Below are 48549 nucleotides of genomic sequence, written 5' to 3' on the forward strand. Positions count from 1 at the left end.
CTTCATTTCCGGGAATGAGTTTGCGGCAGGTTACCTGCTGCGTGACTTAGAAGTGCTGGTTCACGGTGTCGAAAAAGAGGCGTCAAAGGCCATTCAAATGCGGCAAAATGCAGGAAAAGCGGGCAGCGCGCAATCATCCAAGTCTCGTGAGGCTCGCAGATCAGCTCTTGTCGCAGCGATGGAAGATGTTGCAGCACGAAATCCAGACATTGCGAAGCTTGGTGAAGCTGCGTTGACTGGTCTAGCTTTGAATCAAAGCGTTAAAGCTGAACCCAAACTTTGGCGACAAGGAAAAGGGCAAGCATCGGAATATGTGGGGGAAGTCAGACGAGGCGAGGCTGGCGGCGAAATGCAAGCTCGCTATCGTGCAATCTTTGGCCACAAACCGCCTAAGCAGTTCCCGTAAAATGGGCTGCCGCCCAAGCATGTTTCCCAGAAACTGAAACCGCATAAGCAGCTGATTTTGAGCGTTAACTTGCTCCATGTCGTGCGGCATTCTTCCAGCATGTTCCAACAAGCATGAGGAATAGCCGAAATGGCAGAAAAACTATACCGCCGCACTTCGGTGGAATGCATTACGGGCCTGAGCCGCAGCAGCATCTATCAACAAATGAATGACAAGTCGTTCCCCCGCCCCATCCGCATCGGACGCCGCGCCGTTGCATGGCGCGAGAGCGACATTGAAGCTTGGCTCGCAGCTCGCCCCATCGCCACCACCTAAGAAGAAACCCCGCCACTAGGGACGAGGGTTTCAGTCAAATTCACAAACATAGACTAGCCTTCCGCTCCCTCTGGTGCAACGCCAAGAGGCACTCAAGACATGACCACACATCAACGCTGGTTCTCAAACCCGACCCAGATCTATTGGACCTGCAAAGCCTTGATCGAAGGCAGGACCATTTCGCACAAAACGGAAATCCGAGAGGTGAAGGGCTGGCGGCTCGCCGCTATCGTCCATCGCCTCAAGGACAGCTTCAACTGGCCTATTGTGACCGAATTTCGCGGGCCTGATAGCATTGCCCACTATCGTCTCTCCCCCGGCACCGATCCGTCGCGCCTGAAATTCCCCCCCAGCGCCAAGCAACTCCTGGATGAAGTCATGGGGCGGGAATGACTCGCTACAGAATGAAGCCACATCAAGGGCAATGGTGGCTTTACGCAATGAAGCCCGCTCACAGCGCGCAGGAGGCGGCACAGCTCGCCCTATGCACTTGCGGCAACCCAATCACCCTGCGACGCGTTCTGCGTGCCCTACAGCACCTAGAGGCCCATAATGGGTAAGCGGGACAGCAAAGGAAACCCGATCAAGGGCAAGCAAGAGCATTTCACAAAGCTCATTCGCGCAACAATGGAGACGCCCGCTTGGCGGGCGCTCCCCCCCACAGCGCAGGTTCTCTACATCTGGCTCAAGCTCGAATGGAGGGGGCCGAACGCGAACAACAACGGCAAGCTACGCCTCAGCGTCCGGCAAGCGGCAGACCGCATGGGGGTCATGCGAGATACGGCTGCACGGGCTTTTCACGAGCTACAGGCCAAGGGCTTCATTGTGATGACCGAGCGGGCATGTCTTGGGATCGAAGGCGCGGCAAGGTCGCCTGCCTTTGAGATAACCGAATTGCCCCTGCCCCACGGACAAGGACGCGCGGGCCGAAAGCTTTTCTGGGATTGGCGACCGGGACAGGACTTCCCGGTCATGCGCGCTGGGGCGAACAATCCAGAAGGCAGGAATGGCAAAGCAAAACCCTGTCATGAAAATCAGGACGGCACCGTCATAAAAATCAGGACGAAAGGCAAAGGAGCGTCATGAAAACCATGACAGCACGTCATGAAAATCAGGACGGATTGGCCGGTTTAGGAGCGGCGACCGTCATTAAAACCATGACATCCTTATCTTACCATCCATACAGGGGACGAACAGTTGATCGACTACCTTCTGAGCTTGGGCGTTAGTGACGTATGCGATGGGTGGCCCGGAACGGCCCCGTATGCGGGAACGCAACTGGCCCATGCGGTCATCGGTGGCACGGGGGCGTTTGCTCCCCTGACTTTGCGTCTGGTGGCACTGTCAGTCTGGATTGGCAAAGAGATATTCGCGGACATTGGCGGGTGCGGGCTGTCGGGGTGGGTGGCTTTGGACAGCGTGGCAGATATTGCCTTCGCCGTTCTAGGCTTCGCTGTCACTCACTTCGCAATGAGGAATTCAGCATGGGCAACAAAGAGCAAGCAATCATGAGCAAAATTGAGAAGGCTAAACCGGATCTGGGGTTGACGTTCGAAGGGTCAGCGACTGACGGTCATACCATCAACGAAATCCGCGCCACCGCCCTAAACGAGGTTTTCAAGACTGACGACCGGGTGCAGGCGGAGGCGTTCCTGACGCATTGCCTAAAGGTTCTAGGCAAGATGGAAGCGGGCGACGGTGGCGATGCAAACGACGAACGAGGCTTCATGCTGACAATCATTCGGGACATGGCCCCGCGTGATGCTGTCGAGCGAATGCTGGCGATACAGATGGCGGCAACCCATGTTGCCACGATACGCTCCGCGCGGCTACTGGCTCATGCTGACAGGCTTCCCCAGGCACAGGCTCACTACACCGGCTTCAACAAGCTGGCCCGGACGTTCACGGCCCAGATCGAGGCCCTTCGAAAGCATCGGACGGGTGGCAAGCAAACGGTCACGGTCCAGCACGTCAACGTCTCAGACGGCGGGCAGGCGATTGTGGGCAACGTGCAGGCCGGGGGGAGGGGGAAGAATGAATGATGGCGACAACCCCATGAGCAAGGCCCATGCGGCCCCCAGATGCACGGCAACATCCAAGCGGACAGGCGAGCGATGCAAAGGCCCTGCGGTACGTGGATGGCGCGTCTGTCGCTTCCACGGTGCTGGTGGTGGCCACGGCCCCGGCAAGGCAAACCCGGCTTACAAGCACGGTATGCGGTCTCGCAAGTGGACGGAATTACGCAAAGCGGTCAATAAACTAGCGAGGGACGGTTGCCCGAAGCAGCTTTGATAGGCCAAACCATATCCCTGCGGAGGCAGTAACCGTCCGGAGTCTGGTGACGGACTTTGTGCCTAATATTTACAGTGGAGTCCATCGAAGGGGCCTTAGTTGCGATTGCAGAATAATGTCGTTCGCCAGGTCATGACGCTCCTGAGGATTAGCCATTCCCGTTAGATTGGTACTGGGCTTAGGAGCCCTGGAGTTCAACTTTGAGAACTTCTTCCAAACGTCCTAACAGTGGCTCAAATCCAGAAAAATCAATGTTTTCAGCATTTGCCTCAATCACCCACTTTGCAAAAATTTCCTTACCGTATTGGTTTGTTGTCTGATGGGACTTCAGATGTGGATTAAACTTTTTCCCTTTGTTCACTGTTGCAAGTGTCTTTTTGTCAAAAAGGTCCTCGATACTGGCGAATTTTCCACTCTTAATTGGAATTGGAACCACAAAGAGATTGCGTTTCACATGGTAGAAATTCGCAGATCCGTCCACTTTATCTTCCGAGCCCATTTTCTCCTTTATAACTGACCACATTGGTTTAGCAGCATTATCGTTATCCACTATCACGATTACGGGTTGCTGTTCTCCACCGCTGTGAAAATCCTTCAATAAAGATCCGTACTTCCCAACGAACTTGTGCAACTCACCCGCACCTCCTGAAATTGACAAGAGTTTAGCGTGTTTATCACTATGTTTGAAAAAACTTAGGGCTTGCCGAACAGACCCTTCGGCATCGGTTGTGGGTTGCAAAAGTGGAAACTTGGAGTTTAGCGAAGCAATAGCGCAGCGAATATATGTATTGTCTGTTTTACCTTCGCAGATGACCAGTGGGCGGGCATTTGCGTGAAATTTTTCATAGGCCAAGAATCTGCGATAGAGTTTGTAGTGAGAAGGTACGGGCGTTCCACCCGGAGCCTTCGAAGCTAACTCCAGGTCGCTGAAAGACACTAAACCCTTAGGGTAGGTCTTGGCGGCAAGGACAAACTCCAGTTTTCCTTTCAGCACTGCGAGGCTAGCTGCCTCCTTGGTGTCCGGATGATGACATACACCTGTCTTGAACAAAGAGTTACTCATGGCACGGACGTCGTCGTAGTACTGCTTTGGAATGTTAACCTTACGATTTACAACCAAACCTGTTGCACTTTGACGCGACGTTGCAAGCTGCATACGTGTCTTGTTTGGATTTATTTCAAAACCTGATCGCTCCACGAGACCAACAAGTTCGCTCCCTGCCTTCCACGCCCCATCGGCCTGTGGCGAGAAATCCGCGATTGGCTCTGGGAAACCTGCTTGGTTTGTCGAGAATGTGATGTCATCAGCGTATCGAGAGTAGGTACAGTGATGCTTCTTGGACAAACGCCCCAAACGTTGGTCCAAAATACTCGTTATTAATTCTGATACGATTGGAGAGGTCGGAGCCCCTTGAGGTAGTGAGTTATCGTAGCATACGATTTGTGCAATTAGCGTGGCAATGTCTTGATGCAACTCAAAAGAGCGGTTTTTTTGAAAATACCCTCGCACACGTCCGAAATTGAAACTCGGAAAATAATCTTTCAAATCGACGTTAAAAACGAATCTCTTGTTTCGATGCTTCCAAGCATTTGAAAAAATTGATAGACCTCGATTTTTTTGAAAGCCATGAGAGTAAGAGTGGCGGGGAAACTCTAGCGGGGGCCAAATCTCTCGGTGGCAGTCATAGAGATAATTTGAAAGACGTTTCTGTAGTCCTTTCAGCTCCGGGCAAGGGGCATGAATTATCCTCTCACCCCCACTTCTTTTTGCAACTTTAAACTCCTTGTACCTCTGCTCCTCAGGTACTTTATATACTGCGTAGGCGAGTGCCGATCGTGAGTAGTTTAGGAGGTCAGCGAGCTCCCCCCGTGTGCGAACGGATTTTAGTGACGCTAGCTTGCTCAAGCCTACCTCCTGGTAGTTGCGCTTGCGAGTACTCCTTAGGCAAACCAGAGGTTTACATGAGGAAGACTAAAGGGAACTCGAAGAGAGCATCACACCTAACAATGGGTGCAAACGTCATGAAGCACGACGACAAAATCTACCCGCAAGCTATGCTAGCCCACTAGCACATATCAAAATCTTGTGGAAGTAGTGGCGTAAAAAATAACTAGCTCCGACTGAAGTCTTGAGTGTGGTCAGTCGCGATGGGCTATGTCTCAAAGTGTTGCCGGATTCCCAATATCTTGAAGGTAAGCGGTTAGCAATCCGGTGATAAATGGATGCTTTCTTTCCACGTCATTTGCATCTTCGCAAAAGCAGAGAATGACTTCTTTCCCACCCGAACTGTCCCTGTAGTCCCCAAGCCATTTGTGTCCTAGTGAATAGTCAAACAGGGGGGGGCGCACGTAGCTCTATAACCCTTGTTTTAAGGACCGGAGGGGGAAGGCAAATTCTCGTTTTCACAATTTGGGGGTTTTGGCGCGAATGAATCTGCAAGCCGATAACCCAGCCCGAATTCCCTACTGACAAGCTCCACACCAGAACTCGCACCCATCAGGCCAGCTTCTCGCCAAGCCCTCCCCGATCAGAATGTCGCCAACATTCACACCATCGGAACGAACGACCACAAGCGTTCTCCCATATCGGTCTTCTCCCTGTCGCAGCAGGGTGATTTGGGTTTCGTTAAATAACTGCATCAACCGACGCGATGCTTGCTGTCCAAGCTGGCGCTCAGCATTTCCGCCACACAAGTTGGTTGTCGTTTCAGGAGTGTCATAGCCAACCGCGCGGAACTTCTCGCCGTTCAACCAGAAGGTATCCCCATCAACGATACAGTTTACCCTTGGGCCGGAACCGCACATGCCAATCGCATTCGCTGGCCCGCAAGCAAGGGCTAAGATGATTATTGCCGCCCTAAACACGTTCTTCACGATTCGCCCCTGCGTTATTGACCATGCCAACCGTAGACGTTGATGGCGGGCTTGTTAACCAAGGTTAACGGAAGCGATGGCAAGCAATAAATTCAAAGTGGGGGAATGAGTGGGGGAATGAGCGCGAGATAAATACTTATTCTTCAGTATTTACAACATGTTACATGAGTGTAATGGCGGAGACGAAGGGATTCGAACCCTCGAGACCCTTCCGGGCCTACTCCCTTAGCAGGGGAGCGCCTTCGACCACTCGGCCACGTCTCCGCTGGCGGGTGTATCCGTCTGCAAACCGGGGAACAAGGGGAAATTTGCCTTTGCGGGCGCGCTTTTGATATCCGCGGGGGCAACGCGGCAATCTTCGGTTAGCGGATTGCGTTCTGCGGGGTGGGCGGGCAGGATCGCCCGGACAGGAGGCCCCTCATGAAAAACACCCAGGTCATTCTCGCCAACCGCCCGGTTGGTGTCCCGAAGCCCGAGCATTTTGCCATCCGGGAGGTCGACGTGCCGGTGCTGGCCGACGGGCAGGTCCTGATCCGCGTCAGCCACTGGTCCGTGGACCCGGCGATGCGGGGATGGGCCAATGACGTGCCGAACTACTCGCCGCCCGTCGCGATCGGCGATCCGATGCGCAGCTTCGCCGTGGGCGAGGTCGTGGCCAGCCGCCATCCCGGCTATGCCGAGGGCGACGTGGTCGAGGGGCTTCTGGGCTGGCAGACTCATGCGATCAGCGACGGGACCAATATCGGGCGCAAGGTGACCGAGACCGACCTGCCGCGCAGCTACGCGCTCGGGATCATGGGATTGAACGGCACCACCGCCTATTTCGGGCTGCTGGACTCCTGCGCGGCAAAGGCGGGCGATACGGTTGTGGTCTCGACCGCCGCGGGGGCTGTCGGGTCTGCCGTGGGACAAATCGCCAAGGTCATCGGCTGCCGCACCGTCGGCATTGCAGGCGGGGCCGAGAAGGTGCGCCAGTGCCGCGCGGAATTCGGATATGACGCCGCCATCGACTACAAGTCCGAGGATGTGGCCAGCGCCATCGCCGCCGCCTGCCCGGACGGTGTGGATTGCTATTTCGACAACACCTGCGGGCCGATTTCGGACGCGGTGATGACAAGGCTCGCCGTTGGCGCACGGATCACCATCTGCGGCACGGCGGCGATCACCGAATGGGATCCGCTGCCCGTTGGCCCGCGCGTTCACCGACAGTTGCTGGTCGCGCGCGCCCGGATGCAGGGGTTCCTGATCTTCGATTACAAGGACAGGCTGCACGAGGCCCGCAGCGCCTTGGCCGGGTGGTTGCGCGACGGCAAGATCAGCGTGCGGGAACACATCCTCGACGGGCCGGAGGCTGCGATGGATGCGATCGGGATGCTCTACCGCGGGGAAAACACCGGCAAACTGATCGTGAAGGTGGACTGACCGGGTCTATTCGCCGTTGAATTCCACCGGCAGAATCTCTGACCCGTAGGAACCCACATTGTCGATGGCCCAGGCCTCGCCGCCATAGGGGTCATCCCCGATGCGTCCGATGCCGAACTGGATCTGTTCGCTCGGGTTCTGCACGACCACCTGCACGGTGTATTCGCTCTGCGTGTTCACGTTGGAACGGATGGCTTCATAACGGGCGCCATCGGCCTCGGCCTCGTACCAGGCGGCCGCGATTTCCAGCCGTTCCTCGGTCACATCGCGGTTGACGCTTTCACGCTCGATGAAGTTGTAGGACACCAGAGTTTCGTCGGATCCATCGCTGGCCACGCTGTTGGTGCTGCCACCCGCCAGCCGCGTCGCGTCGATCATCACTCCGTTGACGAAGAGCCGCATCTGGTCTGCTGCCTCCCAGTTGCCGATGGTGGTCAAATCGAACTCGAACATCGCGTAGCCAGTGTCGGGATCGAACGAATAGGTGTTCAGCAAGACCGGGGCGCCGCTTTGATCGTAATAGGGGCCAAGCATGCCTTCTAGCAGCGGGTCGTCATGCTCGTCGGCCATGGTGATCCAGCCCTGATCACCATTGGTGAAATCGTTGAAGGTCAGCTCGACCAGCCCGTCATCGCCACCCGCTGCACCCGCGGCACCGGAACCAGCGCCCGAGGCTTCACCGGATCCTCCCGCGATAATATCGGAATTCAGGGTATCACGAATATTGCCGGCAAGGCTTTCCAGTCCGCCACTGACCACACCGGCAACCGCAAGGCCAAGCCCCACCGTCGCGCTGACAAGCGGCACCCAGTCGGTCGTGACTGCACCGCATTCGTCTTTCAGAAATGTCAAAATAGTGGAACGGAAGGCCATGACAGGGAAACCGGTTAAGATCGTTGGGCTCCACGTCTATCTTTCGATTCCGGCTTAATTAGGATGAGTTTACCTCAAAGCCGTCACATTCGGACGATGAAGGCGGGGCGATCCGAGCCACCTGCCCGGATTGTTTCGACAACCGCGAATAATCCAGCGGCGGATCACCCGGCGCGGCAGACTCAGCTTCAGGTCTGCGGTTGGCAGGGGCGCTCTCTCCGGCGTCATCTGCGGCTGGCAAACCGGAACGCGTCCTTCGGATCTCCCAACTGCTCCAGCGCCTCCGTCAGCATGTCTTGCGTCATCCGGGCCTGCGTGACAGCCGGTTTCCCCTGATCGGCGCGCCAAAGGTTCAGCAGCAGGCAGGACGCCTCCTCGTTCTTCTGCGCTACGGCCCAATGCAGGGCGGTCAATTCGTATTCATCGCGTGCATCGTGTCTGGCCCCGGCGTCCAGAAGTCGTCGCAGAGTGGCAAGGTCGTTGACCCGTGCCGCCGATCCCAGATGCAGCCCGGTCAGCCAGGAATACTCCCAGTCCTCCGGGTCCGCGATCGCGCGCGCGCCGTTGTCCCAAAGGAAGTCGATGATCGCCTGCTGCCGCGACTTGATGGCGATGGACAGGGGGGTGTCTGTGGGTTCGCAGCCGTCATAGGAGGCCATGTCATTGGCCATCTCCGGATCAAGCGAGACGAAGAAGCGGCAGATATCCAGATGCCCGCCCTGCACCGCCGCATGTATCGGCCCCGACCACTGATCGTCGGCAATCATGGCGCCCTGGGCCACCCGGTCCTTCACCGCCTGCAGATCGCCTCTGCTGGCGGCGGCATGGATGTCGCCATCGTACCAGCGCCCTGCGTAGCCCCCTGTCCAACGCATCTGCGCCTGCAGGGGGGTGTTCCACAGCCGCAGCGCTTTCAGGTCTGGCAGTGTCTCGACCGGGGTCAGGTCGGTTGCATCCGTGTGGCTGAGATCGAGGAATTTCAGCCCCGACATCCCTGAAAGCGGCGTCAGATCCGAGATTCGCGTGTTCCAGAGGTCCAGCATCTCCAGCCCGGTCAGCGCCGCCAGCGGGCTGAAATCCTTGACCCCGGTATTCCAGAGGCCCAGTGACTTCAGACGGGTCAGGCCGGAAAGGGGCGAGATGTCCGTCACCCTCGTGTTCGACAGGTCGAGGTGTTCCAACTGCGTCAGACCGGCGAGCGGCGACAGATCGGATATGTTGCATTTCTCTAGCTTCAGCGACCGCAGGCCCGTCAGCGTGCTCAGGGCCCGAAGATTGGTCACCTTGCTGCGCGACAGGTCCAGCTCTACCAGCCCCGTCATACCCATCAGGGGCGAGATGTCGGTCAGGTTCCGGCAATAGCTGAGGTCGAGCACCTCCAGCCGCGTCAGCCCCGACAGGTGGGTCAGCCTGCGCACGCCGGTGGATGCGAGGATCAGTTTTCGCAGATTGGTCAGCCCGCCCACGGATCGCGGCAGGTCGAGAAGCTCATAGGTGCTAAAGTCGAGGTTCAGCTCCTCCGCGCCGGAGTGCTGCGCCGCGCGCACCCATTCCTTGACCGCCTCCAATGCGATCAGTTCCCGTTCCTTTTCGGTCAGGGGGCGCTTCTCGAACGCTTGGACAAGCTCGTTCCAGGCGGTTTGGGAATCCGTCCTCGGACGATAGGTCTGGTCCCGTCTTCTGACGATCTCGGCGGCCTCCGCTTTCACGCGGGCCATATCCACCGATTTCTTGCCGAACAATCCGAACATGACGTCCTATCCCCGCGCTTGATGTGCTTAATAGTGTTCAAATAACACCATTAAGAAGGAATGCAAGCCGAGAATGGCAACACTCGGGAAGCGTTGCCGAAATGCCCGTGACGTCCGCCGGATCAGGCGTTGAACAGGAAGTGCAGCACGTCGCCATCCTTGACGGTATAGGTCTTGCCCTCGACCCGCATCTTGCCCGCTTCCTTGGCGCCGGTCTCGCCATTGCAGGCGATGTAGTCGTCATAGGTGATGGTTTCGGCCCGGATGAAACCGCGTTCGAAATCGCCATGGATGACGCCAGCGGCCTGCGGCGCGGCGGTGCCTCGGCGGATGGTCCAGGCGCGGGCCTCTTTCGGGCCGACGGTGAAGTACGTTTCCAGGTTCAGCAGGCCATAGCCCGCCCGGATCAACCGGTCGAGCCCGGCTTCCTCCAGCCCCATTTCGCCCAGGAACATCTCGGCTTCCTCGGCATCGAGCTGGCTGATCTCTTCCTCGATCTGGGCCGAGATAATCACCGTCGCCGCCCCCTGTTCGCGGGCCATTTCCTCGACCTTGGCCGAGAATTCATTGCCCTCGGCCGCCGATCCTTCATCGACATTGCAGACATAGAGCACCGGCTTGGTGGTCAGCAGCTGCAGCATCTTCCACGCCTTGGCGTCTTCGGCGCTGACCTCGACCAGCCGCGCGGGCTTGCCGTCTTCCAGCATCTTCTGCGCTTCGGCCAGCAGCCGGTCCTGCTGCTGCGCCTCCTTGTCGTTGCCTTTCAGCTTGCGGACGAGGTTCGCGCGGCGCTTCTCGATGCTTTCCAGATCGGCCAGCATCAGCTCGGTCTCGATGGTTTCGGCGTCCGCAATCGGGTCGATGCGGCCATCCACATGGGTGATGTCGTCATCCTCGAAACAGCGCAGCACCTGCGCGATGGCATCGGTTTCGCGGATATTGGCAAGGAACTGGTTTCCCAGACCCTCGCCCTTGGATGCGCCCTTCACGAGGCCCGCGATATCCACGAAGGTCATGCGGGCGGGAATGATCTGCTTGGACCCTGCAATCGCCGCCAGCTTGTCCAGCCGCGGGTCGGGCACGGCCACGTCGCCCACATTGGGCTCAATCGTGCAGAAGGGAAAATTCGCCGCCTGCGCCGCCGCCGTCTTGGTCAGCGCGTTGAACAGCGTGGACTTGCCCACATTCGGCAGCCCGACAATACCCATCTTGAAGCCCATCTGGCCCTCCGCATCCTTTGTTCCGGCGCCTTCTATGCGGATGTGCGCGCCGCTGCAACGGACTCCTCGTGTGTGCGCTCGTTTGGCATTGATTTCCCCGTCCACATTCGCCAAACCGGGCCGGAAGACTTGCGAGGACCTGCCATGACCCGGATCGACGCCAAATTCGCTGCCCTGAAGGCCGAGGGGAAGAAAGCCTTCGTGTCCTACATCATGGCCGGTGACCCCGATTACGCCACCTCGCTGGAGATCATGAAGGGCCTGCCCGGCGCGGGCGTGGACATTATCGAACTTGGCCTGCCCTTCACCGACCCGATGGCCGACGGCCCCACCATCCAGCTGGCCGGTCAGCGCGCGCTGGAAGGTGGCCAGACCCTGCAAAAGACGCTGGATATGGCCGCCGAGTTCCGCAAATCCGACGACACCACCCCGATTGTGCTGATGGGCTATTACAACCCGATCTACAGCCGCGGCGTGGACAGGTTCCTTGTCGATGCCAAGGCCGCCGGGATTGACGGGCTGATCGTGGTGGACCTGCCGCCGGAAGAGGATGAAGAGCTGTGCATTCCCGCCCAGAAGGCGGGCCTCAACTTCATCCGTCTGGCCACCCCCACCACCGATGATCAGCGCCTGCCCAAGGTGCTGCAGAACACGTCGGGCTTCGTCTACTACGTCTCAATCACCGGCATCACCGGGGCCGCCGCTGCGGAAGCCACCGATGTCGGCCCCGAGGTCGCGCGGATCAAATCGCAGACCGACCTGCCCGTGATCGTGGGCTTCGGCATCCGCACACCCGAGACCTCCCAAGCCATCGCGTCCGTCGCAGATGGGGCCGTTGTCGGCTCCGCCATCGTGTCCGAAATCGCGGCAGGCAAGCCGGTGGCCGAGGTGCTGAGCTTCGTGAAGGGCCTCGCCGACGGCGCGCATCGGGCCTAAGTCCGATGATCGCCCTGTCCCTGGGAAGCTTCGCGCCCGCGCTGATTGCAGCGGCCCCCGGCGCTATCGCCATGATCGCAACCACAGCCCCCGGCGCACCGACGCTTCTGCCGGGGTTGGTCACCGCCCTGTCGGCGTTCGGCTAACCCACCTGCCGCCTGAGGATATGTGTCGCGCGGTATTTCGCGACCTCTTCGCCGTTCTGGTTGTAGATCCGGTACTGGATCTCCGTCCGCCCCCGATCAGGCCGCGACTGCGACGGGGTCGAACTGATCACCTCTGCCTCCGCATGGAGCGTGTCGCCCGGATAGACCGGCTTCATCCACCGCAGCTCGTCCAGCCCCGGTGACCCCATCGAGGCCTCGTTCCACACATCCGCCTCCAACGTCAGCACGAAGGCGGTCAGGATGGTGTGGAACCCGCTGGCAATGATGCCACCATAAGGGGACTCCTTCGCCGCCTCGGGATCGGTATGGAATGGTTGCGGGTCCCACCTGCGGGCAAAGCCCACGATCTCGGCCAAGGGCAGCGTCCGCGCCTCGGTCTTGAACCGGTAACCTACGGGCAAATCGTCGAAAAACATGTCTCCCTCCGCGTCTTGTCCCCTGCGGCAGAGTAACCGGAAAAAGGCCGTTGTGAAAACGTGCACATATTGGTAAGAATTTCTCACCAATCTTGGAGGAGATCCCATGCCCGTCATTACCAATATCGAAGATCTCAAGCGCATCTATAAGCGGCGCACCCCCAAGATGTTCTACGACTACGCGGAATCGGGCAGCTGGACGGAACAGACTTTCCGCGAAAATATCAGCGATTTCAGCCAGATCCGGCTGCGTCAGCGGGTGGCGGTGGACATGACGAACCGCAGCACCGCAACGCAAATGGTTGGTCAGGACGTGTCCATGCCGGTGGCGCTTGCCCCTGTGGGCATGACGGGGATGCAATGCGCCGACGGGGAGATCAAGGCCGCCCGCGCCGCCGAGAAATTCGGCGTCCCCTTCACGCTGTCGACCCTCTCGATCTGTTCCATCGAGGATGTGGCCGAACACACCTCCAAACCCTTCTGGTTCCAGGTCTACACCCTGACCGATGACGATTACATGCGCCGCCTGATCGGGCGGGCCCGCGACGCGGGCTGTTCCGCGCTGGTCATCACGCTTGACCTGCAAATGCTCGGCCAGCGGCACAAGGATATCAAGAACGGCCTCTCGGCCCCGCCGAAACCGACGCTCGCCAATATGATCAACCTGTCGACCAAGTGGCGATGGGGCCTTGGCATGCTCGGCACCAAGCGCCGCACCTTCCGCAACGTGGTTGGCCATGTGGAGGGCATCACCGATCCCGCCTCGCTGACCTCGTGGACGGCGGAGAAATTCGACCACGCGCTCGACTGGGACCGGGTGAAGCAGCTGATGGACATGTGGGGCGGCAAGGTGATCCTGAAGGGCATCCTGGACGCAGAGGACGCCGTGAAAGCCGCCGATCTGGGGGCGGACGCAATCATCGTGTCGAACCATGGCGGGCGGCAGATCGACGGGGCGCTCAGCTCCATCCGCATTCTGCAACCGATCCTGGACGCCGTGGGCGACCGGGTGGAGGTGCATATCGACGGCGGCATCCGCTCGGGACAGGACGTGCTGAAAGCCATCGCCATGGGCGCCAAGGGCACCTATATCGGACGCGCTTTCGTCTATGGTCTGGGTGCCATGGGCGAAGAGGGCGTCACCAAGGCGCTGGAGGTGATCCACAAGGAACTGGACACCAACATGGCGCTCTGCGGAGAACGACAGCTGTCCAACCTCGGGCGGCACAACATCCTGGTGCCCAAGGGGTTCTCCGGCGAATGGGAATAAGGGAAAGGGCGGCCACCAGAGCCGCCCTTTTGCGTCAGGCCGCTGTGTCCAGCCCCCTGCCCTTCAGCAATGCCTCAACCCCCGGCATCCGGCCCCGAAACTGGGTGTAGAGCGCGTCGGCCTCCTCGCTGCCGCCCGCTGACAGGATGAAGCGTTCCAGCTTCGCCGCCGTTTCGGCGTGGAACGGATCGCCCGCCTCCTCGAAGGCTTGAAAGGCATCGGCATCCATCACCTCGGACCACATGTAGCTGTAATAGCCCGAGGAATAGCCATCGCCCGAGAAGACATGCGCGAATTGCGGCGTCGCGTGGCGCATGACGATGGCGCGCGGCATTCCGATGCGGGCCAGTGTTTCCGCCTGCGCCGCCATCGGGTCGGCGGGCGCGGCCCCGTCGTGAAAGTCCAGATCGACCAGAGCCGAGGCCACGTATTCCACCGTCTGGAACCCCATGTCATAGGTCCGTGCGGCCAGCAGACGGTCCAGCAAATCCTTGGGCATCGGCTGGCCCGTTTCGGCGTGGCGGGCATGCTTTTCCAGAACCTCCGGCACGTCGAGCCAGTGTTCATAGAGCTGGCTCGGCAGTTCCACGAAATCGCGCGCGACCGAGGTGCCCGAGATCGAGCCATAGGTCACGTCCGACAGCATCTGGTGCAGGGCGTGGCCAAACTCGTGGAAGAGCGTGCGGGCGTCGTCATAGCTCAGCAGCGTGGGCGCGCCCTCGGCCGGTTTGGCGAAGTTGCAGACATTGACGACGATAGGGCGTTCCTCGCCATCCAGCTTCGATTGCGACCGCATCGCCGAGCACCACGCGCCCGAGCGTTTGGACCCGCGCGCGAAGTAATCGCCCAGGAACACCGCCATGTGGCGGCCGTCGCGGGTGACCTCCCACGCGCGCACATCGGGGTGATACATCGGCACACCAAGCGGCGCGAAGGAAAGGCTAAAAAGCCGGTTCGCGCAGTCGAAGGCTGCCTCGATCATCCGGTCGAGCTGGAAATAGGGCTTCAGCTCCGCCTCATCCAGATCATGCTCCGCCACCCGGCGTTTTTCCGAATAGTAGCGCCAGTCCCAGGGCTCCAGATCGCCATTGATGCCCTCGGCCTGCATCATCTCGGTCAGCCGTTCGGCATCCCGTTCGGCCTGCGCCTTGGCGGGTTCCCACACCTGCATCAGCAGATCGCGTACATTGCCAGGCTTGCCAGCCATCTCCGTATCCAGCTTGAAGGCGGCGAAGCTCTCATACCCCAAAAGCCGCGCCCGCTCCTCACGCAGGGCCAGCGTTTCCGCTGCAATCCCCCGATTGTCCGTTTCGCCCCCGTTCGCGCCGCGCGCGGCCCAGGCCTGCATGGCCTTTTCGCGCAGATCGCGGCGGGGGGAGAATTGCAGGAACGGCACGATCAGCGACCGCGAGAGCGTCACGACCGGGCCGTCGACCCCCTTTTCCTTGCCCGCCGCGCGGGCGGCATCCACCACGAAGCCCGGCAGGCCGTCCAGATCGTCCTCCGACAGTTCCATGAACCAGCTGCGCTCATCGGCCAGCAGGTTCTGGGTGAACTGCGTGCCGAGGACGGCAAGCCGCGATTTCACCTCGGTCAGCCGGTCCCGGTCCGCCCCCTCCAGCGCCGCGCCCGCGCGGGTGAAGCTGCGATGGGTGAGGTAGAGAACGCGCAGCTGTTCCGGGGTCAGGCCAAGGCCCTCGCGGCCCTGCCAGAGCGCGTCGATCCTCTCCCACAGGGCGCGGTTGTTGGTGATCTCCGAGGAATAGGCGGACAGTTTCGGCGCCATGTCCCGCTGCAGCGCCTCGCGCGCCGGGGTCGCATCGGCGCCGGCAAGGTTGTAGAAAACTCCCGCCACCCGGTCGAGCAGCCGGTCGGCCCGTTCCAGCGCCTCGATCGTGTTGGCGAATGTGGGTGGCTCCGGGTTGTCGGCGATGGCCCTGATCGCCGCGCGACCTTCCTCCAGCGCGGTATCCAGCGCCGGGGCGAAATGGGCGTCTTCAATGTCGGCAAAGGGTGGCAGGGCGAAAGGTGTGTCCCAATCCTGCAGAAGCGGGTTCGTCATCATGTGTCTCCTTTGGGAGGAAGATAGGCGAGGCCCGCGCGGGTGGCGAGGGCAGGACGCCTCCGGCGGGAGTATTTTTTGCCAAGAAGAAGGGGGGCTGCGTTAACCTTAATGTGGGGTTAGCGGTCCGAGTGGCCCTTGCGCAGGGTTTTCTCCAGCTGGCGCAAGCCAAGCGACAGGGTGATGGTCATCGTCAGATAGATGAGTGCGACCACGTTATAGGTCTCGAAATAGCGGAAATTGCCCGCCGCCGTGACCTTGCCAAGCTGCGTGATGTCGAGCACGCCCAGAACCGAGACCAGAGAGCTGTCCTTTACCATCGCCACGAAATCATTTCCCAAAGGCGGCAGGATCACCCGAAAGGCCTGCGGGAAGACGATGTGGCGGAAGCGTTGGCGTCGGTTGAGGCCCAAAGCCTCGGCGGCCTCAATCTGGCCCCTGTCGACCGATTGCAGCCCGGCGCGGAAGACCTCTGCCAGAAACGCGGAATAGGCGATGGACAGCGCCAGGATCGCGCGCCAGAGCAGGCTGAAATCGCGGGTGCGGATCGGGTCGAGCCCGATCTGTCCCGCCACCCAGTTCCAGCCCGCGACCAGCGCCGGGGCCAGCACGAAGGCCACGTAAAGCAGCAGGACAAGGATCGGGATGCCCCGTATGACCTCCACGTAGAAGCGGGCGCATTGGCGCAGGATCAGCGACTGCGACTGGCTGGCCAGCGCCAGCCCAAGCCCCACCGAGGCTGCCGCGAAAAAGGCCACGAAGGTCACGAAAATCGTGATCCAGATGCCCCGCTGCAGCGTCGTCAGCACCTGCCTGTACTGGTCATCGGCCAGCACTTGCCAGAAGGCAAACAGCCCCAGCCCGGCCACGGCGAGCAGCCACCAGGGGAAATCCTTGTCGCTTTGGGGAGAAGGGATCATGCCTGGAAAAGACCCCCGGCCCGAGACCGGACCGGGGCAATAGACGGCTCAGCCGCCAAAGCTGTAATCGACGAACCAGCGCTGGTTCAGTTCATCCAGCGTGCCATCCTCGCGCATGGACGCAATCGCCGCGTTCATCGGACCCACCAGGTCCGACCCGCGTGGGAAGATGAAGCCGAAATCCTCGGTTCCAAGCGGATCGCCGATGATGGCCAGCCGATCGGGGTTGGCACGAACATAGCCCTCGCCACCTGTGGAATCGGTCAGCACCATGTCCACATCCTCGGTCAGCAGGCCCTGAACGGCGGCCCCAAAGGTTTCGAACAGCTGAATGCGCGGGTTCGCTTCGTTGCCATCCAGCACCTCGTAGACGCCCACATAGAAGGGTGTCGTGCCAGCCTGGCTGCCCATCAGGAAATCCTCATCGGCGGCAAAGCTTTCGGCATCCGTGAACCGGGTTTCCCCGGCGCGCACCAGCATGCGCATCTGGCTGGTCATGTAGCTGTCGGAGAAGTCGACCATCTCGGCCCGGTCCTCGCGGATGGTGATGCCGGTCATGCCCATGTCGAACTGGCCCTCGGACACGGCGGCAATCATCGCGTCCCAGCTGATGGTTTCATAGACCACGGTGATGTTCAGCCGTTCGGCGATGATCTCCATCGCGTCATATTCCCACCCGGCGGGCTGGCCGGTATTGGGATCGACGAATTGCAGCGGCGGATAGGCGTTTTCGGTAACGATCACCACTTCGCGGCCTTCGAGATTGGGCATATGGCCGTCGGCAAGGGCCGATAAGGGGGCCAGCGTGGCAAGGGCCAGCGCGGCGGCGGCAAGGCGTTTCATTGGAAAGACTCCCTGTTTGTTATCCGGGCAGTATGGCGCGGCCTTTGCGACACGCAAGGGTCAGCCGCTGCAGACGGGGCAGTTTTGATCGCGTTTCATGGTGATCAGCCGGGTTTCGGCATAGAGCGCGTCATAGATCAGCATCCGGCCCCGTAGCGGTTCCCCCGCGCTCGCGATCAGCTTTACCACCTCACCCGCCATCATCGCGCCAATGACACCTGGTAGTGCGCCGATGACCCCGGTTTCCGAGCAGGTCGCCGCCATGCCGGGGGCGGGCGCCTCGGGGAAGACGCAGGCCATGCAGGGCGCGCCATGGGCGGGATTATAGATCGTCACCTGCCCCTCCCAGGCCGAAATCGCGCCAGAGACGACGGGCTTGCCGCAGGCCACGGCGGCCCGGTTGATCAGGTCGCGGATGGGCCAGGCATCGGTGCCGTCGACGATGAGATCATAATCGGCGAACAGCGCCTCCGCGATCTCCGCCGTCAGTTCGCGATGATAGGGGCGCACATCCACATGCGGGTTCAGCGCCAGCATCCGTTCGCGGGCGGAAAAGACCTTGGGCATGCCCTGCGACTGGTCGGTATGGATGATCTGCCGTTGCAGGTTGCTCAGGTCCACCTCGTCATGGTCGATGACCCCGATCCGGCCCACGCCCGCCGCCGCAAGGTAAAGCAGCACGGGCGATCCCAGCCCCCCGGCCCCCACGACCAGAACCTTGGCCTGCTTGAGCTTTTTCTGCCCCGGTCCGCCCACTTCGCGCAGGGTGATATGGCGGGCGTAGCGCTCCAGCTCCTCGGCCGAAAACGTGCCCGTCTGTTTCGGCGCCTCCGCCTCACGCGCGCCCTCGACCGCCTCTGCCCGCACCCTCAGCCGCCGCAGCCCCTCACGATAGGCCAGCACCAGCGCCACGGCCCCGCCGAGCATCAGCCAGGGCGCCGCCGAGCCACCCGTACCCACCCGCAAGGGATGCGCCTCGGGCAAGGCCACCTGCACCAGCAGCACCGCCATGTAGAGCACAAGCAGCATCACCAGCCGCGCCCGCACCGGCGCACCCATCAGCCAGCCCACGCCCCAAAGCGCCGCCGCCATGGCCAGCACCACCCCCATCAGCCGCGCCCCGTGGAGCCGAAACCGCCCGCGCCCCTGTGGCTCTCGGACAGGTCTTCGGCCACGTCGAACACCGCCTGTACCACGGGGGCCACGATCGCCTGCGCGATCCGGTCGCCATGGGCGATGGCAAAGGGCTCTGTGCCATAGTTGATCAGCAGAACCCCCAACGGCCCGCGATAATCGCTGTCTATGGTGCCAGGCGTATTGGGCAGCGATATCCCGTGTTTCAGCGCGAGGCCCGAGCGGGGCCTGATCTGCATCTCATACCCGTCCGGGAGCTCCACCCGCAGCCCCGTCGGCACGATCCGCCGCTCCATCGGGGCCAGCACCATGCCCGCCATCCGATCTTCAGGCCGCAAATTCGCCCGCAGATCAGCCCCCGCCGCCCCCGCCGTTTCGTAGGACGGCAAGCCCACAGCCGGATCGGCCCAGTCCTCTCGCAGCACCCGGATCGTCAGCGCCATGCCCCGCCCCTTCTTCTTGGCCCAAATACTCCCGCCGGAGGCTGCCTCACCGCGCCAGCGCCTCGGCAATGCGCACCGCCAGCCGCCGGGCGGTTTCCTCCTTCGACAGGCGCGGCCAGTCCTCGACGCCCACCGCCGTGACGATGGCCACCTTGTTTTCCGACCCGCCCATGATGCCCGTGGCGGGCGAGACGTCATTGGCCACGATCCAGTCGCAGCCCTTTCGGGCGCGTTTCGCGGTGGCATTCGCCTCCACGTCATGGGTCTCGGCGGCGAAACCGACCACGAGGCCGGGCCGCCCCTCACCCATCCGAGACACGGTTTTCAGGATGTCGGGGTTTTCCGCAAACTCCAGCGCGGGCGTGCCTGCGCCTTCCGTCTTCTTCATCTTGCGGTCGGTCGCGTTGGCCACCCGCCAATCGGCCACGGCGGCGGTAAAGACGGCGGCATCGGCGGGCAGCGCGGACTCAACCGCCTCCAGCATTTCCCGCGCGGTTTCGACATTCACCACCTTCACGCCCGTGGGCGGAGCGACACGCGCAGGCCCGGTCACGAACGTGACCGATGCCCCCAGATCGCGCAGCGCGGCAGCCAGCGCGGTGCCCTGCGCGCCAGAGGACCGGTTGGCGATGTAGCGCACCGGGTCGATGGGTTCATGGGTGGGGCCGGAGGTCACCAGCACATGCCGCCCTTTCAGGGGTCCGTCCGACAGGGCCGCATCCACGGCTGCAACAATCTGAGGCACCTCCGCCATGCGACCGGGCCCGAACTCGCCGCAGGCCATGGCCCCCTCATCGGGGCCAACCACCAGAACCCCGTCGCCCTGCAACGTCGCCAGGTTGCGCTGCGTCGCCGGATGCTCCCACATGCGCACATTCATCGCGGGCGCGATCAGCACGCGCTTGTCGGTGGCCATCAACAGGGTCGAGGCCAGATCATTCGCCAACCCGTTCGCCATCTTCGCCATCAGGTCGGCGGTGGCGGGGGCGACGACAACCAGATCAGCGGCACGGCTAAGCTCGATATGGCCCATTTCAGCCTCATCCGTCAGATCGAAGAGATCCCGATAGACCTTCTGCGCCGCAAGGGCCGAGGCGGAAAGCGGCGTCACGAACTCTTCGCCCGCGCGCGTCAGGACGGGCACCACCTCTGCGTCTTGTTCCCGCAAGCGGCGGATCAGGTCGAGCGATTTGAAGGCCGCGATGCCGCCGCCGATGATCAGAAGAATGCGCTTCTCTGCCAGCATGGGGCCTCCACCCATTGTCATTTTCTGACGCTCAACCTAGTCGCCCCGTTCCCCCATCACAAGCCGACAGAAAGCCCGGTAGATCGCGGCCCGGAACGGGCCGCGCGGGTCGATGCGCGATGCGCAGCGAAAGCCCCGCCAGACAAACAGCGCCCCGGTTAATCGTATCTTCAGAAAGCTGTGCCACTCTGGCCGCCGGTTAACCGACTGCAACAGCGTGGCCCGGTCCCTCCCGATGCCTCAGACCACCCCGGACAAGGGTGCAGGTGGACGGGGGAAAACCCGGAAGCTTCCACGAAGACCGACAGCCCGCGCGCCCTTCGAGGCGGCGCCGCTTCACCTCTCTGCCCAATCAGGCGAAAGCGCGCCCTGGCAGCACATCCAACGAGACTTACTGGCCCGTCACTGAAACGCCGCGCAGGGATCGTCCCGCTCGGCGGGTTCCGTCACGCGCCACAGGTCGAAGGGAACATCGCCCTCCGGTTCCGATTCGAACTGCCCAACCGACACGACCGTCACCTCTGGCGCGGCCAAGGCGATCATCGCGGGCACCGCCCAATCGGTGCGCGCATGGCCATTGCCGGTGATCAGCACCACCGGCCCACCTGTCTCCTCCAGCGCCGCCAGCACCCGCGCGGCAAAGCCCGCGTCCCGCAGCCTCTGGGCCTCGACCATACCGGGCAGCAGCGCGGCGGGAAGCGCATTGCAATGCGCTTCGGCCTGCATCTCTTCGCGCAGCGCCTGTTGATTTTCGCGCAGGGGCTGATCCAGCGAAAACGCCTGCGGGTCGCCCGCGAATCGTGCAGCCGCCCCCTCACTCACCGCCGCACGCACATCCTCATAGGGCAGCGCCGCGCCGAAGATCGTGGCCTCCCCCAGGGCTGCAAACAGAGGCTGATATAATGTGAACTCTGGCCAGCCCGATTGATCCCACCCGATTTCAGCCGCCAATGCATCGGGAGAGGCCAGCAGATCGGGTGTGATCCGCGCAGCCTGGTCGGGCGCCAGCATCTCGAACACAACCGCCGCGGGGGCAAGGGCCTCCACGGCCTCGGCCTGCCACAGGTGATGGGCGGGATTGTCATGTACCTCGCCAAGGATCACCACATCCGAACCGCGCAATTGGTCCAGCCCCGTCAAAGGGGCGGACCAGGCCGCGCAGGCTGAGAGGCACAGCACAAGGATCGCAAAACGCTGTTTCATGGCATACAGCAAACGCGCAAGGCCGGGCGCAGACAAGCGGACAGGCTGTCTCAGCCCATCATCCCGCGCAGTTCTTCTTCACGGGGGGCCAGCTTGCGGCGCATCTTCTGCAAGGCGCCTGCCTCGATCTGGCGCACACGCTCTTTCGACAGGCCAAGTTCCTCGCCGAGGCTTTCCAACGTCCGGGCCGGGTTGGTCAGCTTGCGTGCGGCGATGATCTTCTGTTCCCGCTCCGTCAGCGTGCCCAGCGCATCGCCCAGCCATTCGCGCAGGCGCGTGCCATCCTTCTCGCGCTCGAACCGCTCGCTCGCCTGTTCACCGTCGTCTTCCAGCGTCTCGATCCACTCACGACCCTCATCGCCATCGGCTTGCAGGGCGTTCAGCGAGAAATCCGACCCGGCAAGGCGGCCCTCCATCAGTTCGACGTCCTTCAGCGCCACCCCGATCTCAGTTGCGATACGCTCTCGCAGCTGGTGGGAATCGAGTTCCACACCCTCCGCCGCGGCATCAGCCTCCAGCCGGGCGCGCACACGCCGCATGTTGAAGAACAGGCTCTTTTGCGAAGACGTCGACCCGGTGCGCACCATCGACCAGTTGCGCATCACGAAATCCTGCATCCCGGCGCGGATCCACCACACGGCGTATGTGGAAAATCGCACACCCCGGTCGGGGTCGAAGCGATCAGCGGCTTTCATCAGGCCAAGCCCTGCCTCCTGGATGAGATCGTTCATCGAGGCACCGTAGCCCTTGAATTTCCAGGCAATGGAAATGGCCAGGCGCATATAGGCGGTGATCAGCCGATGCAGCGCCGCCTCGTCCCGGTGATCGCGCCAGGCGATGGCGAGATCGCGTTCCGTGTCGGCATCGAGCAGCTCCGCTGCCCGTGCGTGGCGGGAAAGAGACTGGCCAGGATCAAAGTCGAGTGCCATAACGCGCTCCTGTTCGCTTGCATTCACGAGGGTTACGGTCGGGAATTGCGGTCGGATCACTTTTGGGGAGGAAAAAATGTCTTTGCCCGGACTGACACTGGTGATCGGCGGGGCCGCGTCGGGGAAATCCGCCCATGCCGAGGCGCTGGTGCGCGATCAAGGCGGGCAGCGTGTCTATATCGCCACGGCGCAGGCCTTCGATGACGAGATGCGCGCCAAGATCGCCGCCCATCAGAAGATGCGCGCAGGCGATGGCTGGCGCACCGTTGAAGCGCCGTTCGACATTGTGGGGGCGCTGTCCGGGCTTGGGTCGGGTGATGTCGTACTGCTCGATTGCGCGACCTTCTGGCTGACGAATCTGCTGCTGGCAGAGCGGGACTGGCAGGCGGAGGCTGACGCGCTGATTGCGGCGCTGAAGGCCTGCCCCGCGCCGGTTGTGGTGGTCAGCAATGAAACCGGGCAGGGGATCGTGCCCGAGAATGCTTTGGCGCGGGCGTTTCGGGAAGCGCAGGGACGGTTGAACCAACGGTTGGCGGCAGAGGCCGGACTGGTCGTGGCGGTTATGGCGGGGTTACCACTTGTGCTGAAGGGGGTGACCCCGTGACCAGAGGGATTTCGCCGCCTTCGGCGTCGACCCGCGGGGGGCGCTGCCCCCCGCACCCCCCGAGGTATTTTTGCCAAGATGAAAGAGAAGGGGCGGGCGCGTGACGGTCTGGCATTGGGTCCGGCACGGGCCAACGCATGAAAAAGCCTTTGTCGGCTGGCGGGACGTGCCGGCGGATCTGTCGGATGCGGCGGCGATCGCACGGCTGGATGCGGAATTGCCGCGACCGGCGCTTCTCGTGTCCTCGGATCTGGTCCGCGCCACGGCCACGGCGGATGTGCTGATGGAGGGACGGCAGCGATTGCCCGATGTGCCCGACATGCGCGAATTCGATTTCGGGGATTGGGACGGGATGCATTTCACCGATGTTTCTGAACGCGACCCGATTCTGAGCCGCCGCTATTGGGAAGAACCCGGCGATGTCGCCCCGCCCAATGGCGAAAGCTGGAACGCGGCTGCGGCGCGCGTTGCGCCCTTCGTTGACCGGATGAACCGGGACCATCCGAATGCCCATATCGTGGCGGTGGCCCATTTCGGGATCATCATGACTCAGATCGAGCGCGCCTCTGGCCTGTCCGCCTATGAGGTGCTTGGCCACCGGATCGACAACCTCTCGGTTACGCGGCTGGTGCATGAGGCCGGTCACTGGCGGGTCGAAGTGATCAATCACCGTCCCTGATGGGGTGCGTCAGCAATTGGAATTGGACAGGGCGCGGGCCGGGCGTTTAGCTGGCAGGACTGTATTTCGATGGACCCTGTCATGACCTACACGCTTCTGATTGCCGATAAATCCTATTCCAGCTGGTCTTTGCGCGGCTGGCTGAGCTTTCGCGCCTTCGACATTCCGGTGAGCGTGAAAACTACCCGCATGTATTGCGACCAGTTCCGGCTGGATGTCGATGGTTTTGCGCCGGGCAACAGAACGGTTCCCATCGTGCGCACCCCGACGGGCGGGCTGCTGACCGATTCCATCGCCATTGCCTGGCACCTGGACCGGGCCTTTCCCGACAAGGGCCTGCTGCCTGCTGACCCCAATGCCCGCGCCATGGCCATGAGCCTGATTGCCGAGATGCATTCGGGCTTTACCGGCCTGCGTGGGGCCTGCCCGATGAACCTGCGCACCGGGTGGGAGGGGTTCGAGGTGACCGATGCCGTCCGCGCCGATCTGGAGCGGCTGGAGCGGGTCTGGGGCGCGGCGCTGGACGCCCATGGCGGCCCGTGGCTCTGCGGGGACTATTCCCTGGCCGATGTGTTCTTTGCCCCCGTGGCCACCCGCATCCTGACTTACGGCCTGCCGGTATCGGACCGGGCTCTGGCATATGCCAAGGCCCACGTGGCGCATCCTGCGTTCCGCCGCTGGCGGGCCATGGGGCTGGTCGAGGGGCCGGAACAGCCCGCCTACGACATGGGTCTGCCGCGCCGCGCCTTTCCCGCGCCCGAGCCGCTGTCGGCCCGCGCCGTCGATCACGGCCCGTCCGAAAACGCCACATGCCCCTATTCGGGCAATCCAGTCACGGATTTCATGGAGATGGACGGGCGCATCTTCGGCTTCTGCAACCCGTTTTGCCGCGACAAGACCGTGGCCGACCCGGAAGCCTGGCCGGACTTCATGGCCATTTACCAAACGTAAAGGGTTTTCGGGCAAGCGTTAACCATGCTGGACGCGACCCGACCCGAAAGCCTTGCGCGCACCTATACCGTCGCCTTCGAAGGGTTGGAGGCGCGGCGGGTCGAGGTGCAATGCGCCGTCACCCCGGGCCTGCCCGCCTTTTCCATCGTGGGCCTGCCCGACCGCGCCGTGGGCGAGGCGCGCGACCGGGTGCGCACGGCCCTGTCCACCATGGCCATCGCGCTGCCGTCCAAGCGCGTCACCATCAACCTGTCGCCCGCCGATCTGCCCAAGGAAGGGTCGCATTTCGACCTGCCGATTGCGCTGGCCCTGCTTGGCGCCTTGGGAATCGTGCCGCGCGACCGGGTCGAGGCGGCAATGAGCCTTGGGGAAATGTCGCTCGACGGGACCCTGGTGCCCGTCATCGGCGCGCTGCCGACGGCGCTGGCGGCGGGTGAGGACGGGCGGGCGCTCTTCTGTCCCGCCGCCTGCGGGGCCGAGGCCGCCTGGGTCGGCGCAACCCCGGTCTTCGCAGGCCGCAATCTGGCCGAGATCATCGGCCACCTGACTGACCGCGCGCCCCTGCCCCCTGCTGAACCGGGCGAGGTGCTGAGCGAGCGGACCGGCAAGGACCTGCGCGAGGTACGCGGACAGGAGCGGGCCAAACGCGCGTTGGAGATTGCCGCCGCCGGGCGGCATCATTTCCTGATGGTGGGCGCGCCGGGGTCCGGCAAATCCATGCTGGCCGCGCGCCTGCCCGATCTGTTGCCACCGCTCACCGCTGCCGAGGCGCTGGAAACCTCGATGATCCACTCGCTGGCAGGGCTGCTGGACGAGGGCGGGATTTCCCGCACAAGGCCCTATCGCGCGCCGCATCACACCGCCTCTATGCCCGCCATCGTAGGGGGTGGGCGACACGCGAAACCGGGGGAAATCAGCCTCGCCCATAACGGCGTGCTGTTCCTCGACGAGTTCCCCGAATACCCCCGGCAGGTGTTGGAAACCCTTCGCCAGCCCATTGAAACCGGCGATGTGGTGGTGGCCCGTGCCAATGCGCATGTGACCTATCCATGCAGCTTCCTGCTGCTCGCCGCCGCCAATCCTTGCCGCTGCGGGCATCTATATGACGCTGATCAGGCCTGCGGGCGGGCGCCCCTATGCGGCGAGGACTATCTGGGCCGCATCTCCGGCCCGCTGATGGATCGCTTCGATTTGCGGCTGGAGGTGCCGCCAGTGGGGTTCACCGATCTCGATCTGCCGCCCTCGGGCGATGACAGCGCCACGGTGGCCTCCCGGATCGCCGCCGCCCGCGACCGGCAAACCGCCCGGTTCGAGGCGCTCGGGGCCAAGGCCCGCGTCAATGCCGATGCGGAAGGCGCACTGCTCGATCAGATCGCGGAACCGGATGCCGAAGGGCGCGACATGCTGATCAAGGCCGCCGAGCGGTTCCGCCTGTCGGCGCGCGGCTATCACAGGGTCTTGCGGGTGGCGCGCACGATCGCCGATCTGGAAGGGGTGGACGCGGTTCGCATGCCCCATATCGCCGAGGCCCTGGGATTCCGGCTGATCGCGGGGAAGAACTAGCGGATCGCGGCAGCCATCTGGTCGAGCGTGGCGTCTGCTTCGGGCAACATCCAGCCGGGGAAGAGCGGCCAGACATGTGGCAGGCCGGGCGCAATGGTCAGATGCGCCTCCACCCCCTGCCCCTGTAGCACGTGCACCATGCGGCGGCTGTCATCGAGCAGGACTTCGCCGTCCCCTACCCACACATGCACCGGCCCGGCACCGGGAAACTGGGCGTAAAGCGGGCTGGCACGCGGGTCTGACGGGTCGGCCCCGTCCAGATAGCCCAAGGCTGAGATACGGATGCCTTCGGGCGGCAGCACCACCTCGCTGGCGTCATTCGTTTGCAGGCTGTCGCCGGTCATGGCCAGATCGGTCAGAGGCGACAAAACCAGCGTGGCCAGCGGCTGCGGCAGGTCGGGGTCGGCGCAGATCATCGCCAGCAGTGACAGGGCCAGCCCGCCGCCCGCGCTGTCGCCCGCCAGAATCACCGGACCTTGCGCCGCCATCTGCCGGTACAGGCGCAAGGCAGCCTCGGGCGCGGCTGGAAAGGGCGATTCGGGCGCAAGCGGGTAATGCGGCACCACCGCGCCGCCGCCGATGCGCTTGACCAGCCGTCCGGCAAGACCCTTATGGGTGCGGTGGCTGCCGAAAACATAGGCCCCGCCATGCAGGTAGAGCAGCTGCGGCCCCGTCGGGTCGCCAAGCTCCAACACCTCCATCCCGGCGCGTTCGGTCCAGCGCTGAGCCACGCCGCGGGGAACAGGGCACAGGATGCGGCACTGCCATTCAAACCGTCGGCGGACCCGGATCGCCGCGTCCTGCCGGGCCAGCCGGTTGAGCGCTGGCCGCTCGATCCAGCGCAGCCAGGTTCTGAGCAGCCGCGCGCGAACACTCATGCGACACGCGCTTCGATGGCCTGCCAGATCTTTTCGGCGATGTTGATCCCGTCGAAGCGTTCCAGTTCCTGGATGCCGGTGGGGGAGGTCACGTTGATCTCGGTCAGCCAACCGCCGATCACGTCGATGCCCACGAAGATCTGCCCCTTTTCGCGCAGAAGTGGGCCGATGCGGGCGCAGATTTCGCGGTCGCGGTCGGTGAGGGCCACCTTCTCGGGCCGGCCGCCCACATGCATGTTGGAGCGGGTCTCGCCCTTGGCAGGCACACGGTTGATCGCGCCCACAGGCTCTCCATCGACCAGGATCACGCGTTTGTCGCCTGCAGACACGTCGGGCAGGAATTTCTGAGCGATAAGTGGCTCTCGGTTGATGCCCGTGAACAGTTCGTGCAGCGAATTGAGGTTGCGGTCATTGGGGTCGAGCCGGAAGACCCCCGCGCCGCCATTTCCATAAAGCGGCTTGAGGATGATGTCGCCATGCTTGTGTTTGAAGGCCTTCAGGGTCTCCAGATCGCGGGCGATGGTGGTGGGCGGCGTCAGGTCGGGGAAGTCCAGAACCAGCAGTTTTTCCGGGTAGTTGCGCACCCAGAAAGGATCATTCACAACCAGCGTCTCGGGATGCACACGCTCAAGAATATGGGTCGTGGTGATGTATCCCATGTCAAAGGGCGGGTCCTGGCGCAGCCAAACCACATCCCAATCGGCGAGGTCGATCTCCTGCATTTCGCCGATGCTGAAATGATCGCCCTTCACCCGCCGCACCGTGAGCGGCCAGCCACGCGCGGTCACCCGGCCTTCTTGATAGGCGAGCATGTCGGGTGTGTAGTATAACAGCTCATGGCCCCGCGCCTGTGCCTCTTCGGCGATGCGGAACGTGCTGTCAGCGTCGATATTAATCGGACCGATCGGGTCCATCTGGATGGCAACCTTGAGGGGCATGCGGCGTCTCCAATCCCACGTGTTGCGCATTCATGACCCGTGAGGCGGAAAGGTGCAATGCCGTCGATGTGCCCCTATGCACAGAGGACATTCGGCAGAATGTCGATTTCCCCATGATGATCGAGTAGTGCCACATCGACCCGGCAATCGGTATTGGCCCCCGCCGGAAGATGTCCGATAAAGTCTTCGGCACTCCGGTATATGCGATGCAACTGGCGTTGAGACAGGCGTTCGGCGGCCCGCGCATGGCTGCGGCTTTTCTTGACCTCGATGAACACCACCGTGCCGTCCTTTTCCGCCACAAGGTCGATCTCCCCCGCTTTGCCGCGCCACCGGCGGGACAGGATCGTATGACCGTCACGCACATATCGACGAGACACCTGGTCTTCTGCCGAAAGTCCGGCATGATAACTGACTGTTCCGCTCATCCATCTTTCTCCAGCGTCAGCGCCGCCTGGTAGACGTCGCGTTTCTTCAGCCCCAGATCGGCGGCGACCTGTGCTGCCGCGTCCTTGACCGACAGTGTCGCCAGCGCCGCGCGCAATGCGTCTTCCATCGTTTCCAAGCTCGCCTGAACCGGTGCGCCCTTGCCGATGACGACGACGATTTCGCCCTTCAAGACCCGATCTGCGATGCTATTTCGAACCTCATCCACGCTGCCGCGCAAGACCTCTTCGAAGCGTTTGGTTAATTCCCGGCACAACGCCATGGGCCGCTCGCCCCCGAAGGTATCGGACAAAACATCTAACAATCGGTGAACGCGACGCGGCGATTCATATAGAATGATCGTCGCCCCGACCGGCGCAAGATCTGCCAGCCAGCTTGTCATCGCGCCCTTGGCCTGCGGCGGGAAACCCGCGAACAGAAACCGGTCGCTTGGCAGGCCGGACACGCTGAGCGCCGCCAGCACGGCAGAGGCGCCCGGCGCGGCGATCACCGGCAAGCCGTCCTCGATCATGCCACGGGCCAGCTGATAGCCAGGATCGGCCACCAGCGGCGTGCCCGCTTCGGACACATAGGCCACGGATTTTCCCGCCGCGACCATCGCGGCCAGCTTGTCCCGCGCGCCGGGGCCGCTGTGATCGTGATAGGCGATCAGCGGGCGACCGGCGACGGCCAGCCCGTGGATCTCCATCAGCTTGCGGGCGGTGCGGGTATCCTCGGCGGCAATCGCGTCGGCAGAGGCCAGAATATCCAGCGCCCTCAGGGTGATATCCCGCGCCGCGCCAATCGGTGTCGCCACGAGGTAAAGCCCCGGATCAAGCCGGGAAGCGCGGGGCGCACCGGCGGTTGCAAGCTGATCGGACATGGGCTGGCCTCTTGGCGTTTACTTGTTTCGCGTGACCGCGTAGGGTCCGTCCGACCCAATTTCGAGCCTTCTGGAGACGGCGCCGTATGTTCCCTTCTTTCCGCATGTTCCGCAAGTCACGCCGCTTTGTTCTGCTGGCGCTTTGTGCCGGTGTCCTCGCCGCCTGTCAGGTTGGCGTTCCCGGCGGCAGCGGTCCGCGGGTGCGCGCGGGCGCCCCGATTCAGGTCGCGCTGCTGCTGCCCTACGGCTCTGCCAGCGCGGGCGATGAAATCGTGGCCCGCAGCCTGGAAAACGCCGCCCGGCTCGCCGCATCGGAGTTCGAGGGCGTGGAGCTGGAAATCACCGTCTACAATACCGCGGCGGACCCGGCGCAGGCCGCCACGGTGGCGCGACAGGCCATTCAGCAGGGGGCGCGGGTCATCGTAGGTCCGTTGCGCTCCGATGCCGCGGCGGCCGTGGGGGTCGCGGTCTCGAACAGCAATGTCGCCGTCCTGAGCTTTTCCAACAACACCGAGATCGCGGGCGGCAATGTCTTCGTTCTGGGCCATACGTTCGACAATACCGCCGCCCGGATCGCAAGCTATGCCGCGCGCCAGGGCCGCAATCGCATTGTCATTCTGCACGCCCAGAACCTGGCGGGCGAGGTTGCGCGCGACGCGGTGCAACGGGCGGTGGCCAGCACCGGCGGCACCGTCGCGGGCGTGGTCAGCTACGAATTCTCACAGCAAGGCGTGGTGCAGGCGCTGCCCGAGGTGATGTCGACCATCCGCTCCTCTGACGCGACCGGGCTGGTCATCACCGCCGAGGCCTCTGCCGCGCTGCCGCTCTTCGCGCAGCTGCTGCCGGAAAACGGGCTGGATACCGAAGAGGTCCGCGTCATGGGTCTGACCCGGTGGGACGTGCCGTCGCAGACGCTGGAACTGTCCGGCCTTCAGGGGGGCTGGTTCGCATTGCCGGACCCCGATGCCAATGCCGCCTTTGGCGCCCGCTACACCGCCGCCTATGGCGATGCGCCGCATGTGCTGGCCCCGATTGCCTATGACGCCATGCGCGCGATTGCCGAAACCGCTGCCGAGGCCGGTGCGATCGGGGTGGCGGAACTGACGGCCTCCTCTGGCTTTGCCGGTGCGAACGGGGTATTCCGCCTGAGAGCCGATGGCACTGTCGAACGGGCCATGGCGATCGCAACGGTACTCGAAAACCAGGTTTCCATTATTGACCCTGCACCAGGACGCCTTGGCGCCTCCGGCTTCTGACCGGAACCCGCGCCTTCCCGCCAAAGGAACCGCCTCCGGGGAGATGATCCTTCCCGAGGCGGAGATATTCGACACCGCCGCGATCCGCGCGCGGCTGGATGCCGCCCTTGCCGACCAGAGCGACGCGAGCAAGATCCGGGCGCTGACCGTCGCCGAACTGCTGGCCGCGCAGAAGGCCGGGCGCGCTGCCATCGAGGCGGCCTTCGAGGCAAATCCACTGGTCGCGCGGCGGGTGACACGCGCCTATGCGTTCCTGACCGATGGCATGGTGACCGAGGCCATTCGAGTCGCCACCACCTATCTGCATCGCAATCCCAACCCGACCGAGGCCGAGCGCCTGGCGGTCATGGCCGTCGGCGGATCGGGGCGCGGGGAAATGGCCCCGTTCTCGGATGTCGACCTGCTGTTCGTGCTGCCCTACAAAATGACCGGTTGGGCAGAAAGTGTCATTGAATCCACGCTCTACATCCTGTGGGACCTGCGCCTGAAGGTGGGTCATGCCAGCCGGTCGATCCCCGATTGCCTGCGGCTGGCGAAAGAGGATTTCACGATCCGCACATCGCTGCTGGAAATGCGTTACCTGACCGGGGATGCCGCCCTTGGTGACCAGTTGCACGACACGCTGCGCGAGCAGCTTTTCGCGGGCACGGCCAGTGAGTTCATCGACGCCAAGCTGGAGGAACGCGCTGAACGACACAAACGTCAGGGCGGCCAGCGCTACATGGTTGAACCCAACGTCAAAGAGGGCAAGGGGGGGCTGCGCGACCTGCAGACGCTCTACTGGATCGCCAAGTATGAACATGGCGTCGATACGGTCGCCGAGCTGGTGGAACATGGCGTCTTCCGGCAGGAGGAGTTCGATGCCTTTGACGCCGCCGAACGATTCCTCTGGGCGGTGCGTTGCCATATCCACCTGATCGCGGGCCGCGCGCAGGATCAACTGACCTTTGACCTTCAGGTCGAGGTGGCCTCGCGTATCGGCTATACCGATCACAGCGGCCGCCGGGCGGTGGAATATTTCATGCAGGATTACTTCCGCCACGCCACCCGCGTGGGCGAACTGACCCGCATCTTCCTGACCGCGATGGAAGCCGCGCATCTGAAGCCCGAACCCCTGATCATCGGGTTCCTCAAGGGCCGCCGAAGACGCCGCAAGAAGCTGAAGCCGGGATACGACGTCAAGCAGGGGCGCCTTGCGGTGGTCGATAACGCTGACTTCCTGTCGGACAAGTTGAACCTGCTGCGGCTGTTCGAGGAGGGCCTGCGCACCGGCTATCTGATCCATCCCGACGCGATGCGGCTGGTCACGGCGAACCTGCATCTCATTGACGACGAGATGCGCAGCGACAAGGAAGCGGTGCGCATTTTCCTCGACCTGCTGTTGAAGCATGGCAACCCGGAACGGGGCCTGCGCCGCATGAACGAGCTTGGGGTGCTGGCCGCCTTCATCCCGGAATTCGCGCCGGTCGTGGCGATGATGCAGTTCAACATGTATCACAGCTATACGGTCGATGAGCACACGATCCAGGTGATCTCGACCCTCGCGCAGATCGAGCGGGAGGAACTGATCGAGGAACTGCCCGTCGCCTCCGGCATCCTGAAGGCGGGTGTCAATCGCAAGGTGCTGTATCTCGCCTGCCTGATCCATGATCTGGGTAAGGGTCGGGACGAGGACCATTCCGTTGTGGGTGCCCAGATCGCACGCCGAATCTGTCCGCGCCTTGGACTGAAAGCGGAGGAGTCGGAAACAGTGGAATGGCTGGTGCGTCATCACCTGCTCATGTCCGACATGGCCCAGAAGCGCGACATCGGCGACATCCGCACGGTACGCGATTTCGCCAAGGCGGTGAAAACCAAGTCGCGGCTCGATCTGCTGACGGTGCTGACCGTCTGCGATATCCGTGGCGTTGGCCCCAATGTCTGGAACAACTGGAAAGCGACGCTTTTGCGCGGGCTTTACCGGGCCACCGCCGTGGCGCTGGAAACCGGGCTGGAGGACCTCAACCGCGAGAAGCGCGAAGGCGAGGCCAAGAAGGCCCTGCGCGAGCGGCTGGAGGATTGGGACCGCAAGGCCCTGAAGACCGAAACCGACCGGCATTACGGCCCCTATTGGCAGGGGCTGGACACCGAAACTCAGGCGGTCATTGCCGGGCTGCTGCGCGACCTGCCCAACAACGAGATTCGCATCGACACGGCGCAGGATATCGACCGCGACGCGACCCGCGTCTGCTTTGCGCTGGCCGATCACCCCGGCATCTTCTCTCGCCTTGCCGGTGCACTCAGCCTCGTGGGGGCGAACGTGGTGGACGCGCGCACCTACACCACCAAGGACGGCTATGCGACCGCCGTCTTCTGGGTGCAGGACGCCGAGGGTCACCCCTATGAGGCCAGCCGCCTGCCGCGCCTGACCACCATGATCCAGAAGACCCTGAGGGGCGAGGTCGTTGCCAGCCAGGCGCTCGACAAGCGCGACAAGATCAAGAAGCGCGAACGCCCGTTCAACGTGCCCACCAACATCACTTTCGACAATGAAGGGTCCGAGATCTACACGATCATCGAGGTCGACACCCGCGACCGGCCCGGCCTGCTGTATGACCTGACCAAGACGCTCGCGGCGTCGAATATCTATATCTCGTCGGCGGTGATCGCGACCTATGGCGCACAGGTGATCGACACCTTCTACGTCAAGGACATGTTCGGGCTGAAGCTGCACGCCAAGCACCGGCAGGACGCGCTGGAGAAGAAGCTGCGAGAGGCCATTGCCCGCGTGGCGGAACGGGCGGGGGCATGAACACACGGCCCATCCGTCTTCTCAGCGGCATCCTGACCGTGGGCGGATGGACCATGGTCAGCCGGGTGCTCGGCTTCGTGCGGGAAATCATGCTGACGGCGCTAATCGGTCCCGGCCCGGTTATGGACGCCTTCGTCGCTGCCTTCCGGCTGCCCAACCTCTTCCGCCGCTTCTTTGCCGAGGGCGCGTTCAACGCCGCCTTCGTGCCGATGTATTCGAAGAAAGCCGAGGCCGGTGAGGACGCCACGGGATTTGCCCGCGATGCGTTGTCGGGGCTTGGTTTTGTCGTGCTGCTGCTGGTGGGGCTTGGCATGGTGTTCATGCCCGCGCTGGTCTGGGCCACGGCAGGCGGGTTCGTGGGGGATGAACGCTTCGACATGGCCGTGGGCTTCGGTCACGTCGTCTTTCCCTACATCTTCTTCATGTCACTGGCGGCGCTCTTTTCCGGCGTTCTGAACTCTCACGGGCGCTTCGCGGCGGCGGCGGCGGCGCCGGTTCTGCTCAACATCTTCGTCATCGCAGCCATGACCTGTGGCGCGCTCATCGGTGGCGCGGTCATCACCTGGCTGATCTGGGCGATCCCGGTCGCAGGCGTGGCGCAGCTGGCAATGGTCTGGGGCGCGGCGGATCGGGCTGGCATCCGCATCCGGCCCGCGCGCCCCCGCTGGACGCCGGAGATGAAACACCTCGTCGTCGTGGGTGTGCCCGCCGCCCTCGCCAATGGGGTGGCACAGATCAACCTGGTGGTGGGGCAGCTTGTGGCGTCGTCGACCGAGGGCGCGATCAGCTGGCTCTTTGCCGCTGACCGGCTCTACCAGCTGCCGCTTGGCGTGGTCGGCATCGCCATCGGGATCGTGCTGCTGCCGGAACTGTCGCGGCGGCTGAAGGCGGATGACCCAGAGGGCGCGCGCCATTCCCTCTCCCGCGCGTTTGAGTTCGCGCTGATCCTGACCCTGCCCTGCGCGGTGGTCTTTTTGCTGATCCCTCTGCCGATTGTCTCGGTGCTCTACGAACGCGGCCAGACCGATGCCGCCGACAGCGCCGCCATTGCCGGGGCGCTGGCGATCTACGGGCTCGGCCTGCCGGCCTTCGTGCTGCAAAAGCTGCAACAGCCGGTCTTCTTCGCGCGCGAGGATACAGCGACCCCCTTCCGCTATGCGCTTGTCGCCATGACGATCAATGCGGCGCTTGCCTTCGGGCTGATGCCGGTGATCGGCTGGCTGGCCCCGGCGGTCGCGGCCACCACGGCGGCCTGGGGGATGACGCTGATGCTGTGGCTCGGCGCGCGCGGGTTTGGCGAGGCGGTTCGGCTGGACAACAAGGCCCGTCACGCGGCCCCGCGCATCATGGCGGCGTCGCTGATGATGGGGGCGCTGTCCTGGGGGCTGGTCTGGCTGCTGTCAGGGGCGTTGCAGACAGATGGGCTGCGCTACGCGGCACTGGCGGGCGTGATCGTGGTCGGGATGCTCTCCTACATGGTCTTCGGACAGGTGACCGGCGCATTCCGGCTGGCGGAGCTCAGGGCCAGCCTCAGGCGCAACCGCTGATATCAGGCGCGGGCGCGGGCCGGGGTGCGGGCTGGCGCGGCGCGCCCTCTCCGCCGGACCCGACCTGACCTGCGCCAGCCCGGGCGGGCGGGTGGGCACCCCGGCCCGCGCCCGCAAACCTCACCGCTGGCGCAGACGGTTCCGCAGCCGCTGCCAGCCGCCGGGGCTGACCAGGAATGACAGCAGGAACCCGGCCACGAAACCCGACAGATCCGCCACCACATCCCCGTAATTGCCCTGCAAGGTCGCAAAGATCAGCTGGATCGCCAGCAGCATGCCAATAAGCCCGAAGGCCCGCATCTGGTTTTCCCCGGCGACGCCCAGATTGACCCACCGGATGAACGAAAACGCCCCGATCAGCCCGTAGACACCGGGATAGCCGCCAATCAACGGGTAGCCGGAATCGAGCACCAGCACGAAGGCCAGCGCCCCGACAATGGCCGAGACCCAGAAAACCAGCAGGAAGGCCAGCGGCGAAAACACCTCGGCCACCATCTTGCCGATGGCGAGGATGAAGACCACCACGAAGGCCACATGCACGAAGCCGCCATGCAGCAGCGGATAAGCCACGAACCGGGCCAGATGCTGCGGCGGATAGCTGCGATTGGCGCGCATCCATTCCCAGACAGAATCCAGAACCGCGTAATCCTGCATCGCCGCAATCCGCCAGCCGACGCCGCCCGCGCCTCCCAGAAGCCCCGCCGTGGCCAGTTGGAACATCACCTCCAGCCCGCCCATCACGACCGCGAGGGCGACTACCACGGGCGGCAGCGCATTGAAGGGGGAGTTACCGCTTGCGTCCATCTTCCCATTGTCCCTTATGTTGACGCGCCTCGCCCCCATGGGTAAGCGAGGCGCGCGCGGTTGACCAGACGCCCTTTTCGCGCGGGGGGCAGGCAAGGGTGTTCACGATGAGCGACGCAAAATTCACGCCACGGGTGTTTTCCGGCATCCAGCCCTCGGGCGACCTGCATCTCGGCAACTATCTGGGGGCGCTCAAGCGGTTCGCGGATGCGCAGAACCAGGGCATCCTGTCGATCTACTGCATGGTCGATCTGCACGCGATCACCGTCTGGCAGGATCCAGCAGCGCTGACCCGCAACACGCGGGAACTGTGCGCAGGCTTCATCGCCTCTGGCATCGACCCGGAAAAAAGCATCCTCTTCAACCAGAGCCAGGTGCCCGAACACGCGCAGCTGGCCTGGGTCTTCAACTGTGTCGCGCGCATGGGCTGGATGGGCCGCATGACGCAATGGAAGGACAAATCCGGCAAGAACGCCGAGGCCGCCTCGCTCGGGCTGCTTGCCTACCCTGCGCTCATGGCCGCCGATATTCTGGTCTATCACGCCACCCATGTGCCTGTTGGCGAGGACCAGAAACAGCATCTGGAACTGACCCGCGACATCGCCGCGAAGTTCAACCATGACTATGGCGTCGAGTTCTTCCCCATGACCGAACCGGTGATCGAGGGGGCGGCGACGCGGGTGATGAACCTGCAGGACGGGACCAAGAAAATGTCGAAATCCGACCCGTCCGACAAGACGCGGATCAACCTGACCGACGACGCCGACGCCATTGCCCGGAAGATCAAGAAGGCCAAGACCGACCCCGACCCGCTGCCCGAAACCGCGGACGGGCTGGAAAACCGCCCCGAGGCGCGCAACCTCGTGAATATCTGGGCGGCTCTGGCCGAGACCACCGTGGACGATGTGGTGGCGCAGAACGCGGGCAAGATGTTCGGCTATTTCAAGCAAGACCTCGCTGATCTGGCCGTCGAAAAGCTTGCCCCGATCTCGGGCGAAATGGCCCGGCTGATGCAGGACCAAGCCGAGATCGACCGCATCCTGGGCCGCGGGGCCGAGCGGGCGCGCGAGATCGCCGCGCCGATCCTGGCGCAAACCTACGATATCGTCGGCATGGTGCGCAGCTAGGTCTCTGCGCAGATCTGCACCGATCCCCTGCGAAAACGGTGAATTCCCCTTTGTCTGGCAGCTCCTATGTTGCCGGGCAAAGGAGAAACGCCATGAGTTACACCGCAGACCCCGGCATGGGAATCGGCCATGTCCACCTGAAAGTTTCCGACCTCGACCGGTCCATCGCCTTCTATCGCGATGTGATCGGGCTGGAGGTTCAGCAGCATTACGGCCCCGGCGCGGCGTTTATGTCAGCGGGCGGCTATCACCACCATCTGGGGCTGAACACCTGGGAAAGCCGGAGCGGCATGCGCCCGCCGCGCGGCACGACCGGGCTTTATCACGTCGCTTTCCTGTACCCGACGCGCGCGGCGCTGGCGCAGGCCGTGGCGCAGGTGGCCGCCGCTGGCGTTCCGCTGGTCGGGGCTGCCGATCATGGCGTCAGCGAAGCCGTCTATCTGGAAGACCCCGATGGCAATGGAATCGAGCTGTACCGAGATCGCCCGCAAGAGGACTGGCCGCGAGATTCGGAAGGAAACCTGGAGATGGTCAATGCGCCGCTCGACATGGCGGGGCTTCTGGCACTGGCGGCGTGATCTGGCCCTTTAACCTTCTGGCAGGCTTTTGCGGCGATGATGCCGCCAGTCATGTAAGGGAGGAGCCATGGAGACAGCAAAACAACCGCCAGGGACACCGGGCAAACCGCCTGCAACCGGCTTGGGCGCGCGGCCTGCGCCGATGTCCTATCAGCTCGGATTTACGTCTGGACCTATGACCTAATCTGCCCCATGCTGTCGCCAAGAAGGAGGATCCCCAATGGCGACCGGCAAGAATATCCGCACCTGGTTCGAAGGCAAATGGCATGACGGCAATGTGCCGATCATGAACGCGGCCGATCACGGATCTTGGCTGGGGGGCACGGTATTCGACGGCGCGCGCTATGCCCATGGGCTGGCCCCCGACCTGCTGGCCCATTGCGAACGGGTGAACCGCTCGGCCCGCGCGCTGATGATGAACCCGACCCATACCGGACAGGAAATCTTCGATATCGTATGGGAGGGCATCCGGCTCTATCCCGAGGACACGCCGCTCTATATCCGGCCCATGTACTGGACCATCGACGGCGGCTATTCGGCCATCGTGCCGAATGCGGACTCCACCGGGTTCGCGGTCTGTCTGGAGGAAATCCCGCTCTCGCCGCCCGATGCCACGGTGCGGCTTGGCACCACCCAGTTCCGCCGCCCGGTGCTGGCCGACAACGTGACCAACGCCAAGGCAGGCTGCCTCTACCCCAACAACGCAAGGATGCTGGCAGAGGTGCGCGCCAAGGGGTTCGACAATGCGCTGGTGGCCGATGCCATGGGCAACGTGGCCGAAAGCGCCACCGCCAATGTCTTCATCGTCAAGGATGGCGTGGTGAAAACCCCCATTCCCAATGGCACCTTCCTGTCCGGCATCACCCGCGCGCGCCATATCAAGAACCTGCGCGCCGCAGGCCATGAGGTGCGCGAAGAGGTTCTGAGCTTTGACGACGTGCGCGATGCCGACGAGGTCTTCCTGTCGGGCAACATGTCCAAGGTCACGCCCGTAGTGGAGTTCGACGGCACGAATTATCAGGTCGGTCCCGTGACCAAAGAGGCGCTGAAGCTTTACTGGGACTGGGCAAAATCAGAAGGCTGATCAGCCGGTAAAGCGCCTCAGGTAATCGTCGGAATAATCCACCTCCAGCTCGATCCAGATCGGCAGGTGGTCCGACATCTCATAGGTGGTCCAGCCCTTGTAGGACCGGTCCCAATTGGCATAGGGCTCGCCCCGCATCGCCTCGGCATGGGGTTGGTAATGGTCGGCATCCTCGTTCCGGAAGACGGCCCCGCGCCAGTCGAAGCTGCCCTTGGCCAGAAGCCGCGTTTTCACGTCCTCCTTGGTGAAGGCAATCTGGTCGTAATGCTTTGTACCGCCCAGATTGGTCGCGCCGAAAAGGGGGACATGCAGCCCCTCATCCGTCATCGCCTGCATGATCGGATCGCCCGCCGCCTCGATATTCATGTCACCGAGCAGCACATGCACCTCATCGGTCTGTTCCGACCGGCGCGCCAGCACCTTTGAAATCGCCCGGATCTCGGCCGCGCGCAGCGCATGATCCGCCGCGCTGCTGCCGCCATAGAGGATATGCGCACTACAGAGCGTGAAGCGGAACCACCCGGCCTGAAACGACGCAAAAAAGGGCGACCGGGCGATCTGTCGCCCTTCGATCAGCGCCTCCTGCGGCAGCACCAGTTCCCCGATCAGGTTCTTGAACCGCACCCGGTTGCGGTCATACAGAAACGCCATGCGTTCATTATTGCCAGGGCCCCCTTCAGTCACGTCATTGACGAAATAATCCCAATTGGGGCCAAGCAGCCGGACCAGCCGTTCCAGCGGTTTGAGGTCCTGCTTCACCTCCTGCACCGCGCAGATATCGAAGCTGTCGATGATCTCGGCGATATAGTGGTAGCTTTCATCCATGCGCGGGCGGCCATCGTCGAAAGCGCGAATGTTCCATGACCCGATGATCAGTGATTTGGCCCGCCGCCGACCGGTGATCTTGTCGCGCAGATGCGTGCGCAATTCCAGCAGGCGCGAGGCGATCCAGTCTGCCTTGCCGGGGTAGTCGACATCGCGCCCGACGGCGCGGGCTGCCTCTTCGGCGCGCCGATAATCCTTGAGGTTGTGATAGAAGGCCATGTCCGGTCCCCCGCATGAACGCAGTCAATAAATGCCGAAAGGTTAACACAAGCCGGCGGACAAATGGTTAACAAGTGCTTGCAAAACCCGCTGTTGCCTGAGCCCTTCACCTCGGTCATGATGGCCTGCGGTGACTATGGGAGAGGTCCATGCGCAAGTTTCTGGTTATCCTCGATGATTCCCGCGAATGCCTGAACGCCATGCGTTTCGCGGCAATGCGGGCCGCGAATACAGGGGGCGGTGTGCAGATCCTGTCGGTGATTCCCCCCGATGAATTCAACCACTGGATCGGCGTGGGCGAGGTCATGCGCGCCGAAGCGCGCGAACGGATCGAGGCGCATTTCAACGTCTTCGCCAAGTGGATGCGCGACAAGCAGGGCGTCGACCCGGAACTGGTTGTCCGCGAGGGAGAGCCGATCGACGAAATCCTGAGCCAGGTCAACGAGGACCGGGAAATCGGGGTGATCGTTCTGGGGGCCGGGACCGGTCGCAAGGGGCCGGGGCCGCTGGTCACCGCCCTGTCGAAAACCGCGGGCACCCTGCCGATTCCGATGACCATCGTGCCCGGTGAGCTGTCGAAGGAACAGCTTGAGGCGATCACCTGAACCTCAGATTAGAACCGTTCCAATTCTTGACTTCCCCGGTCGGGATAAGCATATCAGTGCAAAGCCGCGAAGGAGCGCAAGATGTTCATCCAGACCGAATCCACCCCGAACCCCGCCACGCTGAAATTCCTGCCCGGATTGCAGGTTCTGGAAAGTGGCACAGCGGATTTTCCGGCAGCGGATAGCGCGGGAAGCTCGCCCCTTGCGACCCGCATCTTTGGCGTGTCCGGTGTGGCTGGCGTGTTCCTCGGCACCGATTTCGTGACCGTGACCAAAGCCGCCGATGTGGAATGGGACCACGTGAAGCCTGCCATTCTGGGCGCGATCATGGAACATTTCCAGTCCGGCGCCCCGGTGATGGAGGGCGACGGCGCGGCCGGTGGCCATGCAGAGCACAGCGGCGAGGATGCCGAGATCGTCGGCCAGATCAAGGAACTGCTGGATACCCGCGTGCGGCCGGCCGTGGCGCAGGATGGGGGCGACATTACCTTCCATGGGTTCGATCGCGGCATCGTCTACCTGCATATGCAGGGCGCTTGCGCCGGTTGCCCCTCGTCCACAGTGACGCTGAAAATGGGTATCGAGAACCTGCTGCGCCACTACATCCCCGAAGTGATCGAGGTGCGTCCGGTTGCCGTCTGACGCGCTGATCCTTGGCTTTGACACATCGGCCGCGCATTGCGCGGCCGCTTTGCTGTCGGGCGACCGGGTGATTGCCGCGCGGCAGGAGGATATGGGCAAAGGCCAGGCGGAACGGCTGATGCCTCTGGTTCAGGAGGTGCTGGAGGAGGCTGATGTCGCCCTGCCCGATCTGTCCGCCATCGGCGTCGGTATCGGCCCCGGCAACTTCACCGGCATCCGCATTTCCGTCGCCGCCGCGCGGGGGCTCGCCCTGTCGCTTGGCATTCCCGCCATTGGCGTGTCGCTGCTGGACTGCCTTGCGCTCGGGGCCGAGGGGCCTGTGCTGGCCTGCCTCGATGCCCGCCGTGATCACCTGTATTTGCAGCGCTTTGCCGAAGGGGCCGGAAAAGGGCCGGCCCTGGTGCCGTTTGATGCGGTGTCGGAGTGGGCGCTGCCCGGACTCAGCTGCGTTGGCCAACGCGCGGACGAGGTGGCCGAGCGGATCGGCGCGACCCACGCGCCTGCGGCCTTTGCCCCGGCCTCTGCCATCGCGCGCATCGCCGCGACCCGCTGGCAAACACCCCAACCGCGCCCTGCCCCGCTCTATATCCGCACACCCGACGCGGCCCCCGCCCGCGACACCGGGCCTGTCATGCTGCCATGACCCCGGCAGACCTTGCCCGCATCCACGCCGCCAGCTTCACCACCCCAAGACCGTGGAGCGCGGTGGAGCTGAAGGCTTTTCTCTCAGACCCGCTATGCGACCTGATCGAAGGCGACGGCGGCTTTGCCCTGATCCGCACCATCGCGGGCGAGGCAGAGCTGCTGACCATAGCGGTAACCCCGGATCGCAGGGGCCATGGAATTGGGAAAGCGATTCTCTTGCAGGCTCTGGACCGCGCCAGAACGCGTGAAGCTGAGCAGATATTCCTTGAAGTCGCCGCCGACAATCAGGCCGCGATCCGCCTTTATGAAGGCGCCGGATTCGTGCAAACGGGCCAACGTCCACAATACTATCGCAAACCCGATGGAACCCGCGTCGATGCCTGCCTGATGGCGCTGCCTTTACCGGCATCAGGCGGTTGACGCGAGAATACGGTTGACCCCGTGCGCGGGCTTTGCCCTTATTCAGCATGGGATCTTTCAACTTTTTCCAGGCCGGGCGCATCACCCAAAGAATGCCCCGCCATCATCCAACCGGGAGAGACACATGACTCTTTTCAAGACATTCTATGGCACTGTTGCGGCCCTTGCGATCACCGCCACCGGTGCGCTGGCCGATCCGGCGATCATCTTCGACCTCGGCGGCAAGTTCGACCGCTCGTTCAACGAGGCGGCGTTCAACGGTGCGGAACAGTGGGCCGAGGAAACCGGCGGCTCCTATCGCGAGATCGAGCTTCAGTCCGACGCACAGCGTGAACAGGCGATGCGCCGTCTGGCAGAAGCCGGTGCGAACCCCGTCGTGATGGCGGGCTTCAGCCAGGCGTCCTCGCTGGCAGTTGTGGCCCCCGACTATCCCGACACCACCTTCGTGATCATCGACGGTGTGGTCGATGCGCCGAACGTGCGCTCGGTGATCTTCTCGGAACATGAGGGATCGTACCTTGTGGGCATGCTGGCAGGTCTGGCATCGGAAACCGGCACCGTCGGCTTTGTGGGCGGCATGGACATTCCGCTGATTTCCCGCTTCGGCTGCGGCTATGCGCAGGGCGTGCGCGCGGTGAACCCGGACGCGACCATCATCCAGAACATGACCGGCACCACCCCGGCGGCCTGGAACGACCCGGTGCGCGGCGGTGAACTGACCCGTGCCCAGGTGGCACAGGGCGCTGACGTGGTCTTCGCCGCCGCTGGCGGCACCGGCCTTGGTGTTCTGCAAACCGCCGAAGACGAGGGCATCCTGTCGATCGGCGTCGACAGCAACCAGAACTACCTGCACCCCGGTTCGGTCCTGACCTCGATGCTCAAGCGCGTGGACGTGGCCGTCTATGACGCATTCTCGACCCCGGTCGACGAGATCGAGACCGGCATCCACGTCTTCGGCCTGGCCGAGGATGGCGTGGGCTATGCGCTGGACGAGCACAATGCCGACCTGATCACCGAAGACATGATCGCACAGGTGGATGCCGCCCGTGCCGCCATCATCGCCGGTGAGATCTCGGTGCATAACTACACCGAAGACGGCATGTGCCCCGTCGAGTAAATCGGTGACAGGCTGATCAAGCCCGACGGGCCGCCCCGACCGGTGGCCCGTCTTCTTTTTTGGGGCGGTGACTGGACAGACGCCCCGGCTTTGGTCACAGTTTCCCAATTGCGCCCGCATTTCGTGGCGACCCAATGAAAAACAAAAGGGACAGGCTGCCGCATGACAGACACAGAACCCTATGCGATCGAACTGAAGGGCATCTCCAAGGCCTTCGGTCCGGTTCAGGCCAACAAGGATATTTCCCTGCATGTCCGCAAAGGCACGATACACGGGATCGTCGGCGAAAACGGCGCGGGAAAATCGACGCTGATGTCGATCCTCTACGGGTTTTACAAGGCCGATGCCGGTGAGATCCTGATCAACGGCCAGCCCACCCCGATCCCCGACAGCCAGGCCGCGATCCGCGCCGGTATCGGCATGGTCCACCAGCATTTCAAGCTGGTCGAGAACTTCACCGTGGTCGAGAACGTGATCCTTGGCGCCGAAGACGGCGCGATGCTGCAGCCCTCGATCACCAAGGCGCGGCGCATTCTCAAGGAACTGTCGGACGAATATGAGCTGCATGTGGACCCGGATTCGGTGATCGAGGAAATCTCGGTCGGGCATCAACAGCGGGTCGAGATCCTCAAGCAGCTCTATCGTCACGCCGATATCCTGATCCTCGACGAACCCACGGGCGTTCTGACCCCCGCCGAGGCCGACCACCTGTTCCGTATCCTCAACGGACTGAAGGAACAGGGCAAGACGATCATCCTGATCACCCACAAGCTGCGCGAGATCATGGAAGTGACCGACAGTGTCAGCGTGATGCGTCGGGGCGAGATGACAGCGACCGTGCAGACCGCCGACACCAGCCCCGAGGAGCTGGCGGAACTGATGGTGGGCCGCAAGGTGCTGTTGCGCGTCGACAAGGCCCCCGCCAATCCGGGCGAGGTGGTGCTGGACGTAAAAGACCTGCGGGCCAATGACGATCAGAAGGTCGAACGGCTGAAAGGCATCTCGTTGCAGATCCGGGCAGGCGAGATCCTTGGCATCGCGGGGGTGGCAGGCAATGGCCAGTCGGAACTGCTGGAGGTTCTGGGCGGCATGATCCCGGCAGCGGGTGGCGCGATCACGGTCAACGGGGATCGGATCGACCTGACGGGGTCGCATTCGGACGGCCAAAGCCGCCGGGCGCGTGGTATCGCCCATGTGCCCGAGGACCGGCAGCGGGAAGGGCTGATCATGCCCTTCATGGCCTGGGAAAACATGGGCTTCGGCTATCACCACGACCCGAAATACCAGAAAAACCGCTTGTTCATGGACAATGCGGCCCTGAAGAAAGACACCGCCGAGAAGATGGAGCGCTTTGACGTGCGCCCACCCAATCCGTTCCTTGAGGCGAAGAACTTTTCCGGCGGCAATCAGCAAAAGATCGTGGTGGCGCGAGAGATCGAGCGCAATCCCGACCTGCTGCTGATCGGGCAGCCGACGCGCGGCGTCGATATCGGCGCGATCGAGTTCATTCACAAGCAGATCATCGCGCTGCGCGATCAAGGCAAGGCGATCCTGCTCGTGTCGGTGGAACTGGATGAGATCATGTCGCTGTCGGACCGCATTGCCGTCATGTTCGACGGGCAGATCATGGGTGAGAAACTGCCCTCGGAAACCAATGAGGGTGAATTGGGCCTGCTGATGGCCGGTGTGACGAAGGGGGCCGCGTGATGGACAAGATGCCGAAATGGGCCGATATCGCCCTGATCCCCTTCATCAATCTGCTGCTGGCACTGGTCGTGTCGGGGCTTGTAGTGCTCTATATCGGGGAAAGCCCGCTGGAGGCGATGGCCATCATGGTGCGCGGCGCGGTCGGGACGGCCTATGGCTGGGGCTATACGCTCTATTACGCCACCAACTTCATCTTCACCGGGCTGGCGGTCGCCGTGGCCTTCCATGCGCGGATGTTCAATATCGGTGGCGAAGGCCAGGCCGCCCTTGGCGGGCTTGGCGTGGCCGTTGTCTGCCTGTCGATCCCCTGGCCGCACTGGTCCCTTGCGCTTCTGGGGGCAATTGCGGGCTCGGCGGCCTTCGGCGCGGCCTGGGCCGCGATCCCGGCCTATCTGCAGGCCAAGCGCGGCAGCCATATCGTGATCACCACGATCATGTTCAACTTCATCGCCTCGGCGCTGCTGGTCTACCTGCTGGTCAACGTGTTCCGGGTTCCGGGGTCGATGGCGCCGGAAACTGCACGGTTTGCAGAGGGCACCCACCTGCCCAATGCCTATGACATCGCCCCCTGGCTCGGGTTCAGCCGGTCGACGCCGCTCAACGTGTCGTTCCTCGTGGCGATTGTGGCCTGCGTGGGGGTCTGGGCACTGATCTGGAGAACCCGGCTCGGCTATGAGATCCGCGCCTATGGCCACTCGCAGACCGGGGCCGTCTATGCCGGGATCAACCCGGTGCGGATCATCATGATCTCGATGCTGATCTCTGGTGGGCTCTCTGGCCTGATGGCGATCAATTCGGTGATGGGTGAGGCCGAACGGCTGGTCATCGACCCGGTGCAGGGCGCGGGATTTGTCGGGATCGCGGTGGCGCTGATGGGTCGCTCGCACCCCGTCGGTGTGTTCCTGGCGGCGCTTCTGTTCGGGATGCTCTATCAGGGCGGGGCGGAGCTGGAGTTCGAAATGCCTTCGGTCAGCCGCGAGATGCTGCTGGTCATTCAGGCGCTTGTGATCCTGTTCACCGGCGCGCTGGACAATATGGTGCGCACACCCGTGGAACGCCTGTTCCTGGCGATGCGGAAAGGGAGCTGATCCATGGATTTCGCAACTCTCATCCAGCTTCTCGACAGTTCCATCCGGCTGGCCACACCGCTGCTGCTGGCCTGTCTGGCAGGGCTCTATTCCGAACGCGCCGGGATTTTCGATATCGGTCTGGAGGGCAAGATCCTGATCTCGGCCTTCTTCTCGGCCTCGGTCGCGTTCACAACCGGCAATGTCTGGCTTGGACTTCTGGCGGGCGTCGCGTCCTCCATGGTCTTTGCGCTGCTGCACGGGGTGGCGTCGATCACCTTCCGCGGCAACCAGCTGATTTCCGGCGTGGCAATCAACTTCCTTGCCGCGGGGATGACGGTGGTGGTCAGCGACAGCTGGTTCTCGCTTGGCGGTCGGACACCGCAGCTGGAGACCTCGGGCCGGTTCCAGAACATCACCCTGCCCTTCGCGGAACAGCTGCAGGGCGTGCCGATCCTCGGGCCGATCTATCACGATCTGATCTCGGGCCATTCGATCCTGGTCTATGCCGCCTTCCTGATCGTGCCGCTGACCTGGTGGCTGCTCTACCGCACCCGGTTCGGCCTGCGCCTGCGCGCCGTTGGGGAAAACCCGGCGGCGGTGGATACGGCAGGCATCTCGGTGGTGCGGATGCGCTTTACGGCGGTGTTGATCTGCGGCGTGCTGTGCGGCATCGCCGGGGCCTATCTGTCGACCAGCCTGTCGGCAGGCTTCGTGCGCGAGATGAGCGCGGGCCGTGGCTTTATCGCGCTGGCGGCCCTGATCTTCGCCAAGTGGCGGCCGTGGTATGCGTTGATGGCCTGTTTGCTGTTCGGCCTTCTGGATGCGACGGGCAGCCTGTTTCAGAATATCCGGCTTCTGGGCGTCAGCGTGCCGGTGCAGTTCATGCAGGCACTGCCCTATATCCTTACCGTGGTCATCCTGGCCGGTTTCGTCGGGAAAGCGATCCCGCCGCGTGCCGGTGGGGAGCCCTATGTGAAAGAGCGCTGAGATCCCGGATCGCGCCGCTTGCGGCGCGATCCGGAAGGATTTTGCAAAATCCTTTCCCCGCGCCTGTTGAAAGACCAATGCCCATGTCTGACCGTGATACCCTTGTCGATCTGATCCAGTCCCGCGCCGGGACCGAGCCGGTGGCCATTGGCCTGATCCTGGGCTCTGGCCTGGGGCACCTGGCCGAAGCCGTGGACGGCATTGCCATCGACTATGCCGACCTGCCGGGCTTTCCCCATGCTGGCGTGTCCGGCCACAACCCCAAGCTGGTCATCGGTGATCTGGAAGGCACCCGCGTCGCCGTCTTCGGGGGGCGCGCGCATTACTACGAAAGCGGCCGGGGCGACGCCATGCGCCTGCCGTTGGAGGTGTTGACCGCGCTTGGGGCGGAGGCGCTGATCGCCACCAATGCGGCGGGGTCGATGCGCCCCGACATCCAGCCCGGTGACCTGATGCTGCTCACTGACCACATCAATTTCTCCGGCCTCAACCCGCTGATCGGGGAACCGTCTGACCGGCGCTTCGTGCCGATGAAGGACGCCTATGACCCCGGCATCCGGGCGGCGCTGAAGCAGGCGGCTGAGGACGAGAGCATCGCCCTCGCCGAGGGTGTCTATGCCTGGTATTCCGGCCCCTCCTTCGAAACACCGGCCGAGATCCGCGCGATCCACATGCTTGGGGCGGACGCGGTTGGCATGTCCACGGTGCCCGAGGTCATCCTGGCCCGGTTCCTGGGCCTCAAGGCCGCCGCGATCTCGACCGTGACCAATATGGCGGCGGGCCTCAGCGACGAGGCGATCAGCCACGAACATACGAAGGCCATGGCCCCCCTCGGCGCCGCGAAACTGGAGAAGATCCTGCGCCGGTACCTGCGTCAGCGCTGAGCCCGCCTGATCCGATCTGTCGCAGGGAGGCCGGTGGATTCCGACCGATCACAGGCGTAAGGGGCGATATCCGCGCCGAAAGCCCCGCCCCCCATGCAGATCTACCTTCCCATTGCCGAAGTCAGCGTCAATGCCTTCCTGCTGCTTGGCATCGGCGGGGTGGTCGGCGTGCTGTCGGGCATGTTCGGCGTCGGCGGCGGGTTTCTGATTACGCCTTTGCTGTTCCTGGCGGGCATTCCACCCGTGGTGGCCGTGGCGACCTCTGCCAACCAGATCGTGGCGTCGTCCATCTCGGGCGTCATCAGCCATTTCCAACGCCGCACCGTCGATATCCGGATGGGCTTGGTGCTGTTGGCGGGCGGGCTTCTGGGGTCGGCCCTTGGAGTGCAGGTGTTTGCAGCCTTGCGCACGGTCGGCCAGGTCGATCTGCTGGTCCGGCTGTGCTATGTCGTCTTCCTTGGCGCGATCGGGGCGATGATGTTCATCGAAAGCCTGAATGCCATCCGCGCCTCCAGAAACCCGGATGACCGGCCCCCCGTCACGCGACGCCAGCGCAACTGGGTACATGCGATGCCCTTCAAGATGCGCTTCCGCACC

Annotated in this window: 49 protein-coding genes and 1 tRNA gene (1 of these 50 cut by a window edge); 29 read left to right on the forward strand and 21 right to left on the reverse strand. The window is 63.1% G+C overall.

Annotation, left to right across the window (positions count from 1 at the left end; all coding sequences use genetic code 11):
- The 5 genes from BKY26_RS19955 to BKY26_RS03980 form a co-directional block, all read left to right on the forward strand.
- On the forward strand, positions 1–406 hold the end of the coding sequence (locus BKY26_RS19955; RefSeq protein ID WP_131541762.1) for a hypothetical protein. The gene continues 563 nt to the left of window position 1, outside the view; only the last 406 of its 969 coding nucleotides appear in the window; its start codon lies off the left edge, out of view; its stop codon occupies positions 404–406.
- Positions 407–535: 129 nt separating this feature from the next.
- Positions 536–721 (forward strand): helix-turn-helix transcriptional regulator, encoded by a 186-nt coding sequence (locus tag BKY26_RS03960; RefSeq protein ID WP_071689102.1) that lies wholly within the window; start codon positions 536–538, stop codon positions 719–721.
- 99 nt (positions 722–820) lie between these two features.
- A complete protein-coding gene (locus tag BKY26_RS03965; RefSeq protein ID WP_071689103.1) occupies positions 821–1114 on the forward strand; it encodes a hypothetical protein in 294 nt (97 codons plus the stop codon).
- Between the two features lie 159 nt (positions 1115–1273).
- Positions 1274–1807 carry a helix-turn-helix domain-containing protein gene (locus BKY26_RS03970; protein ID WP_071689104.1) on the forward strand — a complete coding sequence of 178 codons (534 nt, stop codon included), beginning with the start codon at positions 1274–1276 and terminating at the stop codon, positions 1805–1807.
- A gap of 398 nt (positions 1808–2205) precedes the next feature.
- The gene (locus tag BKY26_RS03980; protein WP_131541763.1) at positions 2206–2763 is read left to right on the forward strand and encodes a hypothetical protein; all 558 of its coding nucleotides are present in this window, start codon (positions 2206–2208) and stop codon (positions 2761–2763) included.
- A 428-nt stretch (positions 2764–3191) separates the two neighbouring features.
- Here BKY26_RS03980 and BKY26_RS03985 read toward each other — a convergent pair whose 3' ends face one another.
- The 3 genes from BKY26_RS03985 to BKY26_RS03995 form a co-directional block, all read right to left on the reverse strand.
- Positions 3192–4919 (reverse strand): retron Ec67 family RNA-directed DNA polymerase/endonuclease, encoded by a 1728-nt coding sequence (locus BKY26_RS03985; RefSeq protein WP_071689107.1) that lies wholly within the window; start codon positions 4917–4919, stop codon positions 3192–3194.
- Positions 4920–5476: 557 nt separating this feature from the next.
- A complete protein-coding gene (locus BKY26_RS20855) occupies positions 5477–5818 on the reverse strand; it encodes a thermonuclease family protein (protein WP_227434917.1) in 342 nt (113 codons plus the stop codon).
- Between the two features lie 243 nt (positions 5819–6061).
- A tRNA-Ser gene (locus tag BKY26_RS03995) sits at positions 6062–6151 on the reverse strand.
- 156 nt (positions 6152–6307) lie between these two features.
- Here BKY26_RS03995 and BKY26_RS04000 point away from each other — a divergent pair.
- Positions 6308–7309 carry an NADP-dependent oxidoreductase gene (locus BKY26_RS04000; protein ID WP_071689108.1) on the forward strand — a complete coding sequence of 334 codons (1002 nt, stop codon included), beginning with the start codon at positions 6308–6310 and terminating at the stop codon, positions 7307–7309.
- Positions 7310–7315: 6 nt separating this feature from the next.
- On the opposite strand, the gene BKY26_RS19960 is transcribed toward BKY26_RS04000, so the two are convergent.
- The 3 genes from BKY26_RS19960 to ychF form a co-directional block, all read right to left on the reverse strand.
- The gene (locus BKY26_RS19960) at positions 7316–8161 is read right to left on the reverse strand and encodes a hypothetical protein (RefSeq protein WP_169829060.1); all 846 of its coding nucleotides are present in this window, start codon (positions 8159–8161) and stop codon (positions 7316–7318) included.
- A gap of 245 nt (positions 8162–8406) precedes the next feature.
- Positions 8407–9933: a leucine-rich repeat domain-containing protein gene (locus BKY26_RS04010; RefSeq protein ID WP_071689110.1), complete on the reverse strand. Its 1527-nt coding sequence runs from the start codon at positions 9931–9933 to the stop codon at positions 8407–8409.
- 122 nt (positions 9934–10055) lie between these two features.
- Positions 10056–11153 carry a redox-regulated ATPase YchF gene (gene ychF / locus BKY26_RS04015; RefSeq protein WP_071689111.1) on the reverse strand — a complete coding sequence of 366 codons (1098 nt, stop codon included), beginning with the start codon at positions 11151–11153 and terminating at the stop codon, positions 10056–10058.
- Between the two features lie 144 nt (positions 11154–11297).
- On the opposite strand from ychF, the gene trpA reads away from it, so the two are divergent.
- Positions 11298–12089: a tryptophan synthase subunit alpha gene (trpA, locus tag BKY26_RS04020; RefSeq protein ID WP_071689112.1), complete on the forward strand. Its 792-nt coding sequence runs from the start codon at positions 11298–11300 to the stop codon at positions 12087–12089.
- 5 nt (positions 12090–12094) lie between these two features.
- Positions 12095–12235 (forward strand): hypothetical protein, encoded by a 141-nt coding sequence (locus tag BKY26_RS20165; RefSeq protein WP_158514297.1) that lies wholly within the window; start codon positions 12095–12097, stop codon positions 12233–12235.
- Here BKY26_RS20165 and BKY26_RS04025 read toward each other — a convergent pair.
- Complete coding sequence (locus BKY26_RS04025; protein ID WP_071689113.1) at positions 12232–12672, reverse strand: MaoC family dehydratase; 441 nt, start codon at positions 12670–12672, stop codon at positions 12232–12234. The two genes, BKY26_RS20165 and BKY26_RS04025, sit on opposite strands and share 4 nt — an antisense overlap.
- A gap of 106 nt (positions 12673–12778) precedes the next feature.
- Between BKY26_RS04025 and BKY26_RS04030 the strand changes: the two genes are divergently transcribed.
- Positions 12779–13942: an alpha-hydroxy acid oxidase gene (locus tag BKY26_RS04030; protein ID WP_071689114.1), complete on the forward strand. Its 1164-nt coding sequence runs from the start codon at positions 12779–12781 to the stop codon at positions 13940–13942.
- A 34-nt stretch (positions 13943–13976) separates the two neighbouring features.
- Here the strand turns inward: BKY26_RS04030 and BKY26_RS04035 are convergent, their stop codons facing one another.
- From BKY26_RS04035 to BKY26_RS04070, 8 genes are all read right to left on the reverse strand, one after another.
- Positions 13977–16004: a M3 family metallopeptidase gene (locus tag BKY26_RS04035; protein ID WP_071689151.1), complete on the reverse strand. Its 2028-nt coding sequence runs from the start codon at positions 16002–16004 to the stop codon at positions 13977–13979.
- 119 nt (positions 16005–16123) lie between these two features.
- Positions 16124–16924 carry an amino acid ABC transporter permease gene (locus BKY26_RS04040; protein ID WP_071689115.1) on the reverse strand — a complete coding sequence of 267 codons (801 nt, stop codon included), beginning with the start codon at positions 16922–16924 and terminating at the stop codon, positions 16124–16126.
- A 48-nt stretch (positions 16925–16972) separates the two neighbouring features.
- Entirely contained in the window at positions 16973–17767 is a 795-nt protein-coding gene (locus BKY26_RS04045) for a substrate-binding periplasmic protein (RefSeq protein ID WP_071689116.1), read from the reverse strand.
- A 60-nt stretch (positions 17768–17827) separates the two neighbouring features.
- Complete coding sequence (locus tag BKY26_RS04050; RefSeq protein WP_071689117.1) at positions 17828–18877, reverse strand: HesA/MoeB/ThiF family protein; 1050 nt, start codon at positions 18875–18877, stop codon at positions 17828–17830.
- Complete coding sequence (gene dut, locus BKY26_RS04055; protein WP_071689118.1) at positions 18877–19344, reverse strand: dUTP diphosphatase; 468 nt, start codon at positions 19342–19344, stop codon at positions 18877–18879. The genes BKY26_RS04050 and dut overlap by 1 nt, the downstream gene beginning before the upstream one ends.
- 46 nt (positions 19345–19390) lie before the next feature.
- Positions 19391–20590 (reverse strand): bifunctional phosphopantothenoylcysteine decarboxylase/phosphopantothenate--cysteine ligase CoaBC, encoded by a 1200-nt coding sequence (gene coaBC, locus BKY26_RS04060; protein ID WP_071689119.1) that lies wholly within the window; start codon positions 20588–20590, stop codon positions 19391–19393.
- 402 nt (positions 20591–20992) lie between these two features.
- Positions 20993–21793, reverse strand: a complete 801-nt coding sequence (locus BKY26_RS04065) for a ChaN family lipoprotein (protein ID WP_071689152.1) — start codon at positions 21791–21793, stop codon at positions 20993–20995.
- 50 nt (positions 21794–21843) lie between these two features.
- Positions 21844–22722, reverse strand: coding sequence for an RNA polymerase factor sigma-32 (locus BKY26_RS04070; RefSeq protein WP_071689120.1), 879 nt, complete (start codon positions 22720–22722; stop codon positions 21844–21846).
- A 76-nt stretch (positions 22723–22798) separates the two neighbouring features.
- Between BKY26_RS04070 and cobU the strand changes: the two genes are divergently transcribed.
- From cobU to BKY26_RS04090, 4 genes are all read left to right on the forward strand, one after another.
- The gene (cobU, locus tag BKY26_RS04075) at positions 22799–23326 is read left to right on the forward strand and encodes a bifunctional adenosylcobinamide kinase/adenosylcobinamide-phosphate guanylyltransferase (protein WP_071689121.1); all 528 of its coding nucleotides are present in this window, start codon (positions 22799–22801) and stop codon (positions 23324–23326) included.
- 100 nt (positions 23327–23426) lie between these two features.
- A complete protein-coding gene (locus BKY26_RS04080; protein ID WP_071689122.1) occupies positions 23427–24005 on the forward strand; it encodes a histidine phosphatase family protein in 579 nt (192 codons plus the stop codon).
- Between the two features lie 81 nt (positions 24006–24086).
- Entirely contained in the window at positions 24087–24956 is an 870-nt protein-coding gene (locus BKY26_RS04085) for a glutathione S-transferase (RefSeq protein WP_071689153.1), read from the forward strand.
- A 24-nt stretch (positions 24957–24980) separates the two neighbouring features.
- Positions 24981–26519 (forward strand): YifB family Mg chelatase-like AAA ATPase, encoded by a 1539-nt coding sequence (locus BKY26_RS04090; RefSeq protein ID WP_071689123.1) that lies wholly within the window; start codon positions 24981–24983, stop codon positions 26517–26519.
- On the opposite strand, the gene BKY26_RS04095 is transcribed toward BKY26_RS04090, so the two are convergent.
- The 4 genes from BKY26_RS04095 to rsmI all read right to left on the reverse strand — a co-directional run bounded on the left by BKY26_RS04095 (position 26516) and on the right by rsmI (position 29644).
- Complete coding sequence (locus BKY26_RS04095; protein ID WP_071689124.1) at positions 26516–27397, reverse strand: alpha/beta hydrolase; 882 nt, start codon at positions 27395–27397, stop codon at positions 26516–26518. The two genes, BKY26_RS04090 and BKY26_RS04095, sit on opposite strands and share 4 nt — an antisense overlap.
- Positions 27394–28335: a glutathione synthase gene (gene gshB / locus BKY26_RS04100; protein ID WP_071689125.1), complete on the reverse strand. Its 942-nt coding sequence runs from the start codon at positions 28333–28335 to the stop codon at positions 27394–27396. The genes BKY26_RS04095 and gshB overlap by 4 nt, the downstream gene beginning before the upstream one ends.
- 74 nt (positions 28336–28409) lie before the next feature.
- Positions 28410–28763 (reverse strand): YraN family protein, encoded by a 354-nt coding sequence (locus tag BKY26_RS04105; protein WP_071689126.1) that lies wholly within the window; start codon positions 28761–28763, stop codon positions 28410–28412.
- Entirely contained in the window at positions 28760–29644 is an 885-nt protein-coding gene (rsmI, locus tag BKY26_RS04110; RefSeq protein ID WP_071689127.1) for a 16S rRNA (cytidine(1402)-2'-O)-methyltransferase, read from the reverse strand. The genes BKY26_RS04105 and rsmI overlap by 4 nt, the downstream gene beginning before the upstream one ends.
- A gap of 104 nt (positions 29645–29748) precedes the next feature.
- On the opposite strand from rsmI, the gene BKY26_RS04115 reads away from it, so the two are divergent.
- The 3 genes from BKY26_RS04115 to murJ are packed head-to-tail and all read left to right on the forward strand — an operon-like array spanning position 29749 to position 35238.
- Positions 29749–30900 carry a penicillin-binding protein activator gene (locus BKY26_RS04115; protein WP_245764423.1) on the forward strand — a complete coding sequence of 384 codons (1152 nt, stop codon included), beginning with the start codon at positions 29749–29751 and terminating at the stop codon, positions 30898–30900.
- A gap of 43 nt (positions 30901–30943) precedes the next feature.
- Positions 30944–33691: a [protein-PII] uridylyltransferase gene (locus BKY26_RS04120; protein ID WP_071689129.1), complete on the forward strand. Its 2748-nt coding sequence runs from the start codon at positions 30944–30946 to the stop codon at positions 33689–33691.
- A complete protein-coding gene (gene murJ, locus BKY26_RS04125; protein ID WP_071689130.1) occupies positions 33688–35238 on the forward strand; it encodes a murein biosynthesis integral membrane protein MurJ in 1551 nt (516 codons plus the stop codon). The genes BKY26_RS04120 and murJ overlap by 4 nt, the downstream gene beginning before the upstream one ends.
- A gap of 120 nt (positions 35239–35358) precedes the next feature.
- Here murJ and BKY26_RS04130 read toward each other — a convergent pair whose 3' ends face one another.
- Entirely contained in the window at positions 35359–36042 is a 684-nt protein-coding gene (locus BKY26_RS04130) for a rhomboid family intramembrane serine protease (RefSeq protein WP_071689131.1), read from the reverse strand.
- A gap of 107 nt (positions 36043–36149) precedes the next feature.
- On the opposite strand from BKY26_RS04130, the gene trpS reads away from it, so the two are divergent.
- From trpS to BKY26_RS04145, 3 genes are all read left to right on the forward strand, one after another.
- Positions 36150–37169, forward strand: coding sequence for a tryptophan--tRNA ligase (trpS, locus tag BKY26_RS04135; protein ID WP_071689132.1), 1020 nt, complete (start codon positions 36150–36152; stop codon positions 37167–37169).
- Positions 37170–37261: 92 nt separating this feature from the next.
- Positions 37262–37747, forward strand: a complete 486-nt coding sequence (locus tag BKY26_RS04140; RefSeq protein ID WP_071689133.1) for a VOC family protein — start codon at positions 37262–37264, stop codon at positions 37745–37747.
- Between the two features lie 220 nt (positions 37748–37967).
- Positions 37968–38831: a branched-chain amino acid aminotransferase gene (locus BKY26_RS04145; RefSeq protein WP_071689134.1), complete on the forward strand. Its 864-nt coding sequence runs from the start codon at positions 37968–37970 to the stop codon at positions 38829–38831.
- Here BKY26_RS04145 and BKY26_RS04150 read toward each other — a convergent pair whose 3' ends face one another.
- On the reverse strand, positions 38832–39875 hold the full coding sequence (locus BKY26_RS04150) for an endonuclease/exonuclease/phosphatase family protein (protein ID WP_083431313.1): 1044 nt from the start codon (positions 39873–39875) through the stop codon (positions 38832–38834).
- 149 nt (positions 39876–40024) lie between these two features.
- Here BKY26_RS04150 and BKY26_RS04155 point away from each other — a divergent pair, with 149 nt between their 5' ends.
- The 10 genes from BKY26_RS04155 to BKY26_RS04200 form a co-directional block, all read left to right on the forward strand.
- Entirely contained in the window at positions 40025–40480 is a 456-nt protein-coding gene (locus BKY26_RS04155) for a universal stress protein (protein WP_071689135.1), read from the forward strand.
- Between the two features lie 81 nt (positions 40481–40561).
- A complete protein-coding gene (locus tag BKY26_RS04160) occupies positions 40562–41122 on the forward strand; it encodes a NifU family protein (protein ID WP_071689136.1) in 561 nt (186 codons plus the stop codon).
- Positions 41112–41765, forward strand: coding sequence for a tRNA (adenosine(37)-N6)-threonylcarbamoyltransferase complex dimerization subunit type 1 TsaB (tsaB, locus tag BKY26_RS04165; RefSeq protein WP_071689137.1), 654 nt, complete (start codon positions 41112–41114; stop codon positions 41763–41765). The genes BKY26_RS04160 and tsaB overlap by 11 nt, the downstream gene beginning before the upstream one ends.
- A complete protein-coding gene (rimI, locus tag BKY26_RS04170) occupies positions 41762–42187 on the forward strand; it encodes a ribosomal protein S18-alanine N-acetyltransferase (RefSeq protein ID WP_071689138.1) in 426 nt (141 codons plus the stop codon). Before tsaB ends, rimI begins: the two co-directional genes overlap by 4 nt.
- A gap of 124 nt (positions 42188–42311) precedes the next feature.
- On the forward strand, positions 42312–43304 hold the full coding sequence (locus tag BKY26_RS04175) for a BMP family lipoprotein (RefSeq protein ID WP_071689139.1): 993 nt from the start codon (positions 42312–42314) through the stop codon (positions 43302–43304).
- A 162-nt stretch (positions 43305–43466) separates the two neighbouring features.
- On the forward strand, positions 43467–45011 hold the full coding sequence (locus BKY26_RS04180; protein ID WP_071689140.1) for an ABC transporter ATP-binding protein: 1545 nt from the start codon (positions 43467–43469) through the stop codon (positions 45009–45011).
- Positions 45011–46099 (forward strand): ABC transporter permease, encoded by a 1089-nt coding sequence (locus BKY26_RS04185; RefSeq protein ID WP_071689141.1) that lies wholly within the window; start codon positions 45011–45013, stop codon positions 46097–46099. Before BKY26_RS04180 ends, BKY26_RS04185 begins: the two co-directional genes overlap by 1 nt.
- A gap of 3 nt (positions 46100–46102) precedes the next feature.
- Positions 46103–47068 carry an ABC transporter permease gene (locus BKY26_RS04190; RefSeq protein ID WP_071689142.1) on the forward strand — a complete coding sequence of 322 codons (966 nt, stop codon included), beginning with the start codon at positions 46103–46105 and terminating at the stop codon, positions 47066–47068.
- 83 nt (positions 47069–47151) lie between these two features.
- Positions 47152–47952: a purine-nucleoside phosphorylase gene (locus tag BKY26_RS04195; RefSeq protein WP_071689143.1), complete on the forward strand. Its 801-nt coding sequence runs from the start codon at positions 47152–47154 to the stop codon at positions 47950–47952.
- A 93-nt stretch (positions 47953–48045) separates the two neighbouring features.
- A partial coding sequence (locus tag BKY26_RS04200) for a sulfite exporter TauE/SafE family protein (RefSeq protein WP_131541764.1) occupies positions 48046–48549 on the forward strand: 504 nt, incomplete at its 3' end.

It is taken from the genome of Nioella sediminis (assembly GCF_001879695.1).
GTDB classification, from domain to species: Bacteria; Pseudomonadota; Alphaproteobacteria; order Rhodobacterales; family Rhodobacteraceae; genus Nioella; species Nioella sediminis.

Coding starts and splice junctions, on each gene's coding strand:
- BKY26_RS03960 (WP_071689102.1), top strand. CDS start 536: ATGGCAGAAAAACTATACCGCCGCACTTCGGTGGAATGCATTACGGGC.
- BKY26_RS03965 (WP_071689103.1), top strand. CDS start 821: ATGACCACACATCAACGCTGGTTCTCAAACCCGACCCAGATCTATTGG.
- BKY26_RS03970 (WP_071689104.1), top strand. CDS start 1,274: ATGGGTAAGCGGGACAGCAAAGGAAACCCGATCAAGGGCAAGCAAGAG.
- BKY26_RS03980 (WP_131541763.1), top strand. CDS start 2,206: ATGGGCAACAAAGAGCAAGCAATCATGAGCAAAATTGAGAAGGCTAAA.
- BKY26_RS20855 (WP_227434917.1), bottom strand. CDS start 5,818: ATGTGCGGTTCCGGCCCAAGGGTAAACTGTATCGTTGATGGGGATACC.
- BKY26_RS04000 (WP_071689108.1), top strand. CDS start 6,308: ATGAAAAACACCCAGGTCATTCTCGCCAACCGCCCGGTTGGTGTCCCG.
- BKY26_RS04010 (WP_071689110.1), bottom strand. CDS start 9,933: ATGTTCGGATTGTTCGGCAAGAAATCGGTGGATATGGCCCGCGTGAAA.
- ychF (WP_071689111.1), bottom strand. CDS start 11,153: ATGGGCTTCAAGATGGGTATTGTCGGGCTGCCGAATGTGGGCAAGTCC.
- trpA (WP_071689112.1), top strand. CDS start 11,298: ATGACCCGGATCGACGCCAAATTCGCTGCCCTGAAGGCCGAGGGGAAG.
- BKY26_RS20165 (WP_158514297.1), top strand. CDS start 12,095: ATGATCGCCCTGTCCCTGGGAAGCTTCGCGCCCGCGCTGATTGCAGCG.
- BKY26_RS04025 (WP_071689113.1), bottom strand. CDS start 12,672: ATGTTTTTCGACGATTTGCCCGTAGGTTACCGGTTCAAGACCGAGGCG.
- BKY26_RS04030 (WP_071689114.1), top strand. CDS start 12,779: ATGCCCGTCATTACCAATATCGAAGATCTCAAGCGCATCTATAAGCGG.
- BKY26_RS04035 (WP_071689151.1), bottom strand. CDS start 16,004: ATGACGAACCCGCTTCTGCAGGATTGGGACACACCTTTCGCCCTGCCA.
- BKY26_RS04040 (WP_071689115.1), bottom strand. CDS start 16,924: ATGATCCCTTCTCCCCAAAGCGACAAGGATTTCCCCTGGTGGCTGCTC.
- BKY26_RS04045 (WP_071689116.1), bottom strand. CDS start 17,767: ATGAAACGCCTTGCCGCCGCCGCGCTGGCCCTTGCCACGCTGGCCCCC.
- BKY26_RS04050 (WP_071689117.1), bottom strand. CDS start 18,877: ATGGGGGTGGTGCTGGCCATGGCGGCGGCGCTTTGGGGCGTGGGCTGG.
- dut (WP_071689118.1), bottom strand. CDS start 19,344: ATGGCGCTGACGATCCGGGTGCTGCGAGAGGACTGGGCCGATCCGGCT.
- coaBC (WP_071689119.1), bottom strand. CDS start 20,590: ATGCTGGCAGAGAAGCGCATTCTTCTGATCATCGGCGGCGGCATCGCG.
- BKY26_RS04065 (WP_071689152.1), bottom strand. CDS start 21,793: ATGAAACAGCGTTTTGCGATCCTTGTGCTGTGCCTCTCAGCCTGCGCG.
- BKY26_RS04070 (WP_071689120.1), bottom strand. CDS start 22,722: ATGGCACTCGACTTTGATCCTGGCCAGTCTCTTTCCCGCCACGCACGG.
- cobU (WP_071689121.1), top strand. CDS start 22,799: ATGTCTTTGCCCGGACTGACACTGGTGATCGGCGGGGCCGCGTCGGGG.
- BKY26_RS04085 (WP_071689153.1), top strand. CDS start 24,087: ATGACCTACACGCTTCTGATTGCCGATAAATCCTATTCCAGCTGGTCT.
- BKY26_RS04090 (WP_071689123.1), top strand. CDS start 24,981: ATGCTGGACGCGACCCGACCCGAAAGCCTTGCGCGCACCTATACCGTC.
- BKY26_RS04095 (WP_071689124.1), bottom strand. CDS start 27,397: ATGAGTGTTCGCGCGCGGCTGCTCAGAACCTGGCTGCGCTGGATCGAG.
- gshB (WP_071689125.1), bottom strand. CDS start 28,335: ATGCCCCTCAAGGTTGCCATCCAGATGGACCCGATCGGTCCGATTAAT.
- BKY26_RS04105 (WP_071689126.1), bottom strand. CDS start 28,763: ATGAGCGGAACAGTCAGTTATCATGCCGGACTTTCGGCAGAAGACCAG.
- rsmI (WP_071689127.1), bottom strand. CDS start 29,644: ATGTCCGATCAGCTTGCAACCGCCGGTGCGCCCCGCGCTTCCCGGCTT.
- BKY26_RS04115 (WP_245764423.1), top strand. CDS start 29,749: ATGTTCCGCAAGTCACGCCGCTTTGTTCTGCTGGCGCTTTGTGCCGGT.
- BKY26_RS04120 (WP_071689129.1), top strand. CDS start 30,944: ATGATCCTTCCCGAGGCGGAGATATTCGACACCGCCGCGATCCGCGCG.
- murJ (WP_071689130.1), top strand. CDS start 33,688: ATGAACACACGGCCCATCCGTCTTCTCAGCGGCATCCTGACCGTGGGC.
- BKY26_RS04130 (WP_071689131.1), bottom strand. CDS start 36,042: ATGGACGCAAGCGGTAACTCCCCCTTCAATGCGCTGCCGCCCGTGGTA.
- trpS (WP_071689132.1), top strand. CDS start 36,150: ATGAGCGACGCAAAATTCACGCCACGGGTGTTTTCCGGCATCCAGCCC.
- BKY26_RS04140 (WP_071689133.1), top strand. CDS start 37,262: ATGAGTTACACCGCAGACCCCGGCATGGGAATCGGCCATGTCCACCTG.
- BKY26_RS04145 (WP_071689134.1), top strand. CDS start 37,968: ATGGCGACCGGCAAGAATATCCGCACCTGGTTCGAAGGCAAATGGCAT.
- BKY26_RS04150 (WP_083431313.1), bottom strand. CDS start 39,875: ATGGCCTTCTATCACAACCTCAAGGATTATCGGCGCGCCGAAGAGGCA.
- BKY26_RS04155 (WP_071689135.1), top strand. CDS start 40,025: ATGCGCAAGTTTCTGGTTATCCTCGATGATTCCCGCGAATGCCTGAAC.
- BKY26_RS04160 (WP_071689136.1), top strand. CDS start 40,562: ATGTTCATCCAGACCGAATCCACCCCGAACCCCGCCACGCTGAAATTC.
- rimI (WP_071689138.1), top strand. CDS start 41,762: ATGACCCCGGCAGACCTTGCCCGCATCCACGCCGCCAGCTTCACCACC.
- BKY26_RS04175 (WP_071689139.1), top strand. CDS start 42,312: ATGACTCTTTTCAAGACATTCTATGGCACTGTTGCGGCCCTTGCGATC.
- BKY26_RS04180 (WP_071689140.1), top strand. CDS start 43,467: ATGACAGACACAGAACCCTATGCGATCGAACTGAAGGGCATCTCCAAG.
- BKY26_RS04185 (WP_071689141.1), top strand. CDS start 45,011: ATGGACAAGATGCCGAAATGGGCCGATATCGCCCTGATCCCCTTCATC.
- BKY26_RS04190 (WP_071689142.1), top strand. CDS start 46,103: ATGGATTTCGCAACTCTCATCCAGCTTCTCGACAGTTCCATCCGGCTG.
- BKY26_RS04195 (WP_071689143.1), top strand. CDS start 47,152: ATGTCTGACCGTGATACCCTTGTCGATCTGATCCAGTCCCGCGCCGGG.